This window comes from Streptomyces sp. R302 (genome assembly GCF_012927245.1).
Classification (GTDB): domain Bacteria; phylum Actinomycetota; class Actinomycetes; order Streptomycetales; family Streptomycetaceae; genus Streptomyces.
The window spans coordinates 114,132-170,433 of the sequence record NZ_JABBGE010000009.1 but is presented as its reverse complement, the minus strand read 5'-3'; the positions used below and the strand labels follow the sequence as shown (position 1 = coordinate 170,433).

The 56,302-nt window shown below is 72.9% G+C and carries 53 protein-coding genes and 1 riboswitch (2 of these 54 only partly in view); of the genes, 26 read left to right on the top strand and 27 right to left on the bottom strand.

Annotated features, from left to right (window positions below):
- Positions 1-784 carry the 5' portion of a serine hydrolase domain-containing protein gene (locus tag HHL19_RS27185; RefSeq protein ID WP_346768415.1) on the bottom strand. It extends 752 nt beyond the left edge of the window, so the window shows 784 of its 1,536 coding nt (coding positions 1-784); its start codon is at positions 782-784; the stop codon falls past the left edge of the window.
- 80 nt (positions 785-864) lie between these two features.
- Between HHL19_RS27185 and HHL19_RS38605 the strand changes: the two genes are divergently transcribed.
- Positions 865-1,506, top strand: a complete 642-nt coding sequence (locus HHL19_RS38605; RefSeq protein ID WP_169092983.1) for a TetR/AcrR family transcriptional regulator — start codon at positions 865-867, stop codon at positions 1,504-1,506.
- 238 nt (positions 1,507-1,744) lie between these two features.
- Positions 1,745-2,641 carry an NAD(P)-dependent oxidoreductase gene (locus HHL19_RS27175; protein WP_169092982.1) on the top strand — a complete coding sequence of 299 codons (897 nt, stop codon included), beginning with the start codon at positions 1,745-1,747 and terminating at the stop codon, positions 2,639-2,641.
- Positions 2,642-2,665: 24 nt separating this feature from the next.
- On the opposite strand, the gene HHL19_RS27170 is transcribed toward HHL19_RS27175, so the two are convergent.
- The 5 genes from HHL19_RS27170 to HHL19_RS27150 form a co-directional block, all read right to left on the bottom strand.
- Positions 2,666-3,142, bottom strand: coding sequence for a DUF1801 domain-containing protein (locus HHL19_RS27170; protein ID WP_169092981.1), 477 nt, complete (start codon positions 3,140-3,142; stop codon positions 2,666-2,668).
- 151 nt (positions 3,143-3,293) lie between these two features.
- Positions 3,294-3,704, bottom strand: coding sequence for a VOC family protein (locus HHL19_RS27165; protein WP_169092980.1), 411 nt, complete (start codon positions 3,702-3,704; stop codon positions 3,294-3,296).
- 74 nt (positions 3,705-3,778) lie between these two features.
- The gene (locus HHL19_RS27160; RefSeq protein ID WP_169092979.1) at positions 3,779-5,104 is read right to left on the bottom strand and encodes a hypothetical protein; all 1,326 of its coding nucleotides are present in this window, start codon (positions 5,102-5,104) and stop codon (positions 3,779-3,781) included.
- Between the two features lie 94 nt (positions 5,105-5,198).
- On the bottom strand, positions 5,199-5,555 hold the full coding sequence (locus HHL19_RS27155) for a GntR family transcriptional regulator (protein ID WP_169092978.1): 357 nt from the start codon (positions 5,553-5,555) through the stop codon (positions 5,199-5,201).
- A gap of 2 nt (positions 5,556-5,557) precedes the next feature.
- Positions 5,558-6,520: a DUF1648 domain-containing protein gene (locus HHL19_RS27150; protein ID WP_169092977.1), complete on the bottom strand. Its 963-nt coding sequence runs from the start codon at positions 6,518-6,520 to the stop codon at positions 5,558-5,560.
- Between the two features lie 152 nt (positions 6,521-6,672).
- Between HHL19_RS27150 and HHL19_RS27145 the strand changes: the two genes are divergently transcribed.
- Positions 6,673-7,641 carry a S8 family serine peptidase gene (locus HHL19_RS27145; protein WP_169092976.1) on the top strand — a complete coding sequence of 323 codons (969 nt, stop codon included), beginning with the start codon at positions 6,673-6,675 and terminating at the stop codon, positions 7,639-7,641.
- Positions 7,642-7,742: 101 nt separating this feature from the next.
- Here HHL19_RS27145 and cobN read toward each other — a convergent pair whose 3' ends face one another.
- Positions 7,743-11,333: a cobaltochelatase subunit CobN gene (gene cobN, locus HHL19_RS27140; protein WP_169092975.1), complete on the bottom strand. Its 3,591-nt coding sequence runs from the start codon at positions 11,331-11,333 to the stop codon at positions 7,743-7,745.
- Positions 11,334-11,374: 41 nt separating this feature from the next.
- A riboswitch (cobalamin riboswitch) is annotated at positions 11,375-11,508 on the bottom strand.
- 92 nt (positions 11,509-11,600) lie between these two features.
- Here cobN and HHL19_RS27135 point away from each other — a divergent pair.
- The 3 genes from HHL19_RS27135 to HHL19_RS27125 are packed head-to-tail and all read left to right on the top strand — an operon-like array spanning position 11,601 to position 15,033.
- Positions 11,601-12,902 carry a cobalamin biosynthesis protein CobG gene (locus HHL19_RS27135; protein WP_240981897.1) on the top strand — a complete coding sequence of 434 codons (1,302 nt, stop codon included), beginning with the start codon at positions 11,601-11,603 and terminating at the stop codon, positions 12,900-12,902.
- 2 nt (positions 12,903-12,904) lie between these two features.
- A complete protein-coding gene (locus HHL19_RS27130; RefSeq protein ID WP_169092973.1) occupies positions 12,905-13,540 on the top strand; it encodes a precorrin-8X methylmutase in 636 nt (211 codons plus the stop codon).
- Entirely contained in the window at positions 13,537-15,033 is a 1,497-nt protein-coding gene (locus HHL19_RS27125) for a precorrin-2 C(20)-methyltransferase (protein ID WP_169092972.1), read from the top strand. Before HHL19_RS27130 ends, HHL19_RS27125 begins: the two co-directional genes overlap by 4 nt.
- Here the strand turns inward: HHL19_RS27125 and HHL19_RS27120 are convergent.
- Positions 15,024-15,773, bottom strand: a complete 750-nt coding sequence (locus HHL19_RS27120) for a cobalt-precorrin-6A reductase (protein ID WP_169092971.1) — start codon at positions 15,771-15,773, stop codon at positions 15,024-15,026. The genes HHL19_RS27125 and HHL19_RS27120 overlap by 10 nt on opposite strands.
- A 12-nt stretch (positions 15,774-15,785) precedes the next feature.
- Between HHL19_RS27120 and HHL19_RS27115 the strand changes: the two genes are divergently transcribed.
- On the top strand, positions 15,786-16,901 hold the full coding sequence (locus HHL19_RS27115) for a cobalt-precorrin-5B (C(1))-methyltransferase (protein ID WP_169092970.1): 1,116 nt from the start codon (positions 15,786-15,788) through the stop codon (positions 16,899-16,901).
- Between the two features lie 34 nt (positions 16,902-16,935).
- Here HHL19_RS27115 and HHL19_RS27110 read toward each other — a convergent pair whose 3' ends face one another.
- From HHL19_RS27110 to HHL19_RS27090, 5 genes are all read right to left on the bottom strand, one after another.
- Entirely contained in the window at positions 16,936-17,622 is a 687-nt protein-coding gene (locus HHL19_RS27110) for a hypothetical protein (RefSeq protein WP_240981896.1), read from the bottom strand.
- Positions 17,623-17,875: 253 nt separating this feature from the next.
- The gene (cobM, locus tag HHL19_RS27105; RefSeq protein WP_169092968.1) at positions 17,876-18,625 is read right to left on the bottom strand and encodes a precorrin-4 C(11)-methyltransferase; all 750 of its coding nucleotides are present in this window, start codon (positions 18,623-18,625) and stop codon (positions 17,876-17,878) included.
- Positions 18,622-19,848: a precorrin-6y C5,15-methyltransferase (decarboxylating) subunit CbiE gene (gene cbiE / locus HHL19_RS27100; protein ID WP_169092967.1), complete on the bottom strand. Its 1,227-nt coding sequence runs from the start codon at positions 19,846-19,848 to the stop codon at positions 18,622-18,624. Before cbiE ends, cobM begins: the two co-directional genes overlap by 4 nt.
- A gap of 53 nt (positions 19,849-19,901) precedes the next feature.
- Positions 19,902-21,119 (bottom strand): transposase, encoded by a 1,218-nt coding sequence (locus HHL19_RS27095; RefSeq protein WP_346768416.1) that lies wholly within the window; start codon positions 21,117-21,119, stop codon positions 19,902-19,904.
- Positions 21,120-21,263: 144 nt separating this feature from the next.
- The gene (locus HHL19_RS27090) at positions 21,264-21,404 is read right to left on the bottom strand and encodes a DUF6126 family protein (protein ID WP_169092966.1); all 141 of its coding nucleotides are present in this window, start codon (positions 21,402-21,404) and stop codon (positions 21,264-21,266) included.
- Positions 21,405-21,505: 101 nt separating this feature from the next.
- On the opposite strand from HHL19_RS27090, the gene HHL19_RS27085 reads away from it, so the two are divergent.
- Both HHL19_RS27085 and HHL19_RS27080 read left to right on the top strand, forming a co-directional pair.
- A complete protein-coding gene (locus tag HHL19_RS27085) occupies positions 21,506-22,585 on the top strand; it encodes an LLM class flavin-dependent oxidoreductase (protein WP_169092965.1) in 1,080 nt (359 codons plus the stop codon).
- A 4-nt stretch (positions 22,586-22,589) separates the two neighbouring features.
- Positions 22,590-23,216, top strand: coding sequence for an FMN reductase (locus HHL19_RS27080; protein WP_169092964.1), 627 nt, complete (start codon positions 22,590-22,592; stop codon positions 23,214-23,216).
- Positions 23,217-23,240: 24 nt separating this feature from the next.
- On the opposite strand, the gene HHL19_RS27075 is transcribed toward HHL19_RS27080, so the two are convergent.
- Complete coding sequence (locus HHL19_RS27075) at positions 23,241-24,299, bottom strand: MerR family transcriptional regulator (RefSeq protein ID WP_169092963.1); 1,059 nt, start codon at positions 24,297-24,299, stop codon at positions 23,241-23,243.
- Positions 24,300-24,420: 121 nt separating this feature from the next.
- Here HHL19_RS27075 and HHL19_RS27070 point away from each other — a divergent pair, with 121 nt between their 5' ends.
- A complete protein-coding gene (locus HHL19_RS27070) occupies positions 24,421-24,792 on the top strand; it encodes a VOC family protein (protein WP_169092962.1) in 372 nt (123 codons plus the stop codon).
- Positions 24,793-24,795: 3 nt separating this feature from the next.
- On the opposite strand, the gene HHL19_RS27065 is transcribed toward HHL19_RS27070, so the two are convergent.
- The 5 genes from HHL19_RS27065 to HHL19_RS27045 form a co-directional block, all read right to left on the bottom strand.
- Complete coding sequence (locus HHL19_RS27065; RefSeq protein WP_169092961.1) at positions 24,796-25,662, bottom strand: ABC transporter permease; 867 nt, start codon at positions 25,660-25,662, stop codon at positions 24,796-24,798.
- Entirely contained in the window at positions 25,659-26,636 is a 978-nt protein-coding gene (locus HHL19_RS27060) for an ATP-binding cassette domain-containing protein (protein WP_169092960.1), read from the bottom strand. Before HHL19_RS27060 ends, HHL19_RS27065 begins: the two co-directional genes overlap by 4 nt.
- A gap of 136 nt (positions 26,637-26,772) precedes the next feature.
- Positions 26,773-27,177, bottom strand: a complete 405-nt coding sequence (locus tag HHL19_RS27055) for a hypothetical protein (protein WP_169092959.1) — start codon at positions 27,175-27,177, stop codon at positions 26,773-26,775.
- A 78-nt stretch (positions 27,178-27,255) separates the two neighbouring features.
- On the bottom strand, positions 27,256-27,684 hold the full coding sequence (locus HHL19_RS27050) for a RidA family protein (protein ID WP_169092958.1): 429 nt from the start codon (positions 27,682-27,684) through the stop codon (positions 27,256-27,258).
- A 107-nt stretch (positions 27,685-27,791) separates the two neighbouring features.
- Entirely contained in the window at positions 27,792-28,310 is a 519-nt protein-coding gene (locus HHL19_RS27045; protein ID WP_206325234.1) for an Rrf2 family transcriptional regulator, read from the bottom strand.
- Positions 28,311-28,423: 113 nt separating this feature from the next.
- On the opposite strand from HHL19_RS27045, the gene HHL19_RS27040 reads away from it, so the two are divergent.
- The 7 genes from HHL19_RS27040 (at position 28,424) to HHL19_RS27010 (ending at position 35,659) form a co-directional block, all read left to right on the top strand.
- The gene (locus HHL19_RS27040) at positions 28,424-28,876 is read left to right on the top strand and encodes a hypothetical protein (protein WP_169092956.1); all 453 of its coding nucleotides are present in this window, start codon (positions 28,424-28,426) and stop codon (positions 28,874-28,876) included.
- Position 28,877: 1 nt separating this feature from the next.
- Complete coding sequence (locus HHL19_RS27035) at positions 28,878-29,333, top strand: hypothetical protein (protein WP_206325186.1); 456 nt, start codon at positions 28,878-28,880, stop codon at positions 29,331-29,333.
- 4 nt (positions 29,334-29,337) lie between these two features.
- Entirely contained in the window at positions 29,338-30,405 is a 1,068-nt protein-coding gene (locus tag HHL19_RS27030) for an endonuclease/exonuclease/phosphatase family protein (protein ID WP_169092955.1), read from the top strand.
- A gap of 17 nt (positions 30,406-30,422) precedes the next feature.
- Entirely contained in the window at positions 30,423-30,659 is a 237-nt protein-coding gene (locus tag HHL19_RS27025) for a DUF2630 family protein (RefSeq protein WP_169092954.1), read from the top strand.
- A gap of 201 nt (positions 30,660-30,860) precedes the next feature.
- On the top strand, positions 30,861-32,831 hold the full coding sequence (locus HHL19_RS27020) for an FUSC family protein (RefSeq protein ID WP_240981894.1): 1,971 nt from the start codon (positions 30,861-30,863) through the stop codon (positions 32,829-32,831).
- Positions 32,832-33,132: 301 nt separating this feature from the next.
- Positions 33,133-34,605, top strand: a complete 1,473-nt coding sequence (locus HHL19_RS27015) for an APC family permease (RefSeq protein ID WP_169092953.1) — start codon at positions 33,133-33,135, stop codon at positions 34,603-34,605.
- Positions 34,606-34,669: 64 nt separating this feature from the next.
- Entirely contained in the window at positions 34,670-35,659 is a 990-nt protein-coding gene (locus tag HHL19_RS27010; RefSeq protein ID WP_169092952.1) for a hypothetical protein, read from the top strand.
- Positions 35,660-35,701: 42 nt separating this feature from the next.
- Here the strand turns inward: HHL19_RS27010 and HHL19_RS27005 are convergent, their stop codons facing one another.
- Positions 35,702-37,762 carry a PhoX family protein gene (locus tag HHL19_RS27005; protein WP_169092951.1) on the bottom strand — a complete coding sequence of 687 codons (2,061 nt, stop codon included), beginning with the start codon at positions 37,760-37,762 and terminating at the stop codon, positions 35,702-35,704.
- 252 nt (positions 37,763-38,014) lie between these two features.
- Here HHL19_RS27005 and HHL19_RS38245 point away from each other — a divergent pair, with 252 nt between their 5' ends.
- On the top strand, positions 38,015-40,555 hold the full coding sequence (locus HHL19_RS38245; RefSeq protein ID WP_277349197.1) for a VWA domain-containing protein: 2,541 nt from the start codon (positions 38,015-38,017) through the stop codon (positions 40,553-40,555).
- 92 nt (positions 40,556-40,647) lie between these two features.
- Positions 40,648-42,255 (top strand): methionine--tRNA ligase, encoded by a 1,608-nt coding sequence (metG, locus tag HHL19_RS26995; protein ID WP_169092950.1) that lies wholly within the window; start codon positions 40,648-40,650, stop codon positions 42,253-42,255.
- A gap of 92 nt (positions 42,256-42,347) precedes the next feature.
- Here metG and HHL19_RS26990 read toward each other — a convergent pair whose 3' ends face one another.
- The 6 genes from HHL19_RS26990 to HHL19_RS26965 all read right to left on the bottom strand — a co-directional run bounded on the left by HHL19_RS26990 (position 42,348) and on the right by HHL19_RS26965 (position 47,754).
- Positions 42,348-42,677: a DoxX family protein gene (locus HHL19_RS26990; RefSeq protein WP_169092949.1), complete on the bottom strand. Its 330-nt coding sequence runs from the start codon at positions 42,675-42,677 to the stop codon at positions 42,348-42,350.
- Between the two features lie 107 nt (positions 42,678-42,784).
- On the bottom strand, positions 42,785-44,458 hold the full coding sequence (locus tag HHL19_RS26985; RefSeq protein ID WP_169092948.1) for an FG-GAP-like repeat-containing protein: 1,674 nt from the start codon (positions 44,456-44,458) through the stop codon (positions 42,785-42,787).
- Between the two features lie 41 nt (positions 44,459-44,499).
- The gene (locus tag HHL19_RS38240) at positions 44,500-45,657 is read right to left on the bottom strand and encodes a transglycosylase family protein (protein ID WP_169092947.1); all 1,158 of its coding nucleotides are present in this window, start codon (positions 45,655-45,657) and stop codon (positions 44,500-44,502) included.
- A 164-nt stretch (positions 45,658-45,821) separates the two neighbouring features.
- On the bottom strand, positions 45,822-47,174 hold the full coding sequence (locus HHL19_RS38235; protein ID WP_206325188.1) for a VCBS repeat-containing protein: 1,353 nt from the start codon (positions 47,172-47,174) through the stop codon (positions 45,822-45,824).
- Between the two features lie 127 nt (positions 47,175-47,301).
- Positions 47,302-47,574: a hypothetical protein gene (locus tag HHL19_RS26970; protein WP_169092946.1), complete on the bottom strand. Its 273-nt coding sequence runs from the start codon at positions 47,572-47,574 to the stop codon at positions 47,302-47,304.
- A 30-nt stretch (positions 47,575-47,604) separates the two neighbouring features.
- Positions 47,605-47,754, bottom strand: coding sequence for a hypothetical protein (locus HHL19_RS26965; RefSeq protein WP_169092945.1), 150 nt, complete (start codon positions 47,752-47,754; stop codon positions 47,605-47,607).
- Between the two features lie 343 nt (positions 47,755-48,097).
- Here HHL19_RS26965 and HHL19_RS26960 point away from each other — a divergent pair, with 343 nt between their 5' ends.
- The 6 genes from HHL19_RS26960 to HHL19_RS26935 all read left to right on the top strand — a co-directional run bounded on the left by HHL19_RS26960 (position 48,098) and on the right by HHL19_RS26935 (position 54,159).
- Positions 48,098-49,105, top strand: coding sequence for a LuxR family transcriptional regulator (locus tag HHL19_RS26960; protein WP_240981893.1), 1,008 nt, complete (start codon positions 48,098-48,100; stop codon positions 49,103-49,105).
- A 424-nt stretch (positions 49,106-49,529) separates the two neighbouring features.
- Positions 49,530-50,444 (top strand): helix-turn-helix domain-containing protein, encoded by a 915-nt coding sequence (locus tag HHL19_RS26955; RefSeq protein ID WP_206325189.1) that lies wholly within the window; start codon positions 49,530-49,532, stop codon positions 50,442-50,444.
- A gap of 75 nt (positions 50,445-50,519) precedes the next feature.
- Positions 50,520-51,437: a hypothetical protein gene (locus tag HHL19_RS26950; protein WP_169092944.1), complete on the top strand. Its 918-nt coding sequence runs from the start codon at positions 50,520-50,522 to the stop codon at positions 51,435-51,437.
- A gap of 319 nt (positions 51,438-51,756) precedes the next feature.
- The gene (locus tag HHL19_RS26945) at positions 51,757-52,209 is read left to right on the top strand and encodes a hypothetical protein (RefSeq protein ID WP_169092943.1); all 453 of its coding nucleotides are present in this window, start codon (positions 51,757-51,759) and stop codon (positions 52,207-52,209) included.
- On the top strand, positions 52,203-53,588 hold the full coding sequence (locus HHL19_RS38600; protein WP_169092942.1) for an alpha/beta hydrolase: 1,386 nt from the start codon (positions 52,203-52,205) through the stop codon (positions 53,586-53,588). Before HHL19_RS26945 ends, HHL19_RS38600 begins: the two co-directional genes overlap by 7 nt.
- 49 nt (positions 53,589-53,637) lie before the next feature.
- Positions 53,638-54,159 (top strand): GNAT family N-acetyltransferase, encoded by a 522-nt coding sequence (locus tag HHL19_RS26935; RefSeq protein ID WP_346768417.1) that lies wholly within the window; start codon positions 53,638-53,640, stop codon positions 54,157-54,159.
- A gap of 61 nt (positions 54,160-54,220) precedes the next feature.
- Here the strand turns inward: HHL19_RS26935 and aspS are convergent, their stop codons facing one another.
- Positions 54,221-56,038 carry an aspartate--tRNA ligase gene (gene aspS / locus HHL19_RS26930; RefSeq protein ID WP_169092941.1) on the bottom strand — a complete coding sequence of 606 codons (1,818 nt, stop codon included), beginning with the start codon at positions 56,036-56,038 and terminating at the stop codon, positions 54,221-54,223.
- A 157-nt stretch (positions 56,039-56,195) separates the two neighbouring features.
- On the opposite strand from aspS, the gene HHL19_RS26925 reads away from it, so the two are divergent.
- Positions 56,196-56,302 carry the 5' end (the start) of a SpoIIE family protein phosphatase gene (locus tag HHL19_RS26925; protein ID WP_169092940.1) on the top strand. The gene runs 2,059 nt beyond the window's last position, so only the first 107 of its 2,166 coding nucleotides appear in the window; it begins with the start codon at positions 56,196-56,198; its stop codon lies off the right edge, out of view.

Below are 56,302 nucleotides of genomic sequence, written 5' to 3'. Positions count from 1 at the left end.
AGGCGGCGCCGTCGTCGTCCACGCCGTCGGCGATCGCCGACGGCACGCCCCACAGGAGCTGGTGGCCGGGCGGAAGGTTCCGCGCGCGGGCGGACGCCCGGTCGGCGATCGCCCCGTCCATGCCGGCCGGGCGCAGGACGCTGTCCCGGAGGTGATCGGCGAAGGACCGGCCCGTCACGGACTCGACCACGGCGGCCAGGACGAGGTAGTTGGCGCTGCTGTAGGCGTACGCGGTGCCTGGCGGACCGAGCGGACGTACGCCGTTCAGCGCGGCGACCCGCGCGGTCGCGTCCGGGCAGTCGGCGTCGAAGCAGTCCGCGACCTCGAAGGTCGCGGACTCCGGGACGCCCGCCGTCTGCTGGAGAAGATGGCGGACCGTGACCCGGGCGGCGTGGCCGGTGCCGCCGAAGCGGAAGGCCGGCAGGTGGTCGGCGACCCGGTCGTCGAGGCGGAGTCGTCCGTCCTGTACGAGCGTCATCACGGCGCTCGCGGCGATCGGCTTGGCGACGGAGCCCCAGAGGAACGGCGTTGTTCCGGTGACCTGTTCGCCGTGGCCGTCGGTGCCCCAGGTACGGGAATGGACGATCCCTTCGCGGCCGACCACGGCGTAGGCGAGCCCGGGGGTGCGGGTGGCCTCCATGCGCTCACGCACATAGGTGTCCATCGCGGTGAAGCGGTCGGACGGGACGGGTGGCCGTGGCGCTGCCGCGGCCTCGCCCGAGGGAAGCAGGAGGAGAACGAGGGCGGTCGCCGCCGCGGCGGCACGTCGGAGCAGCTGGGGCACAAGGACCCCTTCCTTCGAGGAGGACGGACCCATAACCGTATGGATATACGGTTATAACCGTACGCTGGTACGGTCATCAAGTGCCGCGAACCGCCGACCACGAACAACGCCGCCGTCAGATCGCCGACGCCGTCAGCCGGTTGATCTCCGAGCACGGGCTCGACGCCGTCACCGTCGCGCGTACGGCCGCCACCGCGGGCATGTCCGTGGGCCTGGTGCAGCACTACTTCCGCACCAAGGACGAGATGCTGCTCCACGCCTTCCGCGAGGTCTCGGCCCGCATCCGCGCACGGGCCGAGGAGCGGATCAAGGACGGCGTCGCGCACAAGCGGCCCATCGCACGGGTCATGGCGGAGGTGATGACCGAGTACATCCCGCTGGACGAGGCCCGCCGCGCCGAGTACCGCGTGGCCCGCGCGTTCGCCGGCCGCGCCCTCGACTCCCCCGCTCTCGCCGAGGTCGACACCGAGACCGCCCGGAAGCTGCGCGAGGACATCGCCCGGGCGGTCCACAACGGCAAGGAGTGCGGCGAGGTCGACGAGCACCTGGATCCGCTGCCCGCCGCCGTGCGCCTCGCCGCCGTGATGGAGGGGCTCGCGCTTCAGGTCTACCGCGAGCCGGAGGGGAGCGCGGAGGTGCCCGTGGCCCGGTTCGTGTCCCCCCTGCTCGACGCCGAACTCGCCACCGTCTTCACCGGCGAATGCCGCCAGTACACGGGATAGGCAGCCATCGGCGGGCTCGTCCCGAGGGCGCTTCCTGACACCGTCAGGGACGCCTCCGCGGTGGTCCGGCGGTGGTCGGTTCCGGCCTCCGGCCGCCCGGCCGACGGGCTCGGAGACGGTCTCCACGGGGGTGCTGTTCTCGGTCAGGTGCGATCCGGATCACTCCGCCGGACCCTCGCGGCTGTCACGAACGGCGGGGCTCGCCGGTCATGAGGGTGTAGCCATCTGGAGGTTGACCATGAGGATCCTGCTCGCCGGTGCCACCGGCGCCATCGGCCGCCCGCTGACCCGCGCCCTCGTCCGGGACGGGCACGAGGTGCTGGCCCTCGCCCGCTCGGAGGGTTCCGCGGGGGCGGTGCGCGCTCTGGGCGCGACGCCCGTGCGGGCCGACGCGCTCGACCGGGAGGGGCTGCTGCGGGCGCTCGACGGGCTGTCCGCCGACGCGGTCGTCCACCAGCTGACCGCGCTCAAGGCGCCGAAGCTGAAGCTCACCGCGGACGACCCCAGCAACGTGCTGCGGGAGCGCGGCACCGCGCACCTCCTGGAGGCGGCGGGCGTGCTCGGGGCGGGCCGCTTCGTCACCCAGTCGCTGGTCCTGGGCTATGGCTACCACGACCACGGCGACCGTCCCGTCACCGAGGAGGACCCGTTCGGGGTGCGCGGCGGCACGGTCGCCGACCATGTGATCACGGGCCTCGTCGAGGCGGAGGAGCGGCTGTTCGCCGCGGACCACGTGGCCGGCACGGCGCTGCGGTACGGCGTCTTCTACGGCCCCGGCACCTGGTTCGACCCGACGCCCGGCACCCGCCCGTTCCCGGTCCCGACGGGCGGCGGCGGCACCCTGTCGTGGGTGCACGTCGAGGACGCGGCCGAGGCGACCGTGGCCGCCGTCGAGCGGGGCCGCGCGGGCGAGGCGTACAACATCGTCGACGACCGCCCGTCGACCTGGGGCGAGCTCTCCGCCGCCCGCGGCGGCCGCCGCCTCGTCCTCCCCGGCCGCCTCCTGCGCCTCGCCGTCCCCTACCTGGGCTCCCTCATGCTCGACACCCGCCTCCGCGTCTCCCACGCCAAGGCCACCCGCGACCTCGGCTGGACGCCCCGCTATCCGGACCACCGCGCGGGGATGCGGGCCTGACCCGCGGGGCGGAGGGCCAAGGGGTCAGGCGGCGGCCCGCTCGATCAGGGCCTCGATGCGGGCCTCGACCTCGGGGGTGAGGGTGGTGAGGGCGAAGGAGGTGGGCCACATGTCGCCCTCGTCGAGGGCGGCGGAGTCGCTGAAGCCGAGGGTGGCGTAGCGGGCCTTGAACTTGGCGGCGCTCTGGAAGAAGAGGACGACCTTGCCGTCCTTGGCGTAGGCGGGCATGCCGTACCAGGTCTTGGCGGCGAGCTCGGGGGCGGCCTTCTTGACCAGGGCGTGGATGCCCTCGGCGAGCGCCCGGTCGTCGCCCGTCATCTCGGCGACCTTCGCGAGGAGGTCGGCCTCGGCGTCGGCGGCCTTGCCGCGGGCCTTGGCGGCCTTCAGCTCCTTCGCCCGCTCCTTCATCGCCGCCCGCTCGTCCTCGGTGAAGCCGTCGTGGGACTTGGCGGGCGTGGCGGGCTCGGCGGGCTTCGCGGTCTTCGTCGCCTTGGTGGTCATGGTCGGTCCCCTCGTTCTTCTCGGCTTTCCCGGTCTTCTTCCAGGCTAGGTTCGGGCGTTTCCCGGTGCTTCTCCGAAACTGACCGGGTGTCCGCGCGGCCGGCGCGGGCCGCCGCCTCCGTGCGGGCCTGCGCCCAGCCGGGGCGGCACATCAGCGGAGTTCCTGGATGCGGATCAGGTTGCCCGCCGGGTCGCGGAAGGCGCAGTCGCGGACGCCGTACGGCTGCTCGGTCGGCTCCTGCACGACCTCGGTGTCCCCCGCGGAGACCTTCGCGAAGACGGCGTCGAGGTCGCGGGTGGCGAGGAGGATCCAGCCGTACGTGCCCTTCGCCATCATCTCCGTGATGGTGCGGCGCTCGTCCTCCGTGATCCCCGGGTCGACGGCCGGCGGCGCGAGGAGGATCGAGGTGTCGGGCTGACCGGCGGGGCCGACGGTGATCCAGCGCATCTTCCCCTGGCCGACGTCGCTGCGGACCTCGAAGCCGAGGACGTCGCGGAAGAAGGCGACGGACGCCTCGGGGTCCTCGTGCGGCAGGGCGGTGGTGTGAATGGTGATGTCCATACGGCCGACGGTAGTTGGAGGGGCCGGTGCGCGCTTCTCGGATCCTGACCGTGTCGGGTCCCGCCGGACAGGCCCTAGGTGACCGTGTCGGCGCGGTCCGGTTCCGGTTCCGGTTCCTCGCGTGGGTCCTCGCCCGCCAGGAAGTCCGTCACCGCGAGCGCGAAGAGCAGGGCGAGCGCCAGGCCGATGACGACCCAGCCCGTCGGGTGCGGCCACAGGACGAAGGCGAGGGCCGCGCCGACGACCAGGATCCACACGATCCAGGTGTGGAAGCGGCGGACGAAGCCGCCGACCGGGCCGAGCCGCATGCCGGCCCGGTCGGCCGTCGAACGGCTCGCCGTGATGCCCGAGTGCCACAGGCCGCGCGCCAGGACGGCCGGGCGGCTGGGCCCCGACAGCCAGGCGGCCAGCGCGACGAGCACGCCGAGGACCGCGCACACCCGGACCGAGGTGCGCAGGAAGCGGGTCAGGGTGTCGTAGACGGAGCCGGCGGCGGCCGGGGAGACGGAGGAGGGCAGCGCGTTCAGATAGACCGTACGGAAGACGGTGAGCGCGATCCCGAGGACCAGGGCCGCCAGGGCGAAGCCCAGGGCCGCGGCGACCAGCGCCCGGCGCCTGCGGACCGCGAGCAGCACCCCGCCCGCCACGCAGAGGACGGCGATGACCGGCAGCCACACGCCGAAGGCCTGGAGGAGCGCGAAGCCGGTCTTGGCCTTTCCGATGTCGTCGGAGCGCAGCACCGTGAAGCTGGTGTGCACCTCGGGGATGTCGGCGGCGACGGTGAGGCCCGAGTCGACGAGGCGTTCCTTGACCCGTTCGATGACGGGCGCCAGGTCGATCGTCACCGTGTCCGTCTCGATCTTCACGGCCCCGTCCTGGTCGCCCGTGAGGGCCCGGTCGACGGAGGTGTGGACGAGGCGGTTGGCGTCGGTCCAGATGGTCTCGAAGGCCGGGGAGGCGACGACGTCCTGCGCCCGGTCGTGGACGAAGGACGCGAGCGCGCCCTCCAGCGAGCCGCCGAGTTTGCCGAGCGCCTTCTCGACCAGCGGCCGCTGGTCGGGGGCGACGCCCTGCAGGAGCGACTCCAGGTCGATGTGGTCCATGACGGCGTCGGTGACCCGGGTGGCGACCGCCGCCTGCACGTCGGGGTCGGAGGCGAGCGGGGCCATCGTCTGCACGTAGCGGTCGGTGTCGCCGAGGAGGTCGGCGGTCCAGGCGGCGACCAGGCCGAGCGGCACCAGCACGCAGCCGACGACCACGAGGAGCCCGGCGAGGAAGGACCGCCAGCGGTGGTGCTCGCGCTTCGGCGCGCCCTGGGCCGAGCCGGCTTCCAGGGCCGTCACCCGGGCCCGCAGCCGGGTGAGCTCGTCGTCGCCGGTGGCGCCGTCCGGTGTTCCCATGGGGCCACCCTGGGGGCGGGGCGCGGTTCCGGCGCCCCGGACGGAACCGAACGGGTGAGCCGTCGGCGGCCGGGGAGGCGGGGGAGACGGGGGATCACCCCATGCTGGTACGCGCCAGATCCAGGAACTCCGCTTCGGTGAGGCCGAGTTCGCGGGCCTCCGCGGCGGCCTCGCGGAGCCGGGTGACGAGCCGGGCGCGGTCGGGGGCGGCGGCGCCGGGGACGATGAGGGCGCCGCGGCCCCGGCGGAGCTCGATGAGGCCCTCCTCGCGGAGCCGCTGGTAGCCGCGGAGGACGGTGTGGACGTTGACGCCGAGGGAGTCGGCGAGTTCGCGGGCGGCGGGGAGCCGCTCGCCGGGGGCGGCGGTGCCGTCGGCGAGGGCGCCGCGGACGCAGCCGGCGATCTGGTCGCCGAGCGGGACGGCGGAGGCGGGGTCGACGCGGAAGAGCACGGTCAGAGCCTTCCACGTCGTTCGACGAGGGTGTTGAGGAGGGCGGCGGCGGTCCGCGCGTCGGGCACGGTGACGGCGAACTCGCGGCCGTTCCCGCGCCGGACCACCAGGGCCTCGCCGGAGCGCAGGACCACGCCGGAGCGGTGGGCGCGGACCCGGTAGCCCCAGCCGCCGAACTCGCCCAGGGCGTCGACGTCGCGGGCGTCGGCGGCGGTGATGTCGGCGAGCGGCACGTGGACGCGGGGCCGGGGGGCGAGCGTGGAGCGGACGGTGAGGCCGTGCCGGTCGACGCGGACGCGGACCCGGGCGAGCGCGAGCCCCGGCACGCCGACGGCGAGCCCGACGAGGAGCAGCGGCCACGGGCCGAGGAGGGCGGCGACGGCACCGGCGGCGACGAGGAGCAGGCCGAGGACGGTGAGCGGGGCGGAGGCGGTGGCCCGGGACCAGCCGGCGACCTCCCCGGCGCCGAGGTCGAGCCGCGGCGCGCCCGGCTCCGGCTCGGCGCCGGTCACGTCGTACTCCTCCGGCGGGACGAGCCGGGAGAGGCCGTGGCCCGCGAGGGCGAGGACGGCGCCTGCGCCCGCCGCGACGGCCAGGTGGGAGAGCGGGGAGGTGACGGCGGCGGGGTCGGCCGCGTCGAGGTTGTCGTGGACGACGAGGCAGAGCAGGGTGCCGGCGAGGCCGGCGGTCATCCAGGCGCCCCACAGCGCGTTCCGCCGGACGAGGACGGTCCACCCGGCGCCGAGGGCGAGCAGCAGCCCGGCGCCGACGGCGGCGAAGGCGCCCCGGCCGGTGAAGCCGTCGGCCTGGCCGCCGGGGGAGAAGTGGGTGGCGAGCCGGCCGGGGAGCCGGTCGGACCAGAGCGCGAGGAGCAGCAGGTACGCGGCGGCGGCGAGGAGGAAGGGGAGCGCGGCGAGGAGACGCAGACGGAGAGGCAGACGGAGACGGAGCGGGATGTCGGTCATGGGACCTCCTTTGTTCGTACTCTACTAGAACAAGTGAGGTTTAGGGGTGGGCGCGGCCCCGTCTCTCCTCCGGATGCGACGGCAAACGGCCGGTAGTTGACTGGCTCGCGTACCCATGGACACGGATGAATGCCATCGATCGGGGAGTCTTCATGCGCCGTCGGTCCGCCGCCGTCCTCACCGCCCTGGCCGTCCTCACCGCCGCCTTCGCCACCGGCTGCGGAAGCGATGACGAGCCCGACCCGCTGCGGAGCCGGCAGTGGGCGCTCGACTCGCTGAAGCTCCCGGACGCCTGGGGCACGGACCAGGGCGACGACACGGTCATCGCCGTCGTGGACACCGGCGTCGACCCCGGCCACCCCGACCTCAAGGGGCGGCTCGTCGACGGCTACGACTTCGTGGACGGCGACGACGACCCGAAGGACCTCAACGGACACGGCACCCACGTCTCCGGCATCGCCGCCGCCCACACCGACAACGGCATCGGCATCGCGGGCGGCGCGCCCGGGGCGAAGATCATGCCGGTGCGGGTGCTGGGCGCGGACGGCAGCGGCAGCGACGCGAACATCACGAAGGGGATCGTCTGGGCCGCGCAGCACGGCGCCGACGTCATCAACCTCTCCCTCGGCGAGTCCGGCCTGATGGCCCGGCTGCTCAAGGGCGGCGTGCTCAACGACGCGATCTCGTTCGCGAACGGCAGGGGCGCGGTGGTGGTGGCCGCCGCCGGCAACGACGGGACCCTGCTCCAGCCGTACGAGCTGACCACGCCGGTCCTCGTCGTCAACGCGGCCGACCGGAACGGGCAGCCGGCCGAGTTCACCAACTTCGGCGCGCGGAACGCGGTGGCGGCGCCCGGGGTCGACATCCTCTCCACCCTGCCGACGTACACGGCCAAGGAGACGGTCGGGAACACGACGGGGTACGGCGCCCTCTCCGGCACCTCGATGGCCTCGCCGTACGTCGCCGCCGTCGCCGCGCTCCTGCACCAGCGGGGCCTGGACCCGGCCGAGATCATGACGGCCATCCGCGACACCGCGCGGAACCCCTCGGCGAACCCGAAACTCGGCCTCGGGAACGTGGACGCGGCCGCCGCCGTGAAGGCGGCGGCCGACAAGAACTGACCCCGGCGCCGGGGCCCCGCCTCAACCCTCCAGGACCTGCGCGCCGCAGTCGTGGCCGGCAGGGTCGACGACGACGCGGTCCAGGAGGCTCGGCCGTGGTGCTACTTCTCGTCCTCCAGGTCGCCTTCCGTCTCCAGGTAGACCTGGCGGAGGGCGGCGAGCGTGGCCGGGTCCGGCTTCTCCCACATGCCGCGGGACTCGGCTTCGAGGAGGCGTTCGGCGATGCCGTGCAGGGCCCAGGGGTTGGCCTCCTTGAGGAAGGCCTGGTTGGTCTCGTCGAGGACGTACTCCTGGGTGAGCTTGTCGTACATCCAGTCGGCGACGACCCCCGTCGTGGCGTCGTACCCGAAGAGGTAGTCGACGGTCGCCGCCAGCTCGAACGCGCCCTTGTACCCGTGGCGCCGCATCGCCTCGATCCAGCGCGGGTTGACCACCCGGGCGCGGAAGACCCGGGAGGTCTCCTCGACCAGGGTCCGGGTGCGGACCGTCTCGGGGCGCGTCGAGTCGCCGATGTACGCCTCCGGCGCCGTGCCCCGCAGCGCGCGCACGGTCGCCACCATGCCGCCGTGGTACTGGAAGTAGTCGTCCGAGTCGGCGATGTCGTGCTCGCGGGTGTCGGTGTTCTTCGCGGCGACGGCGATCCGCTTGTACGCGGTCTCCATCTCCGCGCGCGCCGGGCGGCCTTCGAGCCCGCGCCCGTACGCGTACCCGCCCCACACCGTGTACACCTCGGCGAGGTCCGCGTCGGTGCGCCAGTCCCGCGAGTCGATCAGCTGGAGGATGCCCGCGCCGTACGTGCCGGGCCGGGAGCCGAAGATGCGGGTGGTGGCGCGGCGCTCGTCGCCGTGCTCGGCGAGGTCGGCCTGGGCGTGGGCGCGGACGTAGTTGGCGTCGGCGGGCTCGTCGAGGCCCGCGACGAGCCGGACGGCGTCGTCGAGGAGGCCGATGACGTGCGGGAACGCGTCCCGGAAGAAGCCGGAGATGCGCAGCGTGACGTCGACGCGCGGCCGCCCCAGCTCCTCCAGGGGGATCGGCTCCAGGCCGTTGACGCGGCGCGAGGCCTCGTCCCACAGCGGGCGGACGCCGAGCAGGGCGAGCGCCTCGGCGACGTCGTCGCCCGCGGTGCGCATCGCGCTCGTCCCCCACAGGGACAGGCCGACCGACGTCGGCCATGCGCCGTTGTCCTCGCGGTAGCGGGTCAGCAGCGAGTCCGCGAGCGCCTGGCCGGTCTCCCAGGCGAGCCGGGACGGCACGGCCTTCGGGTCGACGGAGTAGAAGTTCCGGCCGGTCGGCAGCACGTTGACCAGGCCGCGCAGCGGGGAGCCGGACGGGCCGGCGGGCACGAAGCCGCCGTTCAGGGCGTGCACGGCGTGCGTCAGCTCGTCGGTGGTGGCGGCGAGGCGCGGCACGACCTGCTCGCAGGCGAAGCGGAGGACGGCCGCCACCTCGGGGCCGTGGCCCGCGGGGATCGCGTCCGCGTCCCAGCCGGCCGCCTCCATCGCCTCGACCAGCTCGCGGGCGAGCGCCTCGTACCGGTCGGTCTCGGACCGCTGCCGGGCGGCCTCGTCCAGGCCGAGCGCCTCGCGCAGTCCGGGCAGCGCCTGCGTGCCGCCCCAGATCTGGCGGGCGCGGAGGATGGAGAGGACGAGGTTGACCCGCTCGGGGCCGGTGGGCGCGCCGCCGAGGACGTGCAGGCCGTCGCGGATCTGGGCGTCCTTGACCTCGCACAGCCAGCCGTCGACGTGCAGCAGGAAGTCGTCGAAGCCGTCGTCCTCGGGGCGCTCCTGGAGGCCGAGGTCGTGGTCGAGCTTGGCGGCCTGGATGAGGGTCCAGATCTGGGCGCGGATCGCCGGGAGCTTCGCCGGGTCCATGGAGGAGATCTGCGCGTACTCGTCGAGGAGCTGCTCCAGGCGCGCGATGTCGCCGTACGAGTCGGCGCGGGCCATCGGCGGCACGAGGTGGTCGACGAGGGTGGCGTGGACGCGGCGCTTGGCCTGGGTGCCCTCGCCCGGGTCGTTGACGAGGAACGGGTAGACCAGCGGCAGGTCGCCGAGGGCCGCGTCGGGGCCGCAGGCGGCGGACAGGCCGGCGTTCTTGCCGGGCAGCCACTCCAGGTTGCCGTGCTTGCCGAGGTGGACCATGGCGTCGGCGCCGAAGCCGCCGTCCTCCGCGCGCGCCGCGATCCAGCGGTAGGCGGCCAGGTAGTGGTGGGAGGGCGGCAGGTCGGGGTCGTGGTAGATCGCGATCGGGTTCTCGCCGAAGCCGCGCGGCGGCTGGATCAGGATCAGCAGGTTCCCGCGGCGCAGTGCGGCGAGGACGATGTCGCCCTCCGGGTTCCGGGACCGGTCGAGGAACATCTCGCCGGGCGCCGGGCCCCAGTGCTCCTCGACCTGCTCGCGGAGCTCGGCGGGGAGTTCGGCGTACCAGCGCTTGTAGTCGGCGGCCGGGATGCGGACCGGGTTCTTCGCCAGCTGCTCCTCGGTGAGCCAGTCCTGGTCGTGGCCGCCGGCCTCGATGAGGGCGTGGATCAGCTCGTCGCCGTCGCCGGAGACCAGGCCGGGGAGGTCGGCCTCGGGCCCGAAGTCGTACCCCTCCGCGATCAGTCGGCGCAGCAGGGCGACGGCGGAGGCGGGGGTGGCGAGGCCGACGGCGTTGCCGATGCGGGAGTGCTTGGTGGGGTACGCGGAGAGGACGAGCGCCAGCTTCTTCTCGGCGTTCGGGATGTGCCGCAGGCGGGCGTGGCGGACGGCGATGCCGGCGACGCGGGCGGCGCGCTCGGCGTCGGCGACGTACGCGGGCAGGCCGTCGGCGTCGATCTCCTTGAAGGAGAAGGGGACGGTGATGAGCCGGCCGTCGAACTCGGGGACGGCGACCTGGCTGGCCGCGTCCAGCGGCGACAGGCCCTCGTCGTTCTCCTCCCAGTTCGCGCGCGAACCGGTCAGGCAGAGCGCCTGGAGCACCGGCACGTCGAGCGCGGCGAGCGCGCCCGCGTCCCAGGCCTCCTCGTCGCCGCCCGCCTGCGCGGCGGCCGGCTTGGTGCCGCCGGCGGCGAGGACGGTGGTGACGATGGCGTCGGCCCCGCGGAGCACGGCGAGCAGCTCCTCCTCGGGGGCCCGCAGCGAGGCCACGTACAGCGGGAGGGCGCGGGCCCCGGCGTCCTCGATCGCGTCGCAGAGGGCGCCGACGAAGGCGGTGTTCCCGCTCATGTGGTGGGCGCGGTAGTAGAGCACGGCGACCGTCGGGCCGTCCGTGGCCTTCGCGACCCGCTCCAGCGGGCCCCAGGTGGGGGCGGCGGCCGGGGCCTCGAAGCCGTGCCCGGTGAGGAGGACGGTGTCGGAGAGGAAGCGGGCCAGCTGCTCCAGGTTGGCGGGGCCGCCGTGCGCGAGGTAGGCGTGCGCCTCGGTGGCGACGCCGATCGGCACGGTGGAGGCGGCCATCAGCTGGGCGTCGGGGGCCTGTTCGCCGCTGAGGACGACGACCGGCTTCCCGGTGGCGAGGATCGCGTCCAGGCCCTCCTGCCAGGAGCGGACGCCGCCGAGGAGGCGGACGACGACGAGCTCGACGCCGTCGAGCAGTCCCGGGAGGTCGGCCAGCGGGAGGCGGGAGGGGTTGGCGAAGCGGTACTCCACCGGCCCCCCGGCCGCACGGGCGCTGAGCAGGTCGGTGTCGGAGTGCGACAGCAGCAGGAGCATGGCGAGGCTCGGGCCCTTCCTCGGGGTTGTCCGCGCCCCGGGTGGTCGTGTGGACGGCGGGAGTTCCTGACTCACCCGTGCCGTTGCCGGTACGGGCTCACAGTGGCGGGACCGCGCCGGATTCTCACCGGGCTTCCTCCCCGGGGTCCTGGGACCCCATGCCGATCTGCATAGTAAAGCGTGCCGTCGGCGAGCCGGAGGGGGCCGGGAGAGTCGGCCGGATCACACTCGGTGGCCGCCCGGTTCCCCGTGGGTATGCTCGCCGCCATGCCGCCGACCCCGACCACCCCGCCCGAACCGGGCGAAGCGCCGATAAGGGACCGTGGCGACGCGTGCCCGGGGGCGCTCCGGCTGCACGCCGCCGCCGACGGGCTCCTCGCCCGACTCCGCCTGCCCGCCGGACGATTGACGCCACGTCAGCTCATGGTCCTGGCCGACGCGGCGGAGTCGCTGGGCGACGGGAGCCTCTCCGTCACCTCGCGCGGCAACGCCGAGCTGCGCGGCCTGCGCGACGGCTGCGGCGCCGGTCTCGCCGCGCTCCTCGCCGACGCGGGCCTGCTGCCCTCGCCCACCCACGAGCGGGTCCGGAACATCGTGGCCTCCCCGGCCGCGGGACTCGACGGACTCGGCCACGCCGACGTGCAGTTGTGGGCCCGCGCCCTGGACACCGCGCTCTGCGCGGAGCCCCGCGCGGCGGCCCTCTCCGGCCGCTTCCTCTTCGCCCTCGACGACGGCCGCGGCGACACCACCGCCCTCGGCGCCGATGTGACCTTGATCGCAGCCCCGAACGACGCCGTACTCCTGACGGCGGGCCCGGAAACCTACCGCCTGACGACACCCGCCCCCGGAACGGCCCCCGATGCCACCGCCGACGGCGACTCCCCTGCCGGAACCGCCGCCGGAACCGCCGCCCGTGCCGCCCGTGCCGCCCTGACCTGCGCCCTCGCCTTCCTCGGCGCCGTCGAGGCGGCCGGCAGCGGGGCGTGGCGGCCGCGGGAGCTGCCCGAGGCGCAGCTCCCGGACTGGGCCCGCGCTCTGGCACGCGCGGGGATCGGCGCGGAGCTCGTACCCTCCTTCTCTCCTCCCCCGGCGGCGCTCCCGCCCGCACCCGGTCCGCTCGGCGACCACGCCCTGCATGTCCTCGCCCCCCTCGGCCGGCTGACCGCCGCGCAGCTGCGGGCGCTCGGCGAGGGCGCGGACGAGGTGCGGCTCACCCCGTGGCGCGGGGTCGTCGTGGTGGGCCCGGCCGCGGACCGGCTGCCCGCGCTCGCCGCGCACGGCCTGGTCACCGGCCCGGCCGACCCCCGCACCGGCGTCACCGCCTGCACCGGCACGCCCGGCTGCGCCAAGTCCCTCGCCGACGTGCGGGCGGACGCGGCGCGCGCGCCCGGCGGGCCGCTGCCCGTGCACTACTCCGGCTGCGCCCGCCGCTGCGGCCATCCGCACGGCGCCCGGATCGAGGTCACCGCCCTCGACCCCGACACGTATCTGCTGGACGGCGCCCCCGTCCCCCGTACCGCCCTGGCCGAGGCCGTCGCGGCGGCCCGTACGAAACCGATGGAGAGCTGAGGATGTACGAGTACGAGAAGGACGGCGCCGAGATCTACCGCCGCTCCTTCGCCACGATCCGCGCCGAGGCCGACCTCGGCGGGCTGCCCGACGACCTCGCCACGGTCGCCGTCCGCATGATCCACGCCTGCGGCATGACCGACCTCGTCCGGGACCTCGCGTACTCCTCCGGGGTCGTCGCGAACGCCCGCGCCGCGCTCCGGGCCGGCGCCCCCATCCTCTGCGACGCGCAGATGGTCGCCTCCGGCGTCACCCGCAAGCGGCTGCCCGCCGACAACGAGGTGCTCTGCGCGCTCTCCGACCCGGCCGTCCCCGCGCTCGCCGCCGAGCTCGGCACCACCCGCTCGGCCGCCGCCCTCGAACTGTGGCGGGACCGCCTCGAAGGCTCCGTCGTCGCCATCGGCAACGCCCCCACCGCCCTCTTCCACCTCCTGGAGATGATCGCGAAGGGCGCGCCGAGGCCGGCCGCCGTCCTCGGCATCCCCGTCGGCTTCATCGGCGCCGCCGAGTCCAAGGACGCCCTCGCCGCCAACGAGCTCGGCCTCGACTACCTGGTGGTCCGCGGCCGGCGCGGCGGCAGCGCCATCACCGCCGCCGCCCTCAACGCCCTCGCGCACGAACCGGAGATCCAGGCATGACCACCCCCGTGACCGGCAAGCTGTACGGCGTCGGCCTCGGCCCCGGCGACCCGGAGCTGCTCACCCTCGCCGCCGTGAAGGCGATCGCCGAGGCCGACGTCGTCGCCTACCACTCGGCCCGCCACGGCCGCTCGATAGCGCGCTCCATCGCCGCCCCCCACCTCCGCGAGGACCACATCGAGGAGCGGCTGATGTACCCGCTCACCGTGGAGACGACCGACCACCCCGGCGGCTACCGGGGCGCGCTCGACGACTTCTACGAGGAGGCCGCGGCCCGGCTCGCCGCCCACCTCGACGCGGGCCGCACGGTCGCCGTCCTCGCCGAGGGCGACCCGCTGTTCTACGGCTCCTACCAGCACATGCACAAGCGGCTCGCGGACCGGTACGACACCACCGTCATCCCCGGCGTCACCTCCGTCAGCGCCGCCGCCGCCCGGCTCGGCGAACCGCTGTGCGAGGCCGAGGAGGTCCTCACGATCATCCCCGGCACCCTGCCGGAGGACGAGCTGGCGGCCCGCCTCGCGGGCACCGACTCGGCGGTCGTGATGAAGCTCGGCCGCACCTTCCCCACCGTGCGCCGCGCCCTGGAACGAGCGGGTCGGCTGGAGGACGCCCGGTACGTGGAACGGGCGTTCATGGCGGGCGAGCGCACGGAGCAGCTCGCGGACGTGGACCCGTCGACCGTCCCGTACTTCTCCGTCGCCGTCCTCCCCTCCCGCATCGACCGCGAGAACCCGGTACGGGAGACGGGCGAGGTCACCGTCGTCGGCACCGGCCCGGCGGGCGCCCCCTGGCTGACCCCCGAGTCGCGCGGCGCGCTCGTCAACGCCGACGTGCTCGTCGGCTACACCACCTACCTCGACCGCGTCCCGGTCCTGCGCCCCGGCCAGATCCGGCACGGCTCCGACAACAAGGTCGAGTCGGAGCGCGCCGAGTTCGCCCTCGACCTGGCCCGCCGCGGCCACCGGGTCGCGGTCGTCTCCGGCGGCGACCCCGGCGTCTTCGCCATGGCGACGGCCGTCCTGGAGGTCGCCTGCGAGCCGGCGTACGCGGACGTCCCCGTCCGGGTCCTCCCCGGCGTGACCGCCGCCAACGCCGCCGCCGCCGCGGCCGGCGCCCCCCTCGGCCACGACTACGCCACGATCTCCCTCTCCGACCGCCTCAAGCCCTGGGACGTCATCGCGGCCCGCCTGCGCGCCGCCGCCGAGGCCGACCTCGTCCTCGCCCTCTACAACCCCGGCTCGAAGTCCCGCACCCACCAGGTGGCCGCCGCCCGCGACCTCCTCCTGGAACTCCGCTCCCCCGACACCCCCGTCGTCGTCGCCCGCGACGTCGGCGGCCCGGAGCAGTCCGTCCGCGTCCTCACCCTGAAGACCCTGGACCCGGCGGAGGTCGACATGCGCACCCTCCTCCTCATCGGCTCCTCCCAGACCCGCGCCGTCGACCGCGGCGACGGCCGCACGATCACCTGGACCCCGAGGCGCTACGGCTGACGGGCCCGCTCCGCCGCCCGCTCCGCCGCCCACTCCGCGGCCCGATCCGGTGTCGTCGCCGTCGGGACGCCCTCCGGGACCGGGGGGCGGCGGACGACGACGACCGGGATGCCGGCCTCGCGGGCGGCGGTGAGTTTGGGGGCGGTGGCGGCGCCGCCGGAGTCCTTCGTGACGAGCACGTCGATGCGGTGGCGGGCCAGCAGGTCCCGTTCGCCGTCGAGGGTGAACGGGCCCCGGTCGAGCAGGACTTCGGTGTGTGCGGGCATCGGCGCCTCGGGCGCGTCCACGGAGCGGACGAGGAACCGCTCGGGCCGGCCGGCGAAGGCGGCGAGCCCCATCCGGCCGGTGGTGAGGAAGACCCTTTCGCCGAGCCCGTCCAGCGCCGCGGCCGCCTCCTCCAGGGAGCCCACGTCGCGCCAGTCGTCGCCGTCCCCCGGGACCCACCCGGGGCGGCGCAGCGCCAGCAGGGGAACATGGGCGGTGGCGGCCGCCCGGGCCGCGTTGAAGCTGATCCGCTCGGCGAAGGGATGGGTGGCGTCGATGACCGCGTCCACGGCGTGCTCCCGCACCCATTCCGCGAGGCCTTCGGCGCCGCCGAAGCCGCCGATCCGCACCTCGCCGGCCGGCAGCCGGGGCGTGGCGACGCGCCCGGCGAGGGAGCTGGTCACCCGCGTCCGGGGGTGCAGCAGCCCGGCCAGGACGCGGGCCTCGGTCGTCCCTCCGAGAATGAGTACGTGCATAGGAGCCTCTTCGTGAGTACCGGCGGGCGCGAGGCCCAACTCAAGCACACCGGTCTGCGGCCCGGCTGGACGACCGGCGCGTGCGCGACGGCCGCGACGACCGCCGCGTACACGGCGCTGCTCACGGGTGACTTCCCGGACCCGGTGACGATCACGCTGCCGAAGGGGCAGACGCCGTCGTTCGCGCTCACGGCCGAGTCGCTGACGGCGGGCGCGGCGATGGCGGCGGTGGTGAAGGACGCGGGCGACGACCCGGACGTCACGCACGGCGCGGTGATCCGCTCGACGGTACGGCTCCTGCCGGCGGGCTCCGGCGTCGTGTTCCGCGCGGGCGAGGGCGTCGGCACGGTCACCCTGCCGGGCCTGCCCCTGGAGGTCGGCGAACCGGCGATCAACCCGGTGCCGCGGCGGCTGATGCGGGAGCACGTGGCGGCGGTGGCGGCGGCGCACGGCGCCCCCGGGGACGTCGAGATCACGCTCTCGATCGACGACGGCGCCGAGATCGCCCGCTCCACCTGGAACCCGCGCATCGGCATCCTCGGCGGTCTGTCGGTCCTCGGCACGACCGGCGTCGTCGTCCCCTACTCGTGCTCGGCCTGGATCGACTCCATCCGCCGGGGCGTCGACGTGGCCCGCGCAGGCGGCCTCACCCACGTCGCCGGCTGTACGGGCTCCACCTCGGAGCGCACGGTGACGGAGCTGTACGACCTGCCGGAGATCGCCCTCCTCGACATGGGCGACTTCGCCGGCGCCGTCCTGAAGTACGTCCGCCGCCACCCCGTCGACCGGCTCACGGTCTGCGGCGGCTTCGCGAAGCTCTCCAAGCTGGCCGCCGGCCATCTGGACCTCCACTCGGCCCGCTCCCAGGTCGACAAGGGCTTCCTGGCGGACCTGGCCCGCGAGGCGGGCGCGTCCGCGTCGCTGGCGGCGGAGGTCGCCGCCGCCAACACGGGCCTGGCCGCCCTCCGCCTCTGCGAGGCGGCCGGCGTCCCCCTCGGCGACCTGGTGGCCGCCCGCGCCCGCGACGAGGCCCTCGCGGTCCTCCGCGGCGCCCCGGTCGCCGTCGACGTGATCTGCATCGACCGCGCGGGCGTCGTGGTGGGCCGCTCGGCGGTGGCGGGGCCGTGAACCGGACGCGGGCCGCGGGGACGGGCCCCGCCGGTCAGCCGTCCGCGGCCGGGTAGCCGATCTCGGCGACGTCCTCGGCCAGGTCGGCGAGCGTCACCCCGGCGTCGAGGACGGCGACGACCTCCGGGGTCAGCGGGCGCAGGGCGAGGACGTGGCGGACGGCGTCGAGGTCGACGGGGGTCGCGTAGTACTCCGAGGCCCACTCGGCGTACGCCTCCGCGGTGCCGTCCACGAGGAGGAGGCGGAGGAGGCGGCCGGAGCCGTCCGGGTCCGGGTGGTCCTCCAGGCCGGGGAAGGCGACGGGGCCGGTGCGCCAGGTGGTGTCCGCGGGCTCGCGCCACAGGCAGGCGGTGGTGACGTGGACGTCGTCCTCGTCGAGGAAGGCGGGCTCCGCCAGGTACTCGCGGAAGGCGTCCGGGACGCCGTCGAGCACGCCGGACCAGGTCGCGCCGTCGGCGAGGGGCCCGTACGGGCTCAGCGGCGACTCGTGGTCGAAGACGCGGGCGAAGGCCCCCGCCGGGGAGAGGACGATCGTGTACTCACCGCCCTGGCCGTCCTTCATCGACGCCAGCTGCTCGGTCTCGGACCAGTGGGCGTCGAAGGAGTAGTACCGGCCCTCCCACGCGGGGCTCAGCACGGCGTCCAGCATCGCGAGGCCCCGGGAACGGTCGCGCAGTTCCTCGATGCCCGGCAGCGCCCGGGCCACGTCGTAGACGGTCATGGGACCCATTGAAGGGGGTGGCGCCGACATGCGGCGCACCGCCCCCGACCCTAGGCTTGCCCCGACGAAACCCCCGCGAGAGAGGGAGTCCCATGGCGAAGCGCGGCAACAAGAAGCGGGCGCGGAAGAAGAAGAAGGCGAACCACGGCAAGCGGCCCAACGCCTGAGCCGTGGCGAGGACGGAGGCCGGACCGGTACGGGTCCGGCCTTCGCTGTGTCGGCTGTGTCGGCTGTGTCGGCTGCGTCGGCTGCGTCAGCAGGTGTGGCGGTCGCGGGCCGGGTCGTAGAGGTGGCTGTCGCGGAACTCGGAGGCGGCGAGGGTGCGGCCGACGATGATGACGGCCGTCTTGGTGATGCCGGCCTCCTTCACCTGGCCCGCGATGTCCTCCAGGGTGCCGCGCAGGACGAGCTCGTCGGGGCGGCTGGCCATGGCGACGACGGCGGCCGGGCAGTCGGCGCCGTAGTGGGGGATCAGTTCGGAGACGATCCGGTCGGCGTAGCGGGCGCCGAGGTGGAGGACGAGCAGGGCGCCGCTGCGGCCGAGCGTGGCGAGGTCCTCGCCCTCCGGCATGGGCGTGGCCTGCTGGGCGATGCGGGTGAGGATGACCGTCTGGCCGACCGTGGGGACGGTCAGCTCGCGCTTGAGCGCGGCCGCCGCGGCGGCGAAGGCCGGGACGCCGGGCACGACCTCGTACGGGATGCCGGCCGCGTCGAGCCGGCGCATCTGCTCGGCCATGGCGGAGAAGACGGACGGGTCGCCGGAGTGGAGCCGGGCCACGTCCTGGCCGGCCTCGTGGGCGGCGGTGATCTCCGCGACGATCTCGTCCAGGTGCAGGTTCGCCGTGTCGACGAGCTTCGCGCCGGGCGGGCACTCGGCGAGGAGTTCGGCGGGGACGAGGGAGCCGGCGTAGAGGCAGACCCCGCAGGCCGCGAGGGTGCGGGCGCCGCGCACGGTGATGAGGTCGGCGGCGCCGGGGCCCGCGCCGATGAAGTAGACGGTCATGCCTCTGGAGAACCCTTCGTTACGGACCATTGCGTGACGGGCATCGCCGTGCGCCAGCCGGTGAAGCCGCCGACGGGCACGGCGGCGGAGACCGCGAGCCGGACGAGTTCGCCGCCGTGGCGGCGGTAGCGGTCGGCGAGCAGCGCCTCGGATTCGAGCGTCACGGTGTTGGCGACGAGCCGGCCGCCGGCGGGGAGCGCGTCCCAGCAGGCGTCGAGCAGGCCGGGGACGGTGAGCCCGCCGCCGATGAAGACCGCGTCGGGGGCGGGCAGGCCGGTGAGCGCGGCGGGCGCCGGGCCGGTGACGACGCGGAGGGCCGGTACGCCGAGGGCGGCGGCGTTGCGGGTGATGCGGGCGGCCCGTTCGGGGGCGCGCTCGACGGCGATCGCCCGGCAGTCGCGGTGGGTCCGCATCCATTCGATGCCGATGGAGCCGGAGCCGCCGCCGACGTCCCAGAGGAGTTCCCCGGGGGCGGGCGCGAGCGCGGCGAGCGTGGCGGCGCGGACGTACCGCTTGGTGAGCTGCCCGTCGTGCTCGTACGCCTCGTCGGGCAGGCCGGGCGTGGCGCCGAGGCGGCGGGTGCCGGGGTCGCGGACGCAGTCGAGGGCGAGGACGTGGAGGGCGTCGGTGCGGGGGTGCGGCCAGTCGGCGGCGGTGGCGTCGAGGAGCCGTTCGGCGGGGCCGCCGAGCTGTTCGAGGACCCGGATCCTGGTGCCGCCCCAGCCGGCCTCGCGGAGCAGCGCGGCGACCCGCGCCGGGGTCTCGGGGCCCTCGCCGAGGAGGAGGAGCCGGCGCCCGGGGTGGAGCGCGGCGCGCAGGGCGTCGAGGGGCCGGGCGACGAGCGAGAGCGTCTCGACGGCCTCCAGCGGCCAGCCGAGCCGGGCGCAGGCGTACGAGACGGAGGACGGGTGCGGGTGGACGTCGAGCCGCCGGTCGCCGACGGTCTCGGCGAGGGTGCGGGCGATGCCGTGGAAGGAGGGGTCGCCGCTGGCGAGGACGGCGATCGCGCGGCCCGCGTGGGCGGCGAGCAGTCCGGGGACGGCGGGGCGGAGCGGGGAGGGCCAGGCGATCCGCTCGCCGGGGCAGTCGGCGGCGGGGAGGAGATCGAGCTGGCGGGGCCCGCCGATGAGCACCTCGGCGGCGCGCAGGGGGCGGCGGGAGCTCTCGGGGAGCCCGTCCCAGCCGTCCGCGCCGATTCCGACGACCGATATCGCACCGTTCACGTCGGCGACTCTACTTGACTGCTTCCTTCCCCCGAGGGGAGGGAATTCCTGGCTCAGGCAGCCTGGTGGGGCAGCGCCCCACCAGGTCCTATGCCCTCAGCACCAGCAGGGCACAGACCGGCCCTGATCAGCATCACGCGTGCGGAGTTCCTGTCTCTGGGGGACACGGCCCCGCACGCGACGCAGTTGTAGACGCGCGTTCCCAGCGGCAGTGCGTGCTTGGCTCTCGCTCCGCACTGCGCACAGTCCATCGTGGTGTGCGCGGGGTGGACCAGGTGCACGGCTCTGCCGTGCTTGTGGCTCATCTCGACAAGAGCCTGTTCTGCGACGCCGATGGCGGCGTCGGCGGCTTTCCTCGCCATGGTCGACTTGGCCAGGAACGCCGGACGGAAGTCCTCCACGGCGATCTCGTCATGATCTTTCACGACGCCCTTGGCCCACTTGCGGACCGTGTCCTGCCGCTGTCGGGCGACCTTCCTGTACAGCTTCGCCCGCAGCTTCTTCGCCGTGCGGTAGCCCTTCGATCCGGACCGGCCCTTCTCCGGCTTACGACGGGCCATCATGCGGTCATACCCGGCCAGCTTCTCCCGGGCCTGTTTCCCGTGCCCTGCATAAGGCAGGTCATACGCGTCGGAGGTGGTGGTCGCGGTCACCTTCACACCCCAGTCGATACCGATGACCCTGCCTGTGGCGGGCAGTGGTTCCGGTTTGACGAGAACGACGAACGAGCAGTACCAGTGCCCGGTGTTGTCGCGGTATACGCGCACGCTGGACGGGATGGCGGGAAGCTCCCGCGACCACACCACCGTCAGGACGATTCCACCCGCCAGGTGCAGCCGCCCGTCCTTGATCCGGAATCCGTGCCGGGTGTAGTTCAGGCTCGGGTCGGTGTCCCTCTTCCGCTTGTGTCTGGGCATTCCTGTCCGGCGGTGGATGGGCAGCCCGGCCTTGATGTCCTTCAGCGCCTTGGCTCGGGAGGAGCCGAAGTCTCGCACGACCTGCTGCTGAGGAACGGAAGAGCCCTCACGCAACCAGGGGTTGCGGGCGCGAGCCTGCGTCAGCAGCTTGTCGAGTTGCGCCGGCCCACAGGTCACCCTCTGACCAGATGCCTGGTTGTGTGCGTACACCCGCTTGGCCACCGCAACGCACTCGTTCCAGATCCAACGGCACCGCGCCCACTCCGCCGACAACCCCGCAAGCGCGGTGGACGACACACGAAGGCGGTATGTGTACCGGACACGCCTGGTGTCCGCCACCTCTCCTTGTGGCACGATCGCCCCCGCCCGTTCCGGCCCGGATCACCTCCCATCCGGCGAGAAAACCGTAGGCACGAGCACCGCACACCCGCACGCACTCGACACGAGACCCACCCCTTCAGACGATCAAGGGAACATCAGTTCGCATCGCGGGGGCGTTCACTTCTGGGCGTTCTGCCCCACGTAGAAGAGGAGCCAGACGAAGCCGGCGAAGGCGTGGGTGGCGAAGACGTAGACGAAGACGCGGAGCATCACGCCCCGCTCTTTCCAGCTCTCGTTGTCGTGCGTCTTCTCGGTCATGCCGTCCAGGGTACGGGGCGCGGAATAGGAGGGAGGGTGGCACCGTTGGACGAGACGATTTAAGATTCAACTACTAATTCGGAACGCGAGAGGTGACCACGATGCAGTTCGGGATCTTCACCGTCGGCGACGTGACGACCGACCCCACCACCGGCCGCACCCCCACCGAGCACGAGCGCATCAAGAACACGGTCGCCATCGCGCTCAAGGCGGAAGAGGTCGGGCTCGACGTCTTCGCGACCGGCGAGCACCACAACCCGCCGTTCGTCCCGTCCTCCCCCACCACCCTCCTCGGGCACATCGCGGCCCGCACGGAGAACCTGATCCTCTCCACGTCGACGACCCTCGTCACCACCAACGACCCGGTGAAGATCGCCGAGGACTACGCCACCCTCCAGCACCTCGCCGACGGCCGCGTGGACCTGATGATGGGCCGCGGCAACACCGGCCCGGTCTACCCGTGGTTCGGGCAGGACATCCGCCAGGGCATCCCGCTCGCCATCGAGAACTACGCGCTCCTCCACAAGCTGTGGAGGGAGGACGTGGTCGACTGGGAGGGCAGGTTCCGCTCCGCCCTCCAGGGCTTCACCGCCACCCCGCGCCCGCTCGACGGCGTCCCGCCGTTCGTCTGGCACGGCTCCATCCGCTCCCCGGAGATCGCCGAGCAGGCCGCGTACTACGGCGACGGCTTCTTCGCCAACCACATCTTCTGGCCCAAGCAGCACACCGAGAAGATGGTCCGGCTCTACCGGCAGCGGTACGCGCACTACGGCCACGGCACCGAGGAGCAGGCCATCGTCGGCCTCGGCGGCCAGGTCTTCATGCGGAAGAACTCGCAGGACGCGGTACGGGAGTTCCGCCCGTACTTCGACAACGCGCCGGTCTACGGCCACGGCCCCTCCCTGGAGGAGTTCAGCAGCCAGACCCCGCTGACCGTCGGTTCCCCGCAGGAGGTCGTCGAACGCACCCTGTCCTTCCGCGAGTACGTCGGCGACTACCAGCGCCAGCTCTTCCTCGTCGACCACGCGGGACTGCCCCTGAAGACGGTCCTGGAACAGCTCGACATCCTCGGCGAGGAGGTCGTCCCGGTGCTGCGCAAGGAGTTCGCGAACCTGCGGCCCGCCGGCGTACCGGAGACCGCCCCGCTCCACCCCGCCGTCCTCGCGTCCAAGGAGGTCTGACCCCATGCGCACCCTGAAGCTGGTCGCGGTCTCCGCCGGCCTGAGCAGCCCCTCCTCCACCCGGCTGCTCGCCGACCGCCTCACGCAGGCGGCCCGCTATCGGCTCGCCGAGCAGGAGTACGCGATCGACGTCGAGGTCGTCGAACTCCGCGACCTGGCGCTGGACATCGCGAAGAACTTCGTGACGGGATTCCCCTCCGAGGCGCTGGAGGAGGCGCTCGGGAAGGTGACGGGCGCGGACGGCGTCATCGCGGTCACCCCCGTCTTCACCGCCTCCTACAGCGGCCTGTTCAAGTCCTTCTTCGACCTGGTCGACCCGGCGGCCCTCACCGGTACGCCGGTCCTCCTCGGCGCGACCGGCGGCACCGCCCGCCACAGCCTGGTCCTCGACCACGCGCTGCGCCCCCTCTTCGCCTACCTGCGCGCCCGGATCTCCTCCACCGCCGTCTACGCGGCCTCCGAGGACTGGGGCACGGGCGGCGACGAGTACACCGAGGGGCTGCCGCACCGGATCACCCGGGCGGGAGAGGAGTTCGCGGACCTGGTGGCGATCACGGCGGACCGCCGTCCCGGAGCGGAGGAGGAACTCGTCCCCTTCGAGAAGCAGCTGGCGGACCTGAGGCTGGACTGACCGATCTCCGTGACGCCGCGCGGGCTACGTGCCGGCCACCTCGGCGACGGCGAGGGCGAGGTTGTCCGGGGCGCCCGAGGCGTGGGCCAGGGTCACGAGCGCCGAGGCCGCGTCCGCGACGGTCGGCGCCGAGGCGAACGTCCGGGTCAGGGACGCCGGCGGCAACAGCGCCGAGAGCCCGTCCGTGCAGAGGAGCAACCGGTCCCCGGCACGGACCTCGTGCACGAGGAGCGCCGGGGCCGCGCCCCCGCCCTCCACCGCCTTCAGCAGCACCGCCCGGTCCGGCCGCCCCGCCGCCTCCTCCGGTTCGAGCCCGCCCGCGTCGACCAGCTCCTGCACCACCGTGTCGTCCCTGGTCAGCTGCCGCAGGCGCCCGTCCCGGAGGAGATACGCCCGGGAGTCCCCGAGATGGGCGACGAGCAGCCGGTTCCCGGCGAGCAGCGCGGCCGTCAGCGTCGTACCGGAGCCGTCGAGGCCCGCGGCCACCGCGTCCGCCGCCCGCACCGCGTCCTCCAGCGCGTCGAGCCCGTCCCCGGCCCGTACCGGCGCCGGCACCGCCGCCACCGCCTCGACCGCCGCCCGCGCCGCGCGCCCGCCCTCGGGGCCGTACCCGTCCGCGACGGCCAGCAGCCGCGGCGAGGCGTGCGCCGCGTCCTGCTGGAGCTCGCGGACGAGCCCCCGGTCGAGGAGGGCCGTGCCGGCCAGTACGTACGAAGATCCCGTCGTCATGTCTGTCCCGTTCCCCTTCACGCGCTCCACCAGGGAGGCCGCGAGCCCCCGCCGCGCCGCCGTGTCCGCCTCGACGGAGGCCCAGTACGCGCGGATCTCCCGCGCCGCGCCCGCCGGATCGTCCGCGTGCAGCGCGCACACCCGCCCGACGTCCGCGAGCGGCATCCCGATCCGCCGCAGCCAGGCGATCAGCCGGGCCCGCTCGGTCTGCGTGTCCGCGTAGTAGCGGTAGCCGCTGTACGGGTCGACTCGGTCGGGACGCAGCAGGCCGAGTTCGTCGTAGCGGCGCAGCGCCTTCGCGGAGAGCCCGGTGGCGCGGGCGAAGTCCCCGATGGTGAGTGCTGAACGCGGCACGGCCGGCTCCCCCGTCCTCCCTGGACCGGGCGGTCGTCCGCCCGGCACCGCCGATGCTGGGCCTTCCCCGCGGGGGAAGGTCAACGGGCACCTCCGCCTCCGTCGGCGGAGGATGCCTTTCATGGACATCAAACTCGAACTGATCGGCGTGCCCGTCACCGACGTCGACCGCGCGAAGGCCTTCTACGAGCAGGTCGGCTTCCACCCGGACCACGACGTCACCGTCAGCGAGGAGATCCGCTTCGTCCAGATGACCCCGCCCGGCTCGGCCTGCTCGATCGCCTTCGGGAAGGGGATCACCGGGATGGCCCCGGGCTCGCTCGACAACATGCAGGTCGTCGTCGACGACATCGAGCGCGCCCACGCCGACCTCACCGCACGCGGCATCGACGTCGGGGAGATCGACGACCAGCCCTGGGGGTCCTTCGTCCGCTTCGCCGACCCGGACGGCAACCGCTGGGCCGTCCAGCAGAAGACGCCCCGCCGGAAGTAGGGCTCACTTGCGGTTGTACAGCCGCATCGTCACCGCGCCGAAGACGGCCACGAAGAGCACCGACCAGCCGAGCGACCAGGCGATGTCCGCCGCGGGCCACTCGCCGGCCATCGACTCCCGTACCGCCGTCGCCAGATGCGTCACCGGGTTGTTGTTCACGAAGGCCTGGAGCCAGCCCGGCATGGTCTTCGGGTCGACGAAGACGTTGGAGAGGAAGGTCAGCGGGAAGATCACCATCATGCTGACGCCCATGACGGACTTCTCGCTGCGCAGCAGCAGTCCGAACATGGTCCAGATCCACGAGAAGGCGAACGAGAAGACCAGCAGCAGCGCCACTCCGAGGAGGACGCCCACGACACCGCCGCCGGGCCGGTAGCCGATGACGAGGCCGACGCTCAGCATCACCGCGGAGGCGATCAGATAGCGGACGACGTCGCCGAGGAGATAGCCGACCATCGGCGCGGGCCGCCAGATCGGCAGGGTGCGGAAGCGGTCGAACACACCCTTCGCGATGTCGGTGTTGACCGAGACACCGGTGTACATCGTGATCATCACGACCGACATCACGAGGATGCCGGGCAGCAGGAACTGGATGTACGCCGAGACCGAGCCGGCCAGCGCGCCCCCGAAGAGGTACGTGTACATCAGCACCATCATGATCGGGAACGCCGTCACGTCGAACAGCTGCTCCGGCACGTGCTTGATCTTCAGCATGGCCCGCCAGCCGAAGGTGAGCGACGCGGAGAGCGCGCCGGGCCGCGCGGGCCGGTCCTTCGCGAGCAGCAGCGCGGCGAGTTCGTCGGGGCGGGGCGCGACGAAGTCCGCCCCCTGCCGACCGGTCCCGGTGGACGTGGTCGTGTCGGTGCTCATGCGGCCGGTCCCTTCCGGTCGGTGAGGGCGAGGAACACCTCGTCGAGACTGGGCTGCCCGAGCGCGAAGTTGTCGACCGTGATCCCGGCGCGGGCGAGCTCGGCGAGGGCCCGCGCGGCCTGTTCGGCGGCGCCGAGGTCGGTGCCGTGCCCGTTGACGGTGGCGGTGAGGGCGACCGGGTCGGGGTCGAGCTGGACGGCGGCGTTCAGGGCGGTGGTGAGGAGCCGCTCGGCCTCCGCCCGCTGCTCGGCGTCGCGGAGCCGCACGTGCACGGAGCCCGAGCCCACCGAGGCCTTCAGCTCGCCCTTCGTGCCCTCCGCGATCACCTTGCCGTGGTCGATGACGGCGATCCGGGAGGCGAGCTGGTCGGCCTCGTCGAGGTACTGGGTGGTGAGCAGGACGGTCGTGCCCTGGGCGACGACGGCCCGCACGATGTCCCAGACCTGGTTGCGGCTGCGCGGGTCGAGACCGGTGGTCGGCTCGTCGAGGAAGAGCAGGTCGGGGGTGTTGAGGATGGACGCGGCGATGTCGATGCGGCGCCGCATGCCGCCCGAGTAGTTCTTGACCTGCCGGTCGGCGGCGTCGGCGAGGCCGAAGGCGCCGAGGAGCTGTGCGGCGCGGTCGCGGGCGGCGGGGCGGCCGTGGCCGAGGAGGCGGGCGAGGAGGACGAGGTTCTCGGTGCCGGTGAGGTCCTCGTCGACGGAGGCGTACTGGCCGGTGAGGCTGACCCTGCCCCGTACGGTGTCGGCCTCGGCGACGACGTCGTGCCCGAACACGCGGGCGCGCCCGGCGTCCGGGCGGAGCAGCGTGGCGAGCATCTTCACGGCGGTGGTCTTGCCGGCGCCGTTGGGTCCGAGCAGGCCGTACACGGTCCCGGCCGGGACGCGCAGGTCGACGCCGTCGACGGCCCGGTTGGTCCCGAAGACCTTCACCAGGCCCTCGGTCTCCACCGCGTAGCCGTTCGTTCCGCCCATGCCGGTGCCTCCCTCTGCGGACCGCACCCCTCCAGTCTGCTGCGGGACGGGCCCGGACGCAGTCCGGAGGAGGGGGCGGGACGGGGAAGGCGGAGGCGGGACGGGGAAGGAGGCGGGTCGGACATGAAGGTCGAGGTCAGTACGGGGCGGGGTGACCGGTGGCGTCCTCGTGCGTGTAGAAGAGGTAGAACATGCCCGCGCCGACGGCGCTGCCGACCGCGAGCCCGAGCCCGCTCGACGAGAACACGCTCGCCCCGGAGAGGCTGTAGAGGAAGCCGGTCGCACCGCCCGTGACCGCTCCCCACGCCACGGCGCGCGCCTCGCGCGGCAGGGCGCGCCCGTAGGTGCGGAGCGCCCACAGGGCGCCGGCGAGGACGACCGCGGAGACGATGCCGAGCCAGAGCTGGCCCCAGGTGAGCGCCCCGCCGTGCCGCGAGACGGTCGCGGCCCAGAGGCCGTAGAGGACGCCGATGACGGCGGGCATGACGGCCCCGTGCATCTCCACGGAACGCCGTGCGGGTACCGCTGCGTGTGCGGCCATGGCAGGAGCTCCTTCGTGTCGCCCCCCTGCTGCTGCACCCTCCAGGGCACACCCGCCGCGGACGCCCCGCAAGTCGGATCAGTGCTCCGCGGACCCCTCCCGGCCGGCGGGCCGGACCGCGACCGCGTCGATCTCGAAGAGCATGCCGGGCAGGGCGAGGGAGGCGACGCCGCTGAGCGTCTGCGCGGGCAGCCGCTCGCCGAACGCCTCGTGCAGCGCCTTCCCGAGGACCTCCAGCTTCGCGAGGTCGTGGTCGACGACGTACGAGCCGAGCCGGACGACGTGCTCGTATCCGAGTCCGACGCCTTCGAGGGCGTGCCGGAGGTTGGCGAGGGAGCGGGCGACCTGGTCGGCGAAGTCGCCGGGGACGGGCGCGCCGGTGGCGTCGGAGGCGTACTGCCCGCCGATGAAGACGAGTTCGCCGGGGGCGGAGGCGGCGTGGCTGTACCCGAAGGGGGCGGGGTCGTGGAGGGTGGGCGGGTTGGTGAGCGTGCGCTGGTCGGTCATGACGGAGCTTCCTTCCACATGTCGCAATGGCGTCGCATGTTTTCTAGATGTTCAATGTCCAGAATCTGAGGGGCAGGCGGCGCTGCGCCGCACCACGGCCCGCCCCCTCACCCCACGTTCGCGAACCACCGCCGGATCCGGTCCGGGGCGTCCGGCGCCTGCCGTTCGGCGCGCTCGCGGACGGAGTCCAGGGTCTGCGCGGCGAGTTCGCGGCGCCAGGCGAGGTCGGCGCGGCCCATGGCGCCGGCGATGGCGCACTCGGGCGCGTTCCCGCCCGCGGGACCGGCACCCGAACCGGGGCGCGAACCGGCACCGGCGCCCGAACCGGCACCCGGGCCCTGCTGCCGGATCTCGGTGCAGCGGAAGGCCTCTTCGGGGCCTTCCAGGGCGGTGACGACGTCCATGAGGGTGATCCGGTCGAGGCCGCGGGCGAGCCGGAAGCCGCCCTTGGGGCCGGAGACGGAGGTGAGGAGGCCGGCCCGGACGAGCGCCTGGAGCTGCTTGTTCAGGTACGCGGCGGGCAGCTCGTGGTAGGCCGCGAGCCGGGCGGCGGTGACCGCCCGCTCGGGGCCGATCCAGGCCAGGTTGAGACAGCTGTGGAGCGCCCACTCCACGCCTTCGTTCATCCTCATGATTCTGGACTCTACATATCCAGATTACGAGTTCGCAAGCGCGATCGCCCTACCCGTTCGGAGCAATCGGAAGGCCGGATTGTTCGCATTGATCCCACTATGGGGCCATGAGCCAGAACAGCACACCCCCGCGACCTGACGGCGCCCCCCGACCCCCGAGGTCGAGCACCTCGGAGGCCTGGTCCTCCGGCGGAACGCTCTTCGCCGGTGTCCTCATGCTGGTCACCGGCATCCTGGACGTCTTCCAGGGCATCGCCGGGATCGCCGAGGACGACGTCTACGCCCGCGTCGGCGACTACGTCTTCAAGTTCAACCTCACCACCTGGGGCTGGATCCACCTGATCCTCGGCATCATCGTCGCGATCGCCGGTTACGGGATCCTCAAGGGCGCCGAGTGGGGCCGGGTCGCCGGTATCTCGCTGGCCTCCCTCAACCTCCTCGCGCAGTTCCTCTTCATCCCCTACCAGCCGTGGTGGGCGCTCTTCTCGATGGCCGTCTCGGTCTTCGTGATCTGGGCCCTGGCCACGGACGACCAGTACGGCCGGAACGAGCGGTACTGACGTGGGCACCCGCCGACGGCGCCCGCGGTTCGGGGCCGCGCTCCTCGCCCTCGCCGTGACCGGCGCCGTCGCGGGCGCCGCGACCGGCTGCGACGCGGCCAAGGAGACCGCCGGGGACATCGTCTCCTCGGCGAGCTCCGCGGTCGCCTCGGCCGCGCAGCGGAAGATGGACGAGATCAAGGACGGGGCGAACGCCACCGACGAGGTGACCGCGGGACCGACCTCCGTCGACGGCGACCGCACGGTCGCCACCGTCACCGCCACGAACCCGAAGGACGCGACCGCCGACTACACGGTCCTGGTCACCTTCCGGGACGACGGCGGGAACTTCCTCGACACCGTCGTCCTCACCCTCGACGCCGTCCCCGCCGGAGCCTCCAAGTCCGGTACGGCGCGCAGCAATCGGACCCTGACCGGCCCGACGACCGCGGAGATCGAACGGGCCCTGCGACACTGACGGAGTGGACCGAGCCCTCGCATCCGACGACGCCCAGCCGACGCCCGACGCCCAGCCGACGCCCGTCGCGGGGACCACCGCGCCCGCACTCCCGTCCCCGCCGCCCGCACCCCTCCGGCCCAGGCCCGGCACCCGCGCCGCCGCCTGGGCCGCCGGGCTGCTCCTGGTCGTCCCCGCGGTCGTCGCCGGCTGCAAGGCGTACGGCACGGACGGCGTCACACCCGTCCCGCAGCTCCTCTCCCTCCTCCCCTGGCTGACCGTCCCCGCCGCCCTGGGCGTGCTGTGCGCGGCGGCCTCACGGCACCGGCCCCTGACCTTCCTCGCGGTCCTCGTCCTCGCCTTCACGGCCTGGACGACGCTCCCCCCGATGCTCGTGTACTCCTACGGCCCCCCGCTCGCGCGGATCCGCGTGATCGCCGCGAACGTCGAGTTCGGGCAGGCCACCGGCTCCCTCGTCGACCTCGCCCGCCGCGAGAAACCCCAGCTCCTGTACGTCTCCGAGTGCGACCCCCGCTGCGCGCGGACCCTCACCGCCGCGCTCTCCCGGCAGCTGCCGCACCGGGTCTCCGTGGACGAGGAGGGCTCGAAGGGCTCCGTCATCCTCAGCGCCTACCCGCTGCGCGACCGGTCCGCCGTCCCCGCCACGATGGGCATGCCGGGCGCGACGGCCGAGATCGCCGGACGGGCCGTACGGCTCCAGCTCGCGCACCCGATGCCGCCGCTGCCCGACCAGGTCGGCCTCTGGAAGACGGAACTGGCCCGGCTGCACGCGGAGATCACCTCCCGCCCGGCGGACGAAGCGCTCGTCCTCGCCGGCGACTTCAACGCCTCCCAGGACCACGCCGCCTACCGCGCCTTCCTCACCTCCCCCTCCCTCCTCGACGCGGCCCGCGTCACCGGCGCCTCCCGCACCCCGACCTGGCCGGCGGAGGGCCCGCTGCCGCCGTACGTCCAGATCGACCACGTCCTCTCCTCCCACACCCTCACGCCCGTCGCCACCCGCTTCCTCCCCCTCCCCGGCAGCGACCACCGGGCCGTCCTCGCCGACCTCGACCTGCACGAAGGGCGCTGATCGGCGACGCTGGGAACATGGACAACGAGCAGATCCTCGACGACATCGGAGCGCTCGTGGAGGAGGAACGCGCCCTGCGCGGGCGCACCGGCGGCCTCCTCCCCGAGGAACGCGAACGCCTCGCGGAGCTTGAGGTGCGCCTCGACCAGTGCTGGGACCTGCTCCGGCAGCGGCGCGCCAAGTCCGAGTTCGGCGAGGACCCCGACACGGCCACCCTCCGCCCCGCCGCGGAAGTCGAGTCCTACCGCAACTAGCCGGCCCCAGGCCGTTGTGGGCATACGTTCCGCAAGGGCGGAACGGGTGGGCACAACGGACGGCGCCCTGCACCGGGCCCAGGTTCCCGCGCCTGAACGCCCCGCACATGTGCGGCCGCACCGTGGGTGTGCCCACCCGTTCCGCCCTGCGGAACGCCTGCCCACACGGTGGCGTCGGGCGGGCGCGCGTACGTTGGGGGCATGGGTTCTGGGACCGGGCGGATGGGGCCGCCGGCGTGGCTGACGGCAGGACTGCGGCCGGAACCCGCCCCCATCCCCTGGCCGGCCACCCTCCGCGCCGCCCTCGCCCTCTCCCTCCCCCTCGCCGCCGGCCTCGCCCTGGACCGCCCCGCCGAGGGCGCCCTCGTCTCGATGGGCGCGCTGTCGGGCGTCATCGGGGACACCGCCGACGCCTACCGGATGCGCGTCTTCAACATCGCCGTCCCGCAGCTGTTCGGCGCCCTCGGCGTGACGCTCGGGACGCTCGTCTTCGGGCACGGCTGGCTCGCCGTCGCCACCCTCACCCTCGTCGCGCTGGTCTCCGGGATGATCTCCTCGATCGGCGCGGTCGCCTCCGCCTCCGGTCTCCTCCTGCTCCTCAACGCCGTCGTCGGCGTCGGCCTCCCGATGCCCGCGCCGTGGTGGAAGGCGCCCGTCCTCCTGGGCCTCGGCGGTCTCGTCGTCCTCGCGCTCACCCTGCTCGGCTGGCCGCTGCGCCGCGCCGCGCCGGAGCGGGCCGCGGTGGCGGCCACCTACCGGACGCTCGCCGACCTGTACGAGGCGGCGGGCTCGGAGGCGTACCAGGAGAAGCGCCACGCGGTGACCGGCTCGCTGAACCAGTCGTACGACCTGATCCTGGCCCGCCGCACCCGCCAGCACGGCCGCACCTCCTCCCTGGCCCGGCTGCTCGCCCAGCTCAACGTGCTGATCCCGCTCCTGGAGGCCGCGCCCGCCGCCGACCTCCGCGCCCGCGTGCGCGGTCCGCTGCCACCGGCCGTCGCCGCGACGATCCGCGAGCTCGCCGACGCCGTGGAGCACGGCCGCACCGACCTCGCCGAACCGGCCCTCCCGCCCTCCGACCGCCCCTCCGACAAGGCCGTCGAGCACGCGCTCCGGCACGCCGCGACCGTCGTCCGCGCGGCCGAACCCAACCCCTACGACGTCGACGACCGCCTCGGCCGCCCCGCCTCCCTCGCCGTCCGCGTCCGCCGCGCCACCCGCACGACGCTGCTGTCCGCGCCCTCCTGGCGGTACGGGCTCCGCCTCGCGCTCTGCATCGGCCTCGCCCAGTCCCTCGTCTCGCTGATCGCCGTGCCGCGCTCGTACTGGGTCGCGCTCACCGTCACCTTCGTGCTGAAGCCCGACTTCGGCTCGGTCTTCTCCCGTGCCGTGCTGCGCGCCGTCGGCACCTGCCTGGGCCTGGTCTCCGCCGCCCTCGTCCTCGCCGAGGTGCCACGGGGCTGGTGGGACGTGCCGGTGATGGCGGTGCTCGCCGCGCTCATCCCGGTCTTCTCCGCGAAGGGGTACGCCTTCCAGACCGCGGCCGTCACCCCCGTCATCCTGCTGCTCTCCGACGCCCTCAACCAGCAGGGCTTCGACCTCGTCCTGCCCCGCCTCTACGACTCCCTCATCGGCTGCGCCATCGCGCTGGTCGCCGGCTACCTGCTCTGGCCCGAGTCCTGGCACAGCCGGATCGGCGACCGGCTCGCCGACGCGGTCGCGGACGCGGCCGCGTACGTGGACCGCGCCTTCCCGCCCGGCCCCCCGCGGGCCGGTGCCGACACCGGCCGGCTGCGGGCCCGCCGCAAGCTGTACCGGGACCTGTCGGCGGTCCGCTCCGAGTTCCAGCGCGCCCTCACCGAACCGCCGCCGACCGGCACCCGCGCCGCCGCCTGGTGGCCGCTCGCCATCGCCGTCGAGCGGATCGTGGACGCCACCACCGCCGCCCGCATCCGCGTCGCGCACGGCGCCCCGCCACCGGACCCGGCGGAGGTCGCCGAGGTGGCGCGCGAGCTGCGCGAACTCGCCGACGGGCTGCGCGCCACCGAGACCCTCGTCGCGGTCCGCGCCGCACTTCCCGACGACGAGGACGGCGTCCTCGCCCCGCTCCGCCAGGAGGTCCGCGCCGCCCGCGCCATCGCCGGGCCCGAACTGCCCCCGGAAGGCCCGTAAACCCTCCGCCGGGGGCGCGTCGACGGACTTACCGGCGGTCACGGAACGGAACCTTCCTGGCACCGTTACCGGATTCCATCCGGGCGACTACGATGCGCTCGACCGCCCCGATGTGATCAGCGTCCGCAGGCTGCCCGTCCCCTGCCGTACCCCCCTGCCCGCGCCCGCACGGAACCCGTCACCCGGCCCGCCCGCCACGCCACTTCACCCTGCCCGCACTCCTCCTTCTCCCCTCCCCTCCGTTCCCCCTCCGTCGTCCGGAACCCCCCACGCCCGCTCCCAGGACTCCGAGGACACCGTCATGCGCACGACCACGAGCAGAGGGCTCCAGCCCAACGTCCTCGGCACCTTCGACACCATCGTGATGGCCGTCGCCGGCAGCGCCCCCGCCTACTCGCTCGCCGCCACCACCGCCGTCCTCTTCGGCGCGGTCGGGCTCGCGGGCCCTGCCGCGCTCCTCTACTGCGCGATACCGATGTTCGGCATCGTCCTCGCCTACGCCCGCCTCGGCCGGATCGACGTCAACGCGGGCGCCGGCTACTCCTGGGTGGGCCGCACCCTCCACCCGTTCCTGGGCTTCCTCTCCGGCTGGGCGCTGGTCTTCGCCGCCACCGTGTTCATGGTCGCGGGCTCGCTCCCCGCCGGCTCGCTCACCCTCGCCCTCTTCGCCCCCGGCCTCGCCTCCTCCACCCCGCTGGCGGCGGCCGTCGGCGCCTGCTGGTTCCTGCTGATGCTCGGCGTCGTCCTCGGCGGCACCCGGCTCACCGTCCGGGCCCAACTCCTCATGTCGGGCGCCGAAATGGCCGTCCTGCTCGCCTTCATCCTGGCGGCGGTGGCGCACCGGGGCCGGGCGGTCGCCTTCGACTGGTCGTGGTTCGGGATCGGGCACTTCCACGGGCCGGAGGGCTTCGCGGCGGGCGCGCTGATCGCCGCGTTCTACTACTGGGGCTGGGACGTCACCAGCAACCTCAGCGAGGAGACCCGGAACAGCCGGCGGACCGCCGGGCTCGCCGCGCTCGTCGGCGTCGGCTTCGTCTTCCTCCTCTTCGTCGCCGCCACGGTCGCCGTGAACGTGCTGCTGCCCGCCGACCGGATCCTGGCCGCGGGACCGAACGTGCTCGCCGTCCTCGGTGAGGAGATCTGGCCCGGCGTCGGCGGGAAACTGCTGGTCGTGGCCGTGATCCTGTCGACCGTCGCGACCCTGGAGACCACCCTGCTCCAGGTGACCCGCTCGCTCTTCGCGATGGGCCGCGACCGGACCCTGCCGGCCGCCCTCGGCCTCGTCCACCGCCGCTGGAACACGCCGTGGGTCGCGATCGCCGCCGTCGGCGCCGCCGCCCTCGCCCTCTTCGTCGCCGCGGCCGCCGCCGGCTCCGTCCAGCGGATCCTGCGGGACGCGGTCGCCGCGATCGGCCTCCAGATCGCCTTCTACTACGGCCTGGCCGGCATCGCCGCCGCCGTCGCGTACAAGTCGCTGCTGCTGCGCTCGGCGAAGAACCTGCTGCTCGGCGGGGTGTGGCCGCTGCTCGGCTCGGCGTTCATGCTGTGGGCCTTCGTCGAGTCGCTCGGCGAACTGTCCACCACCGCACTCACCATCGGCCTCGGCGGCCTCGCCACCGGTCTCGTCCCCATGGCCGTGTACTGGCGCCGCGGCAGCGACTACTACCGGCCCGCCCGCCTCGACGCGCGCCGCGCCCTCGCCGCCGCCGGAGAGGCCGCCCCCGCCTCCCCCGGCGCCCACCTCCGGGACAAGAGCTACGCCACGGACTTCTGACCCGGACTTCCGACCCGGACTTCTGACGACGACACCCGGTACTTCGTGAGCGAAGGAGGCCCCCATGGGCGTACGCCGACGCCCCCTCAGACGGTCCCGCGCGGAGCGGTTCACCCCCGACTTCGACCCGGACTTCGGTGACCGCGCGCTGACGGAGGCCCGCCACGACATCGTCATCGGCCGCTGGCAGGGCGTACGCGACCTGCTCGCCGCCACCGGAGACGACTGGGCCCGCCGCACCCACCGCGTCCGGCTGCTCTCGCACGCCGCCGCCGGCAGCTCCACCGTCGAGACCTGGCGGGCGGCCGAACCGCACAGCGCGGACGCGGCGGTGCTGCGGGCGGCGACCGAGGTCGTACGGGTCTTCGACGCGGCCATCGCCGCGGGGAGGGGCGCCGCCGTCGACCGGGCCAGGATCGACGCGGCCGTCGACGCCTGCCGCAGCGCGGCGGAAGCGGCCCCCGCCGACCCGATGCCCTGGGTGTCGCTGCTCTCGGTGGCGCGGCTGTACGAGGGTGGCGTCCCGCGCCGCGACCTCCGCTACTGGTTCGACGAGTTGCGCCGCCGCGACCCGTACAGCATCGAGGGCCACGTCCAGGTCCTCCGCTACCTCTCGGCCCGCTGGCACGGCACCCACGGCTCGATGTACGACTTCGCACGGGACGCGGCGGGAGTGGCACCGCCCGGCTCGGCGCTGCCGGTCCTGGTGCAGGTCGCGCGGGTGGAGGAGTACCGCTACATCGCCGACGGGGCGCTGGGGCGCGGCCCGGTGCGCGGCTTCGACCAGCACTGGAAGCACGAACTGGCGGTGACCGAGCTGCGGCGCACCCACGACCGCTGGATCGGCGGCCGGGACGCTGCCCGACCCCTCGCGCCGGAGGAGGTGGGAGACCTCAACTTCCTCGCCCACGCGGCCTGTTACGCGGGTCAGGTGGAGCTGGCGCGGGAGCTGATGGGCCTGCTCGGCGCGCGGGCGGCGTGGGTCCCGTGGGCGTACACGGGGGACCCGGGGGAGCAGTTCGTCCGGTTCCGGGAGGGCCTGGGGATCGGCTGACCGCCAGGCCCCCGCCCCCGGCCCTCCCGTACCGCTGCCGGATCAGACGCCGATGTCGCGGCCGTCCTGGCGCCAGACGGCGACGACGGACGGGCGGACGATCCTGCCGGGGCCGTCGGGCCAGACGGAGGCCGGGTTCTCGACGGAGGCGCCGTCGACCTCGCCCGGGTGCTGCACGGCCACCAGGACGCGGCGGTCCTGGATGATCGGGCCGCAGGTCTCGGCGCCGCGCGGCACCGTGAGGAACTGCTTCAGCTCGCCGCGGCGGTCACCGTGCACGGCGACGCCGAAGAGGCCGTCGTGCGAGCCGAGCTTGTTGCCGTCGGTGGAGATCCACAGGTTGCCGTGCGGGTCGAAGGCCACGTTGTCCGGGCAGGAGATCGGGGAGACCTTCTCCTTCGGGTAGCCCGCGAAGTAGGTGGCCGGGTCGTTCGGGTCGCCGGCGACGAGGAAGAGGCGCCAGGCGAAGCCGTCGGACGACGGGTCGTCCCAGTGCTCGGCGAGCTCCAGGACCTGCCCGTGCTTGTTGAGGTTGCGCGGGTTGGCCTCGTCGGCGCCCGGGTTGGCGCCCTTGCCGCGGTTGGTGTTGTTCGTCAGGGCGACGTAGACGCGGCCGGAGCGCGGCGACGGCTCGACGTCCTCGGGGCGGTCCATCTTCGTCGCACCGGCCTTGTCACCGGCGAGGCGCGTGAAGACGAAGACCTCCTCGGCGCTCATCCCGGGCACGTGCGAGACGGCCCCGTCCGCGGTGGCCGTGGCCAGCGGGATCCAGACGCCCGACCCGTCGAACTCGCCGTCGTTCGGGAGCTTGCCGGTGCCGTCGACCTCGGCGGCCGGGGAGTCGCCGGTCAGCTTGGCGACGTACAGGGTGCCCTCGTCGAGGAGGGTGAGGTTGTGGGCGCGGGCCTTCCGCGACCCGCCCTTCATCATCCGCTTCGACGACACGAACTTGTAGAAGTAGTCGAAGCGCTCGTCGTCGCCCATGTAGACGACCGGACGGCCGTCGGCGGTCAGCCGCGGCTGGGCGGCCTCGTGCTTGAACCGGCCGAGCGCGGTGCGCTTGCGCGGCGTCGACTCCGGGTCGTACGGGTCGAGCTCGACGACCCAGCCGAAGCGGTGGACCTCGTTCGGCTCCTGCGCGAGGTCGAAGCGCTTGTCGAACCGCTCCCACTTGCGCTCGGAGGCGCCGGTGCCGACGCCGTACCGCTTGTCCGTGGCGGACGAGCCGTTGGCGAAGTACTGGTTGAAGTTCTCCTCGCCGTGGAGGGTGGTGCCCCACGGGGTGGTGCCTCCGGCGCAGTTGTTGAGCGTGCCGAGGACGGTACGGCCGTCCGGGTCGACGGAGGTCCGCACGAGCGCGGACCCGGCGGCGGGACCGGTCAGCTCGAACTCGCTGGTGGTGTGGAGGCGCCGGTTCAGGTAGTGCCGCGAGACGGGCGAGAGCTTGCCCGTCCGGTGCTCCTCCTGCACCACGACGACGGAGAGGCCGTGCGCGGCCCAGGCGATCTCGACCTGCTCGCGGGTCGGGTTCTCGGAGTCGTACCCCCGGAACATCAGCATTTCGTCCGTGTACTCGTGGTTGGCGACGAGCACCTGGCGCCCGCGCTCGCCGCGCAGCGGCAGCAGCGAGAGGAAGTCGTTGTTGTAGCCGAACTGCCCGGCCTGCGCGGCGGCGGTCTGCTTCTCGGAGTCGAAGGCGGGCGCGCCGCGGAGGATCGGCTCGCCCCACCGGATGACGACGTTCTGCCCGTACCCGGCCGGCACGGTCACCGCGTCGGCGGTGTTGGGCGCGACGGACGCGAACCGCAGCCCCCGAGCGCCGTCGGCCTTCGGCGCGGGCTTGTGCCCCGGGTGCGCCTCGGCGGCCGGCGCCCCACCGAGCACCACGGACCCGCCGGCGGCGGAGGCGACGGTCACGACGGCGGCGGCACGGAGTGCGGAACGGCGCGACAGCACACCGGCTATGACGTCGCCGACGTACTCGTTGCCGCTGGTGTTGGGCACCTCGTGGAAGCAGGCGTCACCACACCGGAACCGGCAGGTCAGGGCGGAACGGCCGCCTCCGTGCGGGTTCGTGCCGATCAGCGGCAGCAGTTTGCGCACTTGGTCCTCCTCCGGCGCAGTACTGCGCCGACATGGTGTCGGGAATCCGTTCGGCCGTGACGGTATGTGTGCACATCTGCACGCGGGCGGCGGCCGAATGAACGCTGGATGAATGCGCGGCAACCGTGACCGACGGGGTCCCGAGAACCGGAGGACGCGGCCGCTAACCTTACGTGTCCGCCCTGGCCAGGGATGAAGGACGCATACCGCATCCAACTCATGCGAAAGGGTTCGCCCATGGGTATTCGGAGCTTGCTGCGCAAGGTATTCGGCCGCGACCGCGAAGATCCCGCGACCCCTTCCGTCCCTCCCCAGTCCCGCGAACCGGAGCCGGGGACACCACAGGAGCCGCAGGAGCCGCAGGAGTCCCAGCAGCTCCCGAAGCCGCCGACCCCCCAGAAGCCCCAGGACTCTCAGGACTCCCAGGAGCCGACAGAGGCCCCGGAGCCCCAGGAAGCCGCAGCCCGCAAGACCGCCGACGACCTGGTGGCCGCCGCCTTCGACAACCCCCAGATCCCGAAGGCCCGCACGGGCTCCCCGATTTCGCCCGAGGGCGGGGACGCGGAGGCGGAGGCGGGTGCGGGTGCCCCGGATGCGGAGGCGGACGCGAGTGCGGGCGCCCCGCAGGCGGAGGCGGACGCGAGTGCGGGCGCCCCGCAGGCGGAGGCGGATCCCAGCACCGCTCCGGCGGAAGCGGATGCCGCACCGACGGCGAAGCCCGACGCCGAGGCGGCACCGACCGCGACCGAGTCGAAGCCGGCCGCCGACCCGGCGGCTGCAGCCGCACCGGAGGCGGAGGCCATCGCGTCCACGGCCGAGGCGGAGCCCGAAGCCGAGACGGCGCCGAAGGCGGAACCCGCACTGTCGGCCACCGCCGAGGCGGAGCCGAAGGCCGACCCCGATCCCGAGGCCACCGCCACGTCCGTCCCGGACACCGGGGCCACGGCTGAAACGACCACGCCCGAGGCCACACCGGAGGCGGAGGCCACCCCGGCCACCGCCGGGACGGAGCAGACGACAGACGCCGAGCCCGAGGCCACACCGGCCACCGCCGGGGCGGAGCCGACGACGGACACCGAGGACACTGCCGAACCGGCCCCGGCCGAGGCCGAGGCCACGCCGAACGCGGAAGCCACCACGGCCACCGCCAAGGCGGAGCCGACGGTCGACACCGAGCCCGAGGCCGAAGCCACCCCGGCCGCCGCCGAAGCGGAGCCGACCACCGCCCCCGAGACCGCTGCCGAACCGGCCCCGGCCAAGGCCACGCCGAAGGCGGAGGCCACCCCGGCCACCACCGGGACGGAGCCGAGTGCGGACGCCGAGCCCGAGGCCGAACCGGCCCCGGCCAAGGCCACGCCGAAGGCGGAGGCCACCCCGGCCACCACCGGGACGGAGCCGAGTGCGGACGCCGAGCCCGAGGCCGAAGCGCCCCTGGCCGAGGCCGCACCGGCCACCACCGAGGCGGAGCCGACCGCCGACACCGAGCCCGAGGCCGCACCGGAGGAGGAGGCCACCCCGGCCACCACCGAGGCGGAGCAGACGACGGACGCCGAGCCCGAGGCCGAAGCGCCCCTGGCCGAAGCCACCCCGGCCGCCGCCGAGGGGGAGCCGACCGCCGACACCGAGGCCGGCGTCACCGCTGAGCCCGCCCCGGACACGGAGGCCACTCCGGCCGCCGCCGAAGCGGAGCCGACCACCGACACCGAGCCCGAGGCCGCACCGGAGGCGGAGGCCACCCCGGCCACCACCGAGGCGGAGCCGACCGCCGACACCGAGCCCGAGGCCGGCGTCACCGCTGAGCCTGCCCCGGACACCGAGACGGTCCTCGCGGCCGGCGCTGCGCCTGAGGGCGCGGTCGTCGCAGAGACCCCCATCGTGCCGGAGGCCGAAGCCGCACCGGCCGTCGTCGGCACCGAGGTCGCCGCAGAGGCGGCCCCGGTGGAGGCCGCGCCGGAGGCGGAAGCCGCCACGGCCACCGCCGAGGCGGAGCCCGCCGTCGCCACCGAGGCCGCTGCCGAACCGGCCCCGGCCCCCGAGGCCGCGCCGGAGGCGGAGGCCCCCGCCGAGGCGGTCCTCGCGGCGGACGCGCAGCCCAGCGCCGACACGGACACCACCGGCACCGACGTAGTCACCGACACCGACGCCACCCCCCAGAGCCCCGTCCGCGGGACGCCCGAGCTGGTGGAGGCGTACGAGGCGGCCGGGGCCGTTCTGCGGGAGGCGGGGCTCGCGGGGGCGCGGGCGCAGGTGTATCTGGTCGTCGACCGGTCCGGGTCGATGCGCGGGTACTTCAAGGACGGGTCCGTGCAGCGGCTCGCCGAGCAGGCCGTCGGGCTCGCCGCGCACCTGGACGAGGACGCGACGGTCACGGCCGTGTTCTTCTCGACCGACGTCGACGGGGTCGTCGACCTGGCCCCCGCCGACCTCACCCCCACCCGCGTGGAGGAGATCAACGCCGGCCTCGGCCGCCTCGGCCGGACGAACTACCACCGTGCCGTCGAGGAGGTCCTGGCCCACCACGAGAAGGCCGACCCGGCCCGCCCCGCGCTGGTGATCTTCCAGACGGACGGCGCCCCCGAGTCCCGTACCGCCGCGACGCAGGCCCTGGCGGAGGCCGCCGGCCGTCCCGTGCACTGGCGCTTCACGGCCTGGGGCGAGGAGGACGGCAAGGCCTTCGACTACCTGCGGAAGCTCGCCGCCGACCGTACGGCGACCCACTTCGCGGGCCCGACGCCGTCCGAGACCCCGCACGCGGAGTTCTACCGGGGCATCCTCACCGGTCTCGCTCTCTGAGCATCCGGCTCTGAGCATCCGGCTGAACCCCACCCTCCGCCCCCTGCTTATCGATGTGAGTCGATCTTCGTGGGCCCGTTAGGATTTCGACCATGGCGGCCACTGGATCCGAGAAGCAGGGGGCGAAGGCGTTCTACGTCACGACCCCCATCTACTACGTCAACGACGCTCCTCACCTGGGCCACGCCTACACGACCGTCGCAGGCGACGTGCTCACGCGCTGGCACCGTCAGCGCGGCGAGAAGGTGTGGTACCTCACCGGCACGGACGAGCACGGTCAGAAGATCATGCGCACGGCCGAGGCGAACGACGTCACGCCCCAGGCCTGGTGCGACAAGCTCGTCGAGGAGGCGTGGAAGCCCCTCTGGGAGCACCTGAACATCGCGAACGACGACTTCATCCGCACCACGCAGAAGCGTCACACGGACCGCGTCCAGGAGTTCGTGCAGGACCTGTACGACAAGGGCGAGATCTACAAGGGCGGCTACGAGGGCCCGTACTGCGTCGGCTGTGAGGAGTTCAAGCTCCCGGGCGATCTCATCGAGGCGGAGGACGGCACCAAGCTCTGCCCCGTCCACAAGAAGCCGGTGGAGATCCTCAAGGAGGAGAACTACTTCTTCAAGCTGAGCGAGTACGGCCCGAAGCTGCTCGACTTCTACGAGGCGAACCCGGGCTTCATCCAGCCGGAGTCCGCCCGCAACGAGGTCCTGAACTTCGTCAAGCAGGGCCTGGAGGACCTCTCCATCTCGCGCTCGACCTTCGACTGGGGCATCCCGGTCCCGTGGGACAAGGAGCACGTGATCTATGTCTGGATCGACGCCCTCCTGAACTACGCCACGGCGGTCGGCTACAACGAGAACCCGGAGAAGTTCGACGAGACCTTCCCGGCGAACGTCCACCTCATCGGCAAGGACATCCTCCGCTTCCACGCGGTGATCTGGCCGGCGATGCTGATGGCGCAGGGCCTCCCGGTCCCGGGCCGGGTCGCGGCCAACGGCTGGCTGATGGTCGGCGGCGAGAAGATGTCGAAGTCGAACCTGACCGGCATCAAGCCGCAGGACCTGACCTCGCACTTCGGCGTGGACGCGTACCGCTGGTACTTCCTCCGGGCGATCGCCTTCGGTCAGGACGGCTCGTTCTCGTGGGAGGACTTCTCCGCCCGCTACACCTCCGAGCTGGCCAACGACTACGGCAACCTCGCCTCCCGCGTGGCGGCGATGGTCGGCAAGTACTTCGGCGGCGAGCTGCCGGCGGCGACGGCCGACGGCGACGCCGAGAAGGCGGTCCAGGACGGTCTGGCGAAGGCGGTCGCGACGGCCGACGCCAAGATCGGCGAGGAGCTGGACTTCCAGGCCGGCATCCTGGCGATCTTCGACTTCGTGAAGCAGGTCAACGGCTACATCACGGAGCAGGAGCCGTGGAAGGTGGCCAAGGACGAGTCGGAGGAGGGCCGGGCCCGCCTGGCGACGATCCTCTACACGGCCGCCGAGTCCCTCCGCGCCGTCGCCGTCCTCCTCAACCCGATCATGCCGGAGACCTCGCAGGCCCTCTGGGAGTCGCTGGGTGCCGAGGCGTCCCTGGGCGCCCTGGCGGACCAGCCGGTGCAGAACGCCGGCGAGTGGGGCGGGCTCCCCGCCGGCGCGACGGTCACGAAGGGCGCGGTCCTCTTCCCGCGCCTGGAGGACCCGAAGAAGGACTGACGTCCGCCCCGTACGCGAGCGAAGGCCGCCGATCCCTGGTCTCCCGGGGGCCGGCGGCCTTCGCCGTCCCCGTCCCCGTCCCATCCCCGTCCTCACATCAGCGCGAGCGCGGCGGCCGCCGGCGCCATGTACATCAGCGGGAACGCCACGTGCCCGTACGCCTTCGCCCGTACGACGGTGAGGACCGCGCCCGCGAAGTACAGCACCAGGCCGACCGCCGCGAGGATCCCGATCACCGGTGCCCAGAACCCGACGACGAGCCCCGCGGCCCCGGCCAGCTTCAGCACTCCGAGCCCGTTCCACCAGGAGCGCGGCACCCCGTACGCGGCGAGAGGTTCGACGACGAACGTCGCCCGCGCCAGCACGGACACACCCGAGAAGCCCGCCATGAACGCGGCGACGGCGGTGACGGTGGTGGACATCCGTACTCCTCGGCTGCGACCCCCGGACGGGGCCGTACGCCTCCATGACGAAGCCCGCCCCGTCGATGTGACGGGGCGGGCACGCGTTCCTTCCGGGAAGCCGTGGCTCAGAAGAGCAGCTCGCCGTCCGGGTAGCCGTAGCCGATCTGGACGCGCGGCGCGTAGTACGCGGCGCCGTTGCCCTTGTACAGCCACAGGTTGTTGGAGGCGTCGCGCCCGATCAGGTCGGCCTTGCCGTCGCCGTTGATGTCGCCGGGGGCGACGAGCGCGGAGTAGACCTGCCAGCCGGTGCCGATCTGGGTGCGGGGCGCGTAGTACCCGGCGCCGTTGCCCTTGTAGAACCACAGGACGCCCGCGGTGTCCCGGCCGATCAGGTCGGCCTTGCCGTCGCCGTCGAAGTCGCCGGGGGCGACGAGGGCGTCGAACATCTGCCAGCCGGTGCCGATCTGCTTGCGGGCCCCGTAGCCGTGGGCGCCGTCGCCCGGGTAGAGCCAGAGCACACCGGCGGTGTCCCGGCCGATCAGGTCGGCCTTGCCGTCACCGTCGAAGTCGCCGGGGGCGAGCAGGACGTCGTTCGCCTGCCAGCCGGTACCGGCCTGGACGCGGGTGGAGCCGGAGTAGCTGCCGGTGGACGGGTCGGCCGGGTAGCGCCAGAGCGTGCCGGAGCCGTCGACGGCGACGAGGGTGTCACCGTCCTGGGCGACCTTGCCCATGCTCCCCCAGCCGACGCCGACCTTGCAGGGCGCGGCGAGGCCACCGGTGCGGCCGGCGTAGCGGTAGAGGGCGCCGCTCGCGTCGCGGCGGAAGAGGCTGTCGGTGGCACCGGCCGGGCCGCAGTCGGCCCAGCCGGCGGCGGCGCGGATCATGTCATGGTCCGAGGCGCCCGTGAAGTTGGGCAGCACGTCGCCCTTGACGTCCTTGAAGTGGGCGCCGGAGAGGAAGAGATAGTCGAGCTTCCGGCGGCTGTCGCCGAAGGTCGTCTCGCCGCTGCGGCAGTGGCTCGCGCCGGCCGTGAGGCAGGCACTGGTGAAGTAGTCCTTGTCGGTCTCGTCGGCCTCCACGAAGGTGCCGTTGCCGCCGGCGCCGGACCCGTAGAAGCTGGCGGCCATGGCGGTGTCGGGCTTGCCGTTGAAGTCGCCGCCGAGGACGACCGGGGAGCCCTGGCCCTGCCAGACGGCGGCCTGTTGGGCCAGCTTCCGGGCCTCGGCGTCGCGGAGGGCGGCGTCGTTCCAGTAGAGGTGCACCGAGCAGGCCCAGTTGGAGCGTCCCTGGGTGTAGCTCTTCAGACACGGGGCCTTGATCGGCTCGGACTCGCCGCCGACGGTCAGGTCGAGGACCGCGCTGTCCGAGACGGTGCCCTTCACGAAGAGCGCCATGCCGTAGTCGCCCTTGGTGCCGTCCGCACCGCCGGCGCACAGACCGGAGGAGGTGCCGAGCTGGACGGTGGTGGTGTAGAGGCCCTGGAAGCCCTTGGGCTTGAGCTGGGCGGCGAGTTCGTCGTACTGGTAGCGGCAGACCTCCTGGAGGAAGATCTGGTCGGCGTTCCAGCCGGAGCCGCTGGTCTGATCGACGACCGCCGCGTACTTGGCGCCGTCCGTGTAGCCCTTCTCCGGGGTGCAGGGGCTGCCGCTGCCGCACATGTTGAAGCTGACGAAGCGCAGCGGGCCCGCGCTGCCGGGGCTGACGGTATCCGCCTGGGCGCTCGGGGCGCCGAGGGCGAGGGCGGCGGCGACGCTGCCGAGGAGAGCCCCGGCGCTGCCGAGTGCCTTGCGAATCCGCATGTATGGACTCCTGGTGGAAGGAAGGGTGGCGGAGAGGCCGGTCACCAGCCGGTGCCGATCTGCGTGCGGGAGCCGCCGCTGTAGCCCGGACCGGCGTAGCGGTAGAGGTTGCCGGTCGCGGTCTCGACGGCGAGGAGGTCCGGTGCGGCGTCGCCGGTGACGTTGCCGACGCCGGTGATGTGGGACATGGAGTCCCAGTTGACGCCGAGCTTCACGCGCGAACCGCCGTTGTAGGACGGCCCCGAGTAGCGGTAGAGGTCGCCGGTGGACTTCTCGACGGCGAGGATGTCGGAGACTCCGTCACCGGTGAGGTCGCCGATGCCGACGAGGGCGGACATCGAGTTCCAGGCGACGCCGAGCTTCACGCGCCCGCCGCCTCCGGTGAAGTTCGGTCCCGAGTAGCGGTACAGGTCGCCCGTGGACTTCTCGACGGCGATGAGGTCCGGCACGCCGTCGCCGGTCTGGTCGCCGACACCGACGATGTTGGTCATCGAGTCCCAGTTGGAGCCGACCTTGACCCGGGCGCCGCCGCCGGTGAAGTTCGGGCCCGAGTAGCGGTAGAGGTCGCCGGTGGCGGCCTCCACGGCGAGGATGTCGGCCTTGCCGTCGCCGGTCTGGTCGCCGACGCCGACGATGTCGCTCATGCCGTTCCAGCCGTAGCCGAGCTTCACCCGGCCGCCCATGCCGACGTAGCCCGGGCCGTTGTAGCGGTAGAGGTCACCGGTCTTGGTCTCGACGGCGATGATGTCGGTGACGCCGTCGCCGCTGAGGTCGCCCACGGCGGTGAGGTGGGCCATGTTCGACTGCGGGGCCTCCGGCTCGTCCGGGTACGGGACGGTGTGGTCGGAGCCGAGTCCGGCCCTGGGCCCGCAGGTGGGCCAGGCGCCCTCGCCCTGGGTCTTGAGGACCTTCTCCGCGATGCGGATCTGCTCCTCCTTCGTCGCCCGGTGCGGGTAGTCGGCGTACTGCCGGCCGCCGAAGGCGTCCCAGGTGGTCTTGGCGAACTGGAGGCCGCCGTAGTAGCCGTTGCCGGTGTTGATGGACCAGTTGCCGCCGCTCTCGCACTGGGCGACCTTGTCCCAGGTGGCGATGGACGCGGCGGAGGCGGGCGGGCCGGACAGGAGCCCGAGCGCGAGGGCGGCGAGCGGGACGGAGGCCAGGGAGGCGCGGAGGGCCGGGAGACGCTTGGGGGAGCTCATGGGGTTCCTCTGGACGGGCCGTACGAAGACGGGCGGGCGTACGGGAGCAGGGCGGGGCGTACGAGGGGAGGGGAGGCGAGCCGTACGGGGGGCGGCGGGGGCGCGTGAGGTGCGGGGCACGTGAGGTGCGCCCCCCGCCGGCGGTCGTACGGAGCGGGCGCGGCCTACCAGCCGGAGCCGATCTCGACGGCCGTGGTGCCGCTGAAGTCGGGGCCGGAGTACCGGTAGAGCTTCTGCGTGTCCGACCGGACGGCCAGGAGGTCCGGCACGCTGTCGCCGTTGATGTCGCCGACGCCGGTGATGTTGGTCATCGAGTCCCAGTTGACGCCGATCTTGACCCGGGCGCCCATGCCCACGTAGTTGGGCCCGCTGTAGCGGTAGAGGTCACCGGTGGAGCGCTCGACCGCGATGATGTCGGAGACTCCGTCGCCGGTGACGTCGCCGACGCCGACGACGGTGGAGATGCCGTTCCAGCCGGTGCCGATCTGGACGCGGCCGCCGCCGCCGACGTAGTTGGGCCCGCTGTAGCGGTAGAGGTTGCCGGTGGCCTTCTCGACGGCGATGAGGTCCGGCACGCCGTCGCCGGTCTGGTCGCCGACACCGACGATGTTGGTCATCGAGTCCCAGTTGGAGCCGATCTTCACCCGGGCGCCGCCGTTGTAGTTCGGGCCGGGGTAGCGGTACAGATCGCCCGTGGCCTTCTCGACGGCGATGATGTCGGCGACGCCGTCGCCCGTGACGTCACCGGTGCCGACGATGGTGGACATGTTGTTCCAGCCGTTGCCGATCTTGACCCGGGCGCCCATGCCCACGTAGTTGGGCCCGCTGTAGCGGTAGAGGTCACCGGTCGAGGACTCGACGGCGATGATGTCGGTGACGCCGTCGCCGGTGAGGTCGCCGACGGAGGTCAGGTTGGTCATGCCCTTGTCGGTCGGCGCGTCGACGATGCGCTTGTAACGCAGGGCCTTGTAGTCGCCGTTCGGGTGGCTGTCCCAGGTGGCCGCGTTGATGGACATCCCGGTGATGTACTTCACCGGCGTCGAGCCGAAGGAGTAGTAGGAGAACTTGGTCTTGGCGGCGTCGTCCCACTTCGCGAAGAGGATGACGTGGTCGTAGTAGCTGTTGAGGATGTCGCCCGGCTTGAGGTCGGAGCGGCTGATCGTCGTGAAGTCCGAGCTGCTGCCCAGCCCCTGGGTGCTGAGGCTGCTCGACAGGTGCAGGGCCATCGACACGTAACCCGAGCAGTCCGTGCGGTAGTACTTGCCGTCGGAGTCCGGGTACGAGGAGGACTGGCTGTATGTGAGGTTCTTGCCGAGCCAGTACTTGGCACGTTCGATGACCTCGTCGCGGGTGATCGAGCCGCCGACCGAGGAATCGGCCGCGAGCGTGGTGACCGTGGTCGTGGCGGCGAGGCCGGCCGGGGCGGCGGTCGGGGTGGCGGCCTGCGCGGGGGCGGTGACGCCGAGGACGACGGCGGCGAGGGCGGCGGCGGAAAGGACGCGGACACGGGTGTTCATTCGGAGGACTCCTGGGGGAGGCGAGGAGAAGAAATTGGCATGCCCATGACACTCACTGCCCTTTGGTGCACCGGCAGGGATGGGCTACGGAGGGAGGAAAAGCGCTTCGGGGAAAGGGGCGGGCGGCCTAGACGACGACGCCCGACAGTCCGTGCCGGGCGAGCGGCAACCGCAGTCGGTCCAGGAGACCGGCGGCGGCCAGGAGGGCCGCGGCGTCACTGGGTGCCCCGAGGAAGAGGACGACGTCCATGCCGTGCGGCAGGGAACGGACCCGGAGGTGCTCGAGACCGTCGGCGGGGACGGCGTGCGCCCACAGCAGGTCCTCGATCAGACCTGCCCCCGCGGCGGGAGCGTCGGCACCGACGCCGCCGCACGTCAGACGGGCGCGGACCATGCGCATGAGCGGACTCCCGATGGGTGCCGGTTCCGGTCAGTCCCAGCCGATGGTGTCGGTGCCGGCCGCGAGGGAGGTCCCGCCCGCCGGGTGGGAGTCCCAGCCGATGGTGGCCTCGGCGGCGAGACCGACGAGGGCGAGGGAGAGGGCGGCGATGGCGGCGGTGCGGCGGAGGGACGAGAACACGGGACTTCCTCTCGGACGGGACCGGCCCCGGACGGGGCGGAACGCGATGGGTGGAACGGAATCGATCGGTCTTTCCTCGGGGGATCGATCCCGTTCGCTCCGGGTGGCGCTCCCTTTCGGTGACACCATCCTGTGCGGCCGCCGGATCCGGGAGAAGGGTTTCCCCGCGTCACCAAAGTGCCTGGCACCAAGGTGCCGCCCCGGTGGCCTCCAGATGACGCCGATGCGTTGCAGAGGTGACGTACTTGGCGCGATCCGGCCCGTTTCCGCCGGTCAGAGCGCTGCGCCCGGCCCCGTCCGGCTCTAGGATGACGTCGATGTAGGTACCACTGGGGGGTGGATCATGCAGAAGATGCTGAGCCTTGAGCTGCTCGGCCTCAGTACGGTTCAGGAGGCGGTCTACCGCAGCCTGCTGACAGGAAGCCCGGAGGGGGTGGAGGCGCTCGCCGCGCGGCTCGGCGTCGGGGAGAGCCAGGTGAGGGACGCGCTCGACCGCCTGGTCGACCTGGAACTGCTGCGGCCCTCGCGCGACACGCCCGGCATGCTCCGCGCGGTCAGCCCGGAGACCGGGTTCGAATCGATCCTCCGCCGGCAGGAAGCGGAACTCCTGCGCCGCCAGGAGGAGTTGCTGCGCAGCAGGGAGACGGTGGCCCGTGCGGTAGCCGCGTACGCCGCCGAACGGCCGGCCGCGCTGGATGACGCCGAGCGCCTGATCGGCCTCGACGCCATCCAGAACCGGCTGGAGAGCCTCGCGCGGGACCTCACCGAGGAGTGCTGCTCCATCGAACCCGGCGGCGCCCAGTCGCAGGCCAGCCTCGACGCGGCCCGACCGCTCGACGAGCGCGCCCTGGCCAGGGGAGTGGCGCTCCGGACGATCTACCAGGACAGTGCGCGGAACGACGCGGCGACCTTCGGGTACGCCCGCTGGCACACCGAGCAGGGCGGCCAGATCCGCACCTGCCCCGAGACCCCGCCCCGGATGTTGATCTTCGACCGCCGGATCGCCGTCGTCCCCATCGACCCGGCGAACACCCGGCTCGGAGCTCTGTGCACCGCCTCGCCGGGCATCGTGGCGCCCCTCCTCGCCCTCTTCGAGCAGACGTGGGAGATGGCCGTTCCGCTCGGCGCCGACCACCGCGCCGGCACCCCCGCCTCCGACGGCCTCTCCCCCGTCGAACGCAGCCTGCTGAAGCTGCTCGCCTCCGGCATGACGGACGAGGCCGCGGCCAAGCGCCTCGGCGTCTCCCTGCGGACGGTACGCCGCCAGATGGCCGCCCTGATGGAACGCCTCAACGCGACAAGCCGCTTCGAGGCAGGCCTGAAAGCGGCCAAGCACGGCTGGCTCACCTGACCGGGCTGCACCGAGACGCTGGTCACCGCCCGCCCACGCCACCGGAGCCCACCGGACGGGACTCCGGTGGTGCGGACGCCGCGTGGGTGGGCGGTAAACCACCCAAGGACCTGAAAGACGAAGAACGGGGGAAGAACTACTGCCCACCCGCCCCTCCCCCCGCGTGTGGGAGCGCGGTCACTCACGCGAGTGAATATGCCAACTCGACGCGGTTTGAGACCGGTTGTGTGCCCTACGCTCAGCGACACCACCCAACCGTCCGCAGAAATGCGTCGGCCCCCGCCGGGATTGCCGTCCCAGTGCGAGGGCCTACCAACCAGGAAGTAGCACCTTCCCGATGGATACCCACCACCGTAGTCGGCGGCAGTCCGCCGCGTCTCGCCCCCACGCCAAGAACCACTCTTCCCGGGGTACTTCTCGCGGAGTGGTCCACGAGACCACCCGCCACACCCGCGACTTCACCGTCATCGGCAACCGCCTCCTCCAGCACCCGGACATCGGCGGCGTGGCGATCGCGGTCGGCTGCCACATGATGTCCGTCGCCGAGGGCACCTCCGTGACCATCAGGTGCCTCGCCGACCGCCTCGGCTTCAGCCGGCAGAAGGTCGCGGACGCCCTCCACGCCCTGGAGAGGCACGGCTACCTGCGCCGCACGGTGATCCGCACCGCGAAGGGCCGCCTGATCACCCAGACGGTCATCTGCCACAACCCCGGCAGCAGCACCCCCACCCGCCCCCGCCCCAAGCCCCAGAGGCCCCCCACCGCCCCGGACCGGAACGAGAACCGGAGCGGGGCACCGAACCCCGTCTCGAAGCCGGAACCGCAACCAGAACCGGCCCCGAGGCCCAAGCCGGGCCCCCGCCCCCTCCCACCCGTCCCCCGCCCCGGCTTCCCCGCCAAGGAGCTCCTCGACTCCGCCCTCCGCGTCCTCCTCGGCCTCCAGAGGACCGACCCCCGCCTGTACGTCTCCGAGGCCGACGCCCAACACCTCACCCCTGGCGTGGCGGCCTGGCTGGAACGCGGGACCTCACCGGAGGTCGTCCACCACGCCCTGACGTACGACCTCCCCAAGGAACCCCTCCGCCGGCCCGCCGCCCTCCTGGCCCACCGCCTGACCGCCCACCTCCCCCCGGCACCCCAGCTGGGATCCGTCTCCACACCCGCCGCCCCACCCCCTCCCCCCGCACCCCTCATGTACTGCGAAACCTGCGACACCTGCTTCAGATCCCAGCCCGCGACCCCCTGCCCGACCTGCGGGAGCCGGGACACCGTCCCGTCCGTCTACACCCCTGGGAACCGTCGTCAAAGCTCGGCCATCGACCACAAGCAACGGGCCTGATCGAGCTGGAGCGGCAGCAGTGGTGTCGCCGGTCCGGGGAGGTCCGCAGTCAGAGGGGTGTGCCAGAGTCTGCGCATGCTCGAGATCGTGGTGAAGACGGAGAACGGGGAGCGGCACGTGCGTGTGTCCGCTGAGGAGCTGGCTGGTCTGGTCCGGCGAATCGGGGGTGACGGTGACCTGTTCCTGGTGGTCCAGCGGATACCCGACCTGCCTGACGTCTTCGCCCAGGTCTGGCACAAGGCCGGTGGCGACTACACGCTGGAGTACCGCGACGGTGCCGCCGACCGGCACTTCCAGGCGATGGTCGACGCGCCCGAGGTCGTGATCGCGGCGATGACCGGCTGGGCCCGCCAGGAGGCCGGGTGGGACGGCGGTCCGGCCTGGTCGCCGCTGGACATGGGTCCCGCCCGTGAGGTGCCGCCGCTCGACCTCGACGAAGGCGAGCGCGCGGAGCTGGAGAAGCGCGTCCGCGAGGTGCTGGTCGGCGGTTACGCTTCCCGCGCCGAACTGGCCGAGCTTGCCGAGGAGTACCTGGTCACCAAGGACCGCAGGCCCGTCTCGCGCGAGCAGGCGAAGGCGCTGGCCGACCGGTTGTGGCTGGAGCGGGTCGCGGAGCAGGCCGAATGGCAGGGTGAGACCGACCCCGAGCGGCTCACCCGCGCGTTCACCGCCCTGCAGGAGGCCGGTATCACCGCCCGCGAGAACTTCACCTGCTGCCGTAGCTGCGGCCAATCCGAGATCGGCGGCGAAGGCGGGCCCGACGCCCGCGGCTTCGTCTACTTTCACACTCAGTGCACGGACTCCGCCGCTGCGGGACACGGACTGACGCTCCTCTACGGCGGCTTCGACGACTCGTCCGAGACCACGGCGGCCATCGGCCACGAGGTCACGGCTGCCCTCGAAGCAGCCGGTCTCGCCGCCGAGTGGGATCGTGACCCCGGCCGGGCCATCACCGTCACTCCCTTGGACTGGCGCCGGCGCCTGGTCGGCTAGGGACCGGCGTCAGAGATCACACCCACATGAGGAGTGAGGCGAGGGTGACGGCTGCCTGAGGGCACTCGGCCGTCTTGTCGTATCGCGTTGCTGTGCCGCGCCACTGCTTGGGGGATTCTCCTCGCCGTGCGGCGAAACACTCGGCCTGGATCGGTAGATCGCCAACAGCCCTCTTCCACCGGAGACTTGAAACAGGCAGCCCCATGCGGGACTCACAAATGAGGCCGCCCATTGCGGGCGTCGATTACTCCGTCACGGAAATCCCGAAACGGGTGAAACCGGAGCAACACCAAAAGGATGACGTTCCGATCACGATGGAATGAGCGATCTTGTTGGGCTCGCTCGGGCCCGGGTAGCCTCCCCGGATGCAAGCGGGGCGATCACTCATGACCGAGGCCAGGACGCCGAGCGCGGAAACACCTATCGCACCGAAGAGGTCGAGGTGATCCAGCTTCTTGATGGAGATATCGAAGCGATACTCCCGAAGGGTATGAGCATCGATCATCTCGAGGTGGAGGTCTCCGGCGGCGCCGTCACGCTGGAATCCCGGACCAGCGACCCGGATGCGAGTCTCGCGGAGTACACCGGTCCGGGAATGGGCGAAGGCCATTCCACCTGGAAGCGGAACAAGCTTTCAGAGGACGGCAACGGCACCTACGACTGGTATCAGGCCGCCGCCACACACTCCTTCAAGGTGAAGCAGGGCACCGCAGGTTCGATGCACGACTTCCAGCGCGGCTGCAGTAGTTACGACGCGAGTGCGACGTGCTAGACGTGCGCTCTCTCGAATTCTCCCGAGCCGCCCGCTGGTTCGCCGGCGTGGTGGCCCTGGCCGCCGTCGTCGTCACGGGCTTCTTCCTGTACCAGCCCCATGGGCGTCAGGCCGCCGCCGGACAGTCGACACCTTCGGAACCGTCGAAACCTCAGGCATGCGGGGGAGGGGCCGTTCGCTGCCACCTCCTCTCCACCGGGATATGGGCGGTCGTCTACGCGCCTCCCCAGGAGGTGGAAGAAGAGCGGGACGGACTGGTCTTCCTGGATCCTGGGGGCCCTGGTCTGAGACCCCTCGACGCAGGACTCACACGCTCGCTGCTGCCTTCCTGGCTGAAGAACCAGACGGTCGCCATGCTCGTCGAACCCTGGTCCGTACACGAGGTCGGCCCGGATTGCCTCAGGTCCTTGGCGAGCGTCTCCGAGGGCGGTGAGCTCTCCGACCAGCAGGTCGTGGAATGGCCTGACCGGTTCAGGAACTCCTGCGATGTCGACCTGTACCGACTCGATCGCGCGGAGTACGAAGAGTCCTTCAAGGAGCTGAGCGAGAAAGAGGGAAGGATCTCCGGCGTCTACGCGCGGTCGTTCGGCGCGGTCCGGGCAAGTGCCGTGATGCCGGAGCTGAAGCGCACCGGCGGCTGGGCCGTCATGGACGCACCCGCCCCACCGCCGGACACGCACGCCACCACGCTCATGGTCGAGCGAAGCCTCGCACTGGAAGCGGGCCTGCAGGACGTCATGGGGTGCACGAGCGGCGACGCACCCGCGGACTGCGAGAAGGAACTGCACCGAACGCTACGGGAGATGGGCAGCGACACGGCGACTCCGGCCGGCCTCGCGGGCGGCGTCGAGGAGTACGAGCGGATGACCGCCCTCTTCTCGCTCTCCACCGACATGGGGAGCAACAAGAAGCCTCTCCGTGACATCTTGACCGACTGGCCGGAGCTCAGTGCGACCGACCAGGAAGTCGTGAAGTCCGGAAGTCACGCGTTCACCCGACGTCACGGCGACGGCCAGGTCCTGCCGGACTTCGCCGGGTACCTCGCCAATCTGTGTCCGGCGTACAACGGATGGGGCGCGGGAGCGGGTTCGCCGGAGAGGAACCCGCTCGGGGCGGCACTGTCACGCATGCACTACGCGTGTTCCGTGATGCCGAGCGACGCACGCTCCGCATGGACCCTTCCGAAGGCGGCGGACGCGCCGAGAATGCTGCTGCTGGCAAACACGCGGGATCCGGTCACCCCGCCGAGCGCGGCGAACGCCTGGGGCAAGAGGTTTCCCGACGCCGACCGTCTGGAGTACGCGTACCCGGGGCACACCGAAGCACCCGAGAAGCTCGGTGAGAAGATCTCGGCCTGGCTCGCGGGAGCGAGCGGCTAGGACGACGGCCGCGGGAGCGTCCACGTCTTCGGCGAGGGGAGTCGAGAGGGTGCGGGGAGACGGCGTCGTCGTCGAGGTGATCCGGGCCGGGGAGCGGCTGGAGCTCGTTCCGTTGGAGGTCGGGCATGCCGAGGAGATGGCCGGGGTGCTCGGGGATCCGGCGCTGCACCGGTTCATCGGGGGTGCGCCGGAGAGCCTGGAGGAGTTGCGGGCGCGATACGTGCGGTGGGGCGCCGGGGCGCCCGAGCCCGGGACCACGTGGTGCAACTGGGTGGTGCGGGAGCGGGACGGCGGGCGGCTCGTCGGGACCGTGCAGGCGACCGTCACCGGCGGTGTCGCCGGCGGTGTCGCCGAGGTCGCCTGGGTCGTCGGGACCGCCTGGCAGGGGCGGGGGTACGCCTCCGAGGCCGCCCGGGCGCTCGTCTCGTGGCTGCGGGACCGGGGCCGTACCGTCGTCGCCCACGTCCATCCCGACCACGCCGCCTCCGCCGCCGTCGCCCGCGCCGCCGGGCTCGTACCGACCGGGGAGATCCACGGCGGTGAGGTGCGGTGGGAGTCGGCCGCCGCGTAGACGGCGAAGGGCCCGGGATCCGCGAGCAGCGGGTCCCGGGCCCTTCGACCGGCCGTCAGGCCTAGCGGGCCGCGTCCGGGTGGACCGACTCCGTGATCGGGCGGTCCTCCGTGACCTTCTTCTCGACCGGCTTGCGGAGCTGGATGTTCAGTTCGCGCAGGCGGGTCTCGTCGAGCTCGGTGGGGGCGCCCATCATGAGGTCCTGGGCGTTGCCGTTGAGCGGGAAGGCGATGGTCTCGCGGATGTTGGGCTCGTCGGCGAGGAGCATCACGATGCGGTCGACGCCGGGGGCGATGCCGCCGTGCGGCGGGGCGCCGTACTGGAAGGCGCGGAGCATGCCGGCGAACTCGGTCTCGACGGTCTCGCGGCTGTAGCCGGCGATCTCGAAGGCCTTGAACATGATGTCGGGCTCGTGGTTCCGGATGGCGCCGGAGGAGAGCTCGATGCCGTTGCAGACGATGTCGTACTGCCAGCCGAGGATGTCCAGCGGGTCCTTCGTCTCCAGGGCCTCCAGGCCGCCCTGGGGCATGGAGAAGGGGTTGTGCGAGAAGTCGATCTTGCCGGTCTCCTCGTCCTTCTCGTACATCGGGAAGTCGACGATCCACGCGAAGCGGAAGACGTTCTCCTCGAACTGGCCGGCGCGCTTGGCGGCCTCGACCCGGACCGGGCCCATGATCTTGGAGACCTCGTCGAAGTCGCCGGCGCCGAAGAAGATCGCGTGGCCGGGGACGAGGCCGAGGCGCTCGGTGAGGACCTTGACGTTCTCCTCGGTGAGGAACTTGGCGATCGGGCCGGTGAGGGCGTTGCCCTCGCCGACGCGGACCCAGGCCAGGCCCTTCGCGCCGAGGGAGACCGCGAAGTCGCCGAGCTGGTCGAAGAACTTGCGGGGCTGGTCGCCGGTGTCCGGGACGGCCAGGGCGCGGACGTGCTTGCCGGCGAAGGCCTTGAACTCGGACGCCTCGAAGACGTCGGAGATGTCGACGAGTTCGAGCGAGGTGCGCAGGTCGGGCTTGTCGTTGCCGTACTTCAGCATCGACTCGCGGAACGGGATCCGCGGGAAGGGCGAGGTGACGTGGCGGCCGCCGCCGAACTCCTCGAAGAGCTCCGTCATGAGCTTCTCGATCGGCTGGAAGACGTCCTCCTGCTCGACGAAGCTCATCTCGACGTCGAGCTGGTAGAACTCGCCGGGCGAGCGGTCGGCGCGGGCGTCCTCGTCGCGGAAGCAGGGCGCGATCTGGAAGTAGCGGTCGAAGCCCGAGATCATGAACAGCTGCTTGAACTGCTGCGGGGCCTGCGGGAGCGCGTAGAACTTGCCCGGGTTGAGACGGGACGGGACGACGAAGTCGCGGGCGCCCTCGGGGGAGGTCGCGGTGAGGATCGGGGTCGCCATCTCGTTGAAGCCGAGGGCCACCATCTTGGAGCGGATGGCGGCGATGACGGCGGAGCGCAGCATGATGTTGCGGTGCATGCGCTCGCGGCGCAGGTCGAGGAAGCGGTACTCCAGGCGCCGCTCCTCGTTGACGCCGTCGTCGGCGTTGATGGTGAAGGGGATCTGCTGGGCGGCGCCGAGGATCTCGACCTCGCCGACCTCGACCTCGACCTCGCCGGTGGGCAGCTCGGCGTTGACGTTCTCCGCGCCGCGCGAGACGACCTTGCCGTCGACGCGGACGACGGACTCCTTCGTCAGCTTGTCGAGGGTCTCGTAGGCGGGGGTGCCGGGGCGGGCGACGAGCTGCGTGATGCCGTAGTGGTCGCGCAGATCGATGAAGAGGATGCCGCCCAGGTCGCGCCGATTGTGCAGCCAGCCGCTCAGCCGGACGTCGGTGCCGACGTCAGAGGCGCGGAGCTCGCCGCAGGTGTGGGACCTGTACCGATGCATCGTCGTTCATCCAGTCTTCGGGATCGGTGGTGTGGGGCTTGACCAGTCAAGCCCCCTCAGACTACCGGCCACCCCAAGATCGCGATTCGATTACCGTCGGCCGTGCCCGGCGGGGGCACGGTGGCGACACGCGGTCCGATATTCATAAAGTGGGGCAATGCGCACCGAGGACGTCCTGGCCGCGATCGCCACGGGCCTGTGGCGCTGGGACAACGCTTCCGGGATCGTCTCGCTCGACGCCGAGGCCGCCCGGCTGCTCGGACT

Excerpts from the sequence above, each read along its gene's own strand:
- HHL19_RS27175 (WP_169092982.1), top strand. The coding sequence starts at position 1,745 with ATGAGGATCCTGCTCGCCGGTGCCACCGGCGCCATCGGCCGCCCGCTG.
- HHL19_RS27170 (WP_169092981.1), bottom strand. The coding sequence starts at position 3,142 with ATGACCACCAAGGCGACGAAGACCGCGAAGCCCGCCGAGCCCGCCACG.
- HHL19_RS27165 (WP_169092980.1), bottom strand. The coding sequence starts at position 3,704 with ATGGACATCACCATTCACACCACCGCCCTGCCGCACGAGGACCCCGAG.
- HHL19_RS27160 (WP_169092979.1), bottom strand. The coding sequence starts at position 5,104 with ATGGGAACACCGGACGGCGCCACCGGCGACGACGAGCTCACCCGGCTG.
- HHL19_RS27150 (WP_169092977.1), bottom strand. The coding sequence starts at position 6,520 with ATGACCGACATCCCGCTCCGTCTCCGTCTGCCTCTCCGTCTGCGTCTC.
- HHL19_RS27145 (WP_169092976.1), top strand. The coding sequence starts at position 6,673 with ATGCGCCGTCGGTCCGCCGCCGTCCTCACCGCCCTGGCCGTCCTCACC.
- cobN (WP_169092975.1), bottom strand. The coding sequence starts at position 11,333 with ATGCTCCTGCTGCTGTCGCACTCCGACACCGACCTGCTCAGCGCCCGT.
- HHL19_RS27135 (WP_240981897.1), top strand. The coding sequence starts at position 11,601 with ATGCCGCCGACCCCGACCACCCCGCCCGAACCGGGCGAAGCGCCGATA.
- HHL19_RS27130 (WP_169092973.1), top strand. The coding sequence starts at position 12,905 with ATGTACGAGTACGAGAAGGACGGCGCCGAGATCTACCGCCGCTCCTTC.
- HHL19_RS27125 (WP_169092972.1), top strand. The coding sequence starts at position 13,537 with ATGACCACCCCCGTGACCGGCAAGCTGTACGGCGTCGGCCTCGGCCCC.
- HHL19_RS27120 (WP_169092971.1), bottom strand. The coding sequence starts at position 15,773 with ATGCACGTACTCATTCTCGGAGGGACGACCGAGGCCCGCGTCCTGGCC.
- HHL19_RS27110 (WP_240981896.1), bottom strand. The coding sequence starts at position 17,622 with ATGACCGTCTACGACGTGGCCCGGGCGCTGCCGGGCATCGAGGAACTG.
- cobM (WP_169092968.1), bottom strand. The coding sequence starts at position 18,625 with ATGACCGTCTACTTCATCGGCGCGGGCCCCGGCGCCGCCGACCTCATC.
- HHL19_RS27090 (WP_169092966.1), bottom strand. The coding sequence starts at position 21,404 with ATGACCGAGAAGACGCACGACAACGAGAGCTGGAAAGAGCGGGGCGTG.
- HHL19_RS27085 (WP_169092965.1), top strand. The coding sequence starts at position 21,506 with ATGCAGTTCGGGATCTTCACCGTCGGCGACGTGACGACCGACCCCACC.
- HHL19_RS27080 (WP_169092964.1), top strand. The coding sequence starts at position 22,590 with ATGCGCACCCTGAAGCTGGTCGCGGTCTCCGCCGGCCTGAGCAGCCCC.
- HHL19_RS27070 (WP_169092962.1), top strand. The coding sequence starts at position 24,421 with ATGGACATCAAACTCGAACTGATCGGCGTGCCCGTCACCGACGTCGAC.
- HHL19_RS27065 (WP_169092961.1), bottom strand. The coding sequence starts at position 25,662 with ATGAGCACCGACACGACCACGTCCACCGGGACCGGTCGGCAGGGGGCG.
- HHL19_RS27060 (WP_169092960.1), bottom strand. The coding sequence starts at position 26,636 with ATGGGCGGAACGAACGGCTACGCGGTGGAGACCGAGGGCCTGGTGAAG.
- HHL19_RS27055 (WP_169092959.1), bottom strand. The coding sequence starts at position 27,177 with ATGGCCGCACACGCAGCGGTACCCGCACGGCGTTCCGTGGAGATGCAC.
- HHL19_RS27050 (WP_169092958.1), bottom strand. The coding sequence starts at position 27,684 with ATGACCGACCAGCGCACGCTCACCAACCCGCCCACCCTCCACGACCCC.
- HHL19_RS27045 (WP_206325234.1), bottom strand. The coding sequence starts at position 28,310 with ATGAACGAAGGCGTGGAGTGGGCGCTCCACAGCTGTCTCAACCTGGCC.
- HHL19_RS27040 (WP_169092956.1), top strand. The coding sequence starts at position 28,424 with ATGAGCCAGAACAGCACACCCCCGCGACCTGACGGCGCCCCCCGACCC.
- HHL19_RS27025 (WP_169092954.1), top strand. The coding sequence starts at position 30,423 with ATGGACAACGAGCAGATCCTCGACGACATCGGAGCGCTCGTGGAGGAG.
- HHL19_RS27020 (WP_240981894.1), top strand. The coding sequence starts at position 30,861 with ATGGGTTCTGGGACCGGGCGGATGGGGCCGCCGGCGTGGCTGACGGCA.
- HHL19_RS27015 (WP_169092953.1), top strand. The coding sequence starts at position 33,133 with ATGCGCACGACCACGAGCAGAGGGCTCCAGCCCAACGTCCTCGGCACC.
- HHL19_RS27010 (WP_169092952.1), top strand. The coding sequence starts at position 34,670 with ATGGGCGTACGCCGACGCCCCCTCAGACGGTCCCGCGCGGAGCGGTTC.
- metG (WP_169092950.1), top strand. The coding sequence starts at position 40,648 with ATGGCGGCCACTGGATCCGAGAAGCAGGGGGCGAAGGCGTTCTACGTC.
- HHL19_RS26990 (WP_169092949.1), bottom strand. The coding sequence starts at position 42,677 with ATGTCCACCACCGTCACCGCCGTCGCCGCGTTCATGGCGGGCTTCTCG.
- HHL19_RS26985 (WP_169092948.1), bottom strand. The coding sequence starts at position 44,458 with ATGCGGATTCGCAAGGCACTCGGCAGCGCCGGGGCTCTCCTCGGCAGC.
- HHL19_RS38240 (WP_169092947.1), bottom strand. The coding sequence starts at position 45,657 with ATGAGCTCCCCCAAGCGTCTCCCGGCCCTCCGCGCCTCCCTGGCCTCC.
- HHL19_RS38235 (WP_206325188.1), bottom strand. The coding sequence starts at position 47,174 with ATGAACACCCGTGTCCGCGTCCTTTCCGCCGCCGCCCTCGCCGCCGTC.
- HHL19_RS26970 (WP_169092946.1), bottom strand. The coding sequence starts at position 47,574 with ATGCGCATGGTCCGCGCCCGTCTGACGTGCGGCGGCGTCGGTGCCGAC.
- HHL19_RS26960 (WP_240981893.1), top strand. The coding sequence starts at position 48,098 with ATGCAGAAGATGCTGAGCCTTGAGCTGCTCGGCCTCAGTACGGTTCAG.
- HHL19_RS26950 (WP_169092944.1), top strand. The coding sequence starts at position 50,520 with ATGCTCGAGATCGTGGTGAAGACGGAGAACGGGGAGCGGCACGTGCGT.
- HHL19_RS26945 (WP_169092943.1), top strand. The coding sequence starts at position 51,757 with ATGAGCGATCTTGTTGGGCTCGCTCGGGCCCGGGTAGCCTCCCCGGAT.
- aspS (WP_169092941.1), bottom strand. The coding sequence starts at position 56,038 with ATGCATCGGTACAGGTCCCACACCTGCGGCGAGCTCCGCGCCTCTGAC.